Below are 41966 nucleotides of genomic sequence, written 5' to 3'. Positions count from 1 at the left end.
AAAACAGCGCAAATTGTACTTTTTGGCAAAGGAGCATATTGAGGGAGAGTTTATGAAAAAAATAACAACATTGGCAGCAGGAATATTGCTGGGCATGAATATAGCTTTGACAGGAGGAAATATCTCAGTGGTTCAGGCTGAGGAAGCCCCTAGTATCACAGCCGTTGAAAGCAATGACAATACGATTTTCAAGGTGGCCAGGATGCGTCCGGAGCGGATGCTTGAGGAATACCGCCTGATGAAGTACGACACCATTAACATCATGGCCATAGGCTTTCCTAATGGTATCGGCATTGATGATGTTACCGTAGGCGTGGATGGCATGGCCAGACTGCCATATGCGGGTAATATCAAGCTGGTGGGGCTGACATTGGATGAAGCACGGGATCTGATACATGCAAGGCTAAGTGAATATTTTAAGCTGCCGGAGCTGAATGTATACATGAAAAGCTATGGCCCTCGCAAGGTATATGTGATGGGCAACGTCAATGCGCCGGGCATCAAGGAAATGGGCGTTGACAGCATGAACGTCTATGCAGCAGTAGCCAGTGCTGGCGGCGTGGACAACAAGGGCCGTTCCAAGCATATCCAGCTGATAAGGCAGATTGATGGCGTGCTGTATTATCGGGAAATCAATCTGGATGCCTTTGTGAAGAAGCATGACCTGAGTCAGAACATTGAACTGGAGGATGGGGATATTATCTATGTACCAGATTCCGGCAAGGTTATTTTCGGTCAGGACATTGCACCGTATATCAGTGTTTATGGCACTTATCGGGCTTTGACCAAGGATTAAGCGCATGGTTTAACAAATGCTCAGTGGCTGATGATGTTGATGGAAGATATTTTGGATATAGGAGCGAGAGATGGAACGTATAGAACAGGACGAGACAATAGATTTGCAGAAGCTGGCTGCAATAATATTTGACAGGAAGAAGCTGTTTGGGGGCATTGTAGCTGCCTTTACGCTGGTGGCGCTGATAATTTCGTTAGTGCTGCCGAAGGAGTATACCTCACAGGTAACGGTGCAGTCTTCCAGCAGCGGTATGGATATTGGCGGTGCAGCTGCTGCGATGGCTGCCATCACAGGTGGCGGTATGGCCAGCGGCAAGGCAGCTACCTATATGGAGCTGATGAAGACACGGGTGGTGCTGGAGCCGATTATTGAGCAGGTCTTTGATGATATTGAGCCGGAAAAGCGGCCTGATGCTGAGAATTTTGCCAAGAAAAATCTTGATATAGTCAATACCAAGGGCACCCAGCTCATAAGCGTTGAGGCAAAGGGGCGCACCCCGGAGGAAGCTAAGTACATTGCTGAAAATGTTGTAAGCAATTTCCTTGGACTGATGACCAACCTGAACAAGGAAAATAAGTCACTGGTTGTTTCCTTTCTGGATGAGCGTATTGCTACTGCCAAGAAGGAAGCAGATGAAAGTGCTAAAGCACTTGAGGAGTACAGCAAGGAGCACAAGTTATACGGTCCTGGGGAGCAGACTTCGGCACAGCTGGCCAAGTCCGCAGCCTACGACAAGACGCTGGGGGAACTGGCTGTCACCAAGATGGCACAGCAGGCAAGGCTCAGCAGCGTGGCTAGCCAGCTGGGGGAGCAGAACAGTGACGCCATGAAGTACAACATGGCTGATGCGCCCAGCGTGCAGAGATTGCATAATGCCATCATCGACAAGGAAACTGAGCTGGTGAAGATGCGCATGCTTTATCAGGAAAAGCATCCTAGCGTAGTCCGTGCCATAGCTGAACTGGAGGAACTGAACAACCAGCTGTCAGCTGAGGTACAGAAGGTAGTAAATTCCCAAGCAATCACTGTTAATGAAAATCAGGCAGAATTGCAGATGGCACGCTACCAGGCAGCTACTGCATTGGCGGTGGCAACTGCCTCGGAAGCAAAGGTACAGGCCTTGCAGAACAAGGCCGATGAGGATATGGCCGGTATGGCAGATGATATTCTTGAGTATCGGAAGCTGGACAGGGAAGCCGGTATCAAGCAGGAGATTTACAACAATCTCACCAAGCAGATCGAGCAGGCCAAAATCCAGCAGACCATGGAATCCATGGATATTCAGGTAGTGGATCCTGCCAACCTGCCGGATGAGAATAAGCCATCCGGGCCGAAGAAAAAGCTGATTACATTGGTTGGCTTAGTGCTGGGGTGTATGGTTTCTCTAGGTTATAGTTTGGTGTTATATAGGAAGGAATGTTAATTAATTAGTTGAGATTTATGGTGATATGCAGATGAAAATATTACACATAGGAGAATATATGCAGGGCGGCCTGGCAACCTATGCAAAAATTTTATTTTCCGCTGATAGTGAAAACGGTATAGCAAACTATATGATACTCAGCGATTATAACTCTGAGCATAACTGGCCGTTACCGGCAGACAGAATTAAATATTATAGATATAAGCGGTCAATTGGCAGCATTATTCCTGCTATGCGTATAATTCATCAGCATATCAACGACCTGCAGCCGGATGTTATTTACTGTCATAGTACATGGGCAGGAGTGCTGGGGCGTTTTCCATATCTCTTTTTCAGAAAAAATGTCAGGATTATCTATAACGCTCATGGCTGGTCATTCAACAGAGATACATCTTTCTGGAAAAAACTAATATATGCTTTTGTAGAGAGGATGCTGGCGCGCGTAACAGATAAAATCATTAATGTATCTAAGTACGAGATGAACAGTGCTGTGGAGATGGGGCTACCAGAATCTAAGATGGTTATGATTTACAGTGGCATTTCCCCTGAAAAGCCGGTTATAAAGGAAAAAGTTAAAATGCCTGCTGACAAAGTTAATTTGTTATTTGTGGGCAGATTTGACCCCCCAAAAGGGGTAGATTTTCTACTAAATCTTTTTCATGAATATGAAAAAGATTTGCAGCATATCCATCTATGGATAATTGGCGATAATGTGGTATCTGACGGCAAGGGAATAGAAAAGAAGAATACTGATAATATAACTTTTCTTGGTTGGATATCCCATGAAGAAGTACCAGCTTACTATGAAGCATGTGATGCAGTGATTATGCCATCACGCTGGGAAGCTTTTGGTTTGGTTGCCATAGAATCGATGAAGTATGGTAAGCCTGTGATTGTTAGTAATAGAGGGGCTTTGCCGGAGTTGGTGCAGGATGGCATGAATGGCTGGGTGTTTAATATGGGGGATAAAAGAGATTTAGTAAGTGTTCTGCAAAATGTTAATACTGTTAAATGCAATAAGTTGGGACAGATTGGGATAGATGTTTATCAAAAAATGTTTTGTATAAATAATATGCTTAATAAAATGGCATGTATTTACCAAGTGCAATTTGGGGAGATTTTGTAACAAGATGAGTAATAAAAAAATAAAAGTATTACATTTTGAATCTGACCAAGTTCGGCATGACAAAAAATAAATATGTAAAAATAGTACAGCAAAATAGTTTACATTCACCAAAATTTAAAATGTACTGATTATACGATGTAAATTTCCTTACTGGTGATTTAATTTTTATAAAACATAGGATAAGAGGAATAATATTATGATTTCAGTGATTATGGGAATATATAATTCTCCTAATAAAGAGCAAGTCGAACTGTCCATAAATTCAATTTTAAATCAAACTTATACGAATTTTGAGTTTATTATTTGCGATGATGGTTCAACCGATGATACGTACGTGTTTTTGCAAGAGTTTGCATCAAAAGATAAAAGAATTGTTTTATTGCACAATGATAAAAATAATGGATTGGCTTTTACATTAAATACATGCTTAAAAAAAGCAAAAGGAAAATATATAGCTCGCATGGATGCTGATGATATTGCATTGCCTGATAGATTTGCAATTGAATATGATTTTTTAGAATTAAATCCTCAATATGCTATGGTTGGCTGTAATATAAATTATATTGATGATGGTGGAATTTGGGGATACCGCATGTTGCCTGAAAAAGTTAAAAAAGAAGATTTTTTGTTCTCTAGTCCTTTTGTTCATCCTTCAATTATGATAAGAACAGAAGTACTGAAGAGACTAGATGGATATAGGGTCGAAAGCGTTACTTTGCGTCAAGAAGATTATGACTTGTGGATGCGTTTATACGCTGCTGGTTATGAAGGTTACAATATTCAACAGGTGTTGTTAAACTTCCGCGAAGATAAATATTCATATGGTCGTAGAAAGTATAGATATAGACTAGATGAAGCTTATGTGAGATATAGAGGATTTAGAAGCTTAGGTCTATTATATAAGGGTTTTTTGTATGTTTTAAAACCAGTCCTAGTTGGATTAATACCAAATGTTGTTTTAAAAAAAATCAGATTTTTGTATGCAAAAAATCATATTTTTTAAAAACGGAGGATTTTTGGAGTGGATTTTTACATAGTATTGCTTAGTGGGGTTATTATCGCTGCATTTTTTGAGTTTTTTTATGTAGGTAGTAAGACTAAAAATCTACTTTTTATAGCTATATTAATAATCTGTATATTTTTTTCTGCTATTCGTTGGACAAATCCAGATTGGGATGTATATTATCCATTTTTTGTTAATAATAACGATTTAGATGATTTTTTGTATGGTCCGATTCCTATTGATAAAGGCTTTGGTGTAGTTAATTTTGCTGTAAAAATGATATCGGATGATTTTTCGGCTTTACTTTTACTTTTAGCGATAGTAATTATTCCTATTAAAGGGTGGTTTATAAAAAAGTTTTCTTATCTGCCTTTGCTGAGTATACTATTATGGTTTTGTACATATATAGGTGATATCTTTGTTAATAGACAAAGTTTAGCTATTGCGATTACAATGATAGGTTTTTATTTCATCATAAAAAGACGACCGTTTGCTTTTTGTTTAACGACAATTATTGCAGCTAGCATGCAGGTTTCAGTTATTGCTTTTTTACTGGCATATCCTTTGTATTACATAAATTTTAACAAAATATATTTGATACTAGGTATGATATTATCTATAGCAATTGGACATTACTTAGATAATAGTTTATTGATATCATTCGCTTCAATGGTGAATCTAATAGACGTAGATACTGAGCGCTTGCTAATAAAAATTGATACATATACGCAAGAGATAGGTGGCTCAGGTATTATTTTTACATACTTGAGACGCTTGATCTTTATACCAATCGAAATATACATGATTTCTAAAATGAAAGATTTTTGTCCGCATTATCGAGGAAGTGTAAATTTGATATTGTTCGGGTATATGATCTATTTTTTATTGATCAATGTAAGCAATACTTTTGCCACAAGAATATCGTCCCCATTTTACATTTATGAAATAGTAGTGATTCCAAATTTGATAGCATATTATAAAAATGTATATATTAGGTTAATGTTATTTGTCTTTTTAGTAATATATTCGGTTACTAAGTATGTATATGCTATTCAAATGTATCCAGATGCATATATTCCTTATGTAAATATTTTATGGAGTTGATGTTATATGAAAAAAATACTTTTTATATGTCCTTATTATGGGCATTTTCCAAATTATTTTTCTTTAGTATTAAAATCAATTGAGTATAATCCTAGTATAAATTGGTTAATATTTACGGATGACAAAACAAAATATAATTTTCCTAATAATGTTCAGGTAGAATATCTAGATTTTAGTGAGTTAAATCAAAGGATACAAAGAAAGCTTGGATGTTCAAAGCTGTTTGCTCCATATAAGTTATGTGATATAAAACCATTCTATGGCATTGTTTTTGAAGATTACATAGCTACATATGATTTTTGGGGACATTGTGATTTTGATTGCTTTTTTGGTGATATCAGAAAATGGTTAAAAGGTGATATTTTATCTGACTATAACAAAGTGCTATTTTTAGGTCATATGTCTCTGTATAAAAATAGTATAAAAATGCAATCTCTAGTAACCGAGTATTTGGCATTGCCTGAAACCCGAAAAGCTCTAAGCGTACCATATCCTTGTCAATTAGATGAAGTAGGAATTATTGATTTTTTCCAGAAAAATGATGAGATGATTTATAACGAGCAAGGTATGATTGCAGATATAAATTGTTTGGCTTTTCCTTTTGAAGTCAATAATTCTATTTTATGTCAAAAAAACAACAGAGCCTGTTTGAAATCAATTGCAGATAAAGAAAAGAAAGGACTTGTTTTTGCTTTTAAGAAGGGAAAATTACAAGGTATATGGCTGGATGATAATAACCAAATTGCTCATAAAGACTATATGTATGTACATTTTCAAAAGAGGGAATTTAGCATTAATGTTGAACAAGGGATGGATTCATTTTTGGTTGTTCCAAACAAAATTATTTGTCATGAGGAAATAGATAAGAATTTTTTGTGTGAATTCATGAGATGTCCTTTTGTTTATAGAAAATTTTTTAAGATAAAATATAATAACTTTAAAAATAAAATAAGAAGGCTGATATTGTGATAAATAAAGTTATTGTTGTTACTTCTATAGAACCGGATAAGATGAACTTGGGTGGGGGACCATCTGGACTTATATGGGAAATTATAAATGAGTATAAAAAACACAATATTGCTGTAGATGTATTAGTTATTCCAGAGACTACAAATCGGTTTAGACGTGTTTTGCACAGGTATGGAATATATTTAAAACGGATATCAGGATTTGAAAAATACGACAGAGTTGTTGTTTATCCAGAGAATTTGGCAATGGCAATTTCTGCTCAGTTTCGGAATAAAATGGTGGTATTAGGACCTGACTCGCCTAGCTTGAGGGATAGTCGAATTTATAAATTTATGCATAAAGGGGTATTTAAATATGTGAAACTATTGTACAGATATATTTCTTGTTTACATGAATACCGTGTTGCTAGGTGTGTTAAGCGATTTATTGTAGTTGGACGTGTGGATCAATTGTGGATGAAGCGGAATTTTTTCATTAGGCATGATAATAAATGTTATAATAGCATTTATTTTTTACATCATCCACTCCTAAGTAATGTAATTAAAAATGATGTAAAGTACAGACCTTGCAATAACAATAGGATTTTTGTTTTTTCAGGTGATTTGTCATATTTGCATAACTATCAATTTATAGAATGTGTTATAGCGGAGATTAGAAAAAGAAATATGGATGTTAATAAAAGATCTATATTAAATTTTATTGTGGTTGGTAAAAAAAATAAATGGATAAGTGAACAATTAAATGAAGTACCTTACTGTTATACAGAATATATAAGGTGGATTGCAGATTATAATGATGTTTGTATACCAGGAAAACATATTCATTGTATACCAATATTAGTGGGGGCAGGGACTAAAAATAGAACTTTAACTGCTTTAGCTAATGGCTTAGAAATAATAACAACACCTGTTGGAATAGAAAATATTCCATGGCAGGGATTGACAGGATGCTGTATAACTAGAAATCCTATTAAATTTGTGGAGTGTATTTTTAAACTTAATCAGTGTAATTTTGATAAAAGGCAGTATCATTTTATTGAATCTGAGCGCGAAATATTTAGACAAAATGTTACTGAGTTGTTTAAGCGTGATTTTGTGAAATATTTTTTGGAATGAATATACAGAAAATATTTTATAAGTATAAATGCAGTAGAAAAAACTAGATGGCGTCCCGTTAGTGATTGTTCGTTTTTGCGTTTATTTTGAGCGAAAAATGTACAGCATAAAAATTAGCCGATACTGGCTTGTATTAGTATCGGCTGATATGTGGAAAGTGGTTAGTGAAGGCTAGCAGCAACAACGGAAAGCTCGTCTTCCGTGTAGCGGCCAGTGGCTTTGAGTGCCTCAATGGTGGTCAATCCATCCACTATCATGTTGCGCATAGTTTCCAATTTTCCTTCAAGTCTGCCATCTTCGCGAATACCTGAACTTAAGTTGCACATGTCGTTCATCTCCTTTTCAAGCTTTATAGTCATAGGCAGGTTGTGTTCTTCCTGCAATTTCTTTTTCTTGGTTTCAGCATCCATCTTGGCGAGCAATGTGTCCAGCATGGAAATAAGCTGGTGATGGCTCTGGTCAGGCTTGCCGCTGAGATGGATAAAGGTGATATTCGTTGGCATGATGCTGGGTTAGTTTTGTAACAAGGCTAGATATTTAGGATATTCGGAGGCATCAAAGCCGAGGGCACTCATTGCTTTTTCGGCAGACCAATTTTGTGTATGCATAAGGTTGCGTATGTTGTTGATGGTGGTTTCAAGCCTGCCCTTGTGAATGCCTATCACTTCTCCTTCACGAATTCCTTCCTCACGAATGCCTGAACTTAAGTTGCACATGTTGTTCATCTCCTTTTCTAGTTTGATAGTCATAGGAAGGTTGTGCTCTTCCTGCAATTTCTTTTTCTTAGTCTCTGTATCCATCCTGGCGAGCAGGATATCCAGCATGGCAATGAGCCTGTGGTGGCTCTGATCAGGCTTGCCGCTGAGATGGATAAAGGTAATGTTCATCAGGTCACAGTTTGGATATAGCTTTAGTTTGTCGTTGCCCTGATAGATGATATGAGGTTCAAAGGAATAATTGATTATAGAGTCCTTCTTGTCCTCCGGGCAGTCCATGCAAATCCAGATGCTGTAGACTTTCTTGATGTTGTCGTATTGCTCCTTGTCGGAGCCGTCGTTGGTAAACTCCACGGAAAGCTGGGCTGAGATAAGCCGTGCCGCGTAAAAGATACCACGGTTCAGGAGGCTGTAGCCGGGATTGCTTTTCTGCTGGGCCTCGATGTTGATGATGATTTTTGTCTTGCTGCCGTCAGGCAGGGTGATGGTAAAGCGGATGTCGAGATTTTCCGCTTCAATATCCCTGGCTAGGGTAGTTTTGATGTCAGGCAACTTACTTCCTCCCTCATTATATCACAAAGTGGTGTGTATTACGTTAATTTTATAACAATTCTGGTGGAATTAATAGATGCTTGCACCTGTGTTATAAAGAATTTTCGCAGAAATTGATGAATTTTTTTAAGAATTATATGCGTATTTTGCATTGTAGGAGCTGGCTTGTCCATTAAAACCGAATTTTGTATTTCACATATGCTTTATGTGTATAAATGTTTTTTAGTATAAGGTGTTTTTGTTAATTTTCTTTGGAAATGAGGTATGGTTCAATGCACATAGTTTTACTTTCGGGAGGTTCGGGGAAAAGGCTGTGGCCTCTGTCCAACGATATCCGCTCAAAGCAGTTTATCAAGATTTTTAAAACTGAATCGGGAAAGTATGAGTCTATGGTGCAGCGGGTGTACAGGCAGATTAAGGCCGTGCTGCCGGAGGCGGATGTGACGGTAGCCACTTCCAGGTCCCAGGTTTCTTCTATCCTCAATCAGCTGGGGGAGCAGGTGGGGATTTCTGTGGAGCCATGCCGCAGGGATACCTTTCCGGCAATTGCCCTTTCGGCTGCTTATCTGGCTGATGTGAAGCATGTTGATATTGACGAGCCGGTGGTGGTCTGCCCTGTTGACCCGCTAGTGGAGGATGAGTATTTTGCGGCCTTGGGCAGGCTCTGCCAGCAGGTGGATAAGGGGGAGGCGAATTTGGTGCTGATGGGCATTGAGCCTACTTATCCCAGTGAGAAATACGGCTATATTATTCCGTCAGATGGTGGCGAGGTAAGTCATGTGAGCACCTTCAGAGAAAAGCCTGATGAGGCAACAGCCAGGGAGTATATCCAGCAGGGAGCTTTGTGGAATGGCGGTGTTTTTGCCTTTAAGCTGAGGTATCTGCTGGATAAGGCCCATGAGCTGATTGATTTTGCGGATTACCATGATTTGTTTGCCAAGTATGCAAGCCTAAAGAAAATCAGCTTTGATTATGCCGTGGTGGAGCAGGAATCCCATATTCAGGTAATGCGGTTTGCCGGGCAATGGAAGGATCTGGGCACATGGAACACCCTGACCGAGGCCATGGACGAAAAATATATTGGCAACGTGGTGAAAAATGACACCTGCGAAAATGTGCATATTCTGAATGAGTTGAATGTACCTGTGCTGGCTATGGGGCTGAAGGATGTGGTTATTGCCGCTTCGCCGGAGGGTATTCTGGTCAGCGACAAGGAAAAAAGTGCTCATATCAAGCCTTATGTGGATAATCTTGGCCAGCAGGTAATGTTTGCAGATAAAAGCTGGGGAAATTATCGTGTGCTCAGTATTGAGGCGGGCAGCCTGACGGTGATGGTAACTCTGAACCGGGGGCACAGCATGAATTATCACAGCCATCAGCACCGGGATGAGGTGTGGACTGTATTGTCAGGCTATGGCCATACGATTCTTGATGGGGATATGCAGAATATCAAGGCCGGTGATGTGATAAATATGCCGGCAGGCTGCAAGCATACTGTTTTTGCTGATACGGAGCTGAAGCTTCTGGAGGTGCAGCTGGGCAGGGATATTAGTGTCAGCGACAAGATAAAGCATGATTTTGAGCCGGATACGAAGTGCTTCGGCAAAGGAGATATCCGGGGGATTTATCCTACCCAGGTCAATGAGGAGCTGGCTTATCGTATTGGCAGGTATTTTAAGGAAGTAATTGACGAGGCTGCGGAAAATTCCAGGCCGCGTATTGCCGTAGGCCATGATATCCGCCTGTCCGGGCCGTCACTAAAGAAAGCCCTTGTTAAAGGATTGACGGAATCTGGCTGTGATGTGGTGGATATTGGCCAATGTGGCACGGAGATGATTTATTTTGCTGCTGCCCATCTGAAGCTGGATGGGGGCATCATGATTACGGCCAGCCACAATCCCAAGGCCTATAACGGCTTTAAGCTGGTGCGTAGCGGTGCTAGGCCTGTGTCTGAGGACAGCGGCCTGAGGGAGCTGGAAGAACTGTGCAGCAGGGAGCCTGCCGTGTTGCAGGAGCAGATGGCTGGTGAAGCTGGCTGCGTGGATGTGTATGATATCCTGCCGGAATATGTTGAGCATCTGCTGGGGTATGTTGATGTGGAGGTCATGTGGAGAATGGCGGAGCAGCAGGGGCGCAGGCTCCGGGTAGTGGTGAATGCTGGTAATGGCGCGGCCGGGCCGGTGCTGGATGTGCTGGCGGAGAAGCTGCCTTTTGAGTTTGTCAAGGTGCATAATGAGCCGGATGGCAATTTCCCTAATGGCGTGCCAAATCCATTGCTCAGGGAAAACCGTGATGCTACTGCCGATGTTGTCCGCAAATATAGAGCCGATGTGGGGATTGCCTGGGATGGTGACTTTGACCGCTGCTTCCTCTTTGATGAGGAAGGTGGCATGATTGAGGGCTATTATATGGTAGGCTTCCTGGCGGAGGCATTCTTGAAAAAGTATCCGGGAGCGAGGATAATCCATGACCCGAGGGTGTACTGGAATACCCAGGATATATGCCGTAAATTTGGTGGTGAGGCGGTAATGTGCCGTAGCGGCCATGCCTTTATCAAGGCGAAGATGAGGGAAGTGGATGCTGTCTATGGCGGTGAGATGAGTGCCCATCATTATTTCCGGGATTTTGCTTACTGCGACAGCGGCATGATTCCGTGGCTTCTGGTGCTGGAGCTTTTGCAGCATAGGGGCAGGAAGCTGTCCGAGCTGCTGGCGGAGCGGCTGGATATGTACCCATGCAGCGGTGAAATCAACAGCAAGGTGGCCAGCACGGAGTCTGCCAGCAGGCTGGCGGAGTATGTAGAGGCTCAATATGCTGACGGGGTACGGGACTATACGGATGGATTGTCTGTGGCATATCCAGGGTGGCGGTTCAATCTCAGGAAGTCCAATACTGAGCCTGTTGTCAGGCTGAACGTGGAAACAGCCGGTGATAAAAAGCTTTTGCAGGAAAAGACGGATGAACTTTTGCAGATGATTAGAAGTTAAATATGAATGTTTGCAGGATATTTTGTACAAAGCAAAAAGCCGCAGTTTTGCGACTGCGGCTTTTGGTAGGTAAGTGATGTTGAGTTAGTTTCATGAGGACAACAGCTAATGGTGACTGGTGTCAGCACCAGCTGTTGTGGGTGATATGGGGGATATGCGTAGGATATTTTTCAGTTTTTTGTATCCTTTTGGCAGCGTTACTTCTTAGTGAAGGCTAGCAGCAACAGCCGAAAGTTCTTCTGCGGTGTAGCGGCCAGTGGCTTTGAGTCCTTCGATGGTGGTAAAACCATCCACTATCATGTTGCGTATGGTTTCAATCTTGCCCTCGATTTTGCCTTTTAATAATCCGCTATGTTCTCCGTCACGGAAGCCTTCCTCGCGAATACCTGTACTTAAATTGCACATGTCGTTCATCTCCTTTTCAAGCTTTATGGTCATAGGCAGGTTATGTTCTTACTGCAATTTCTTTTTCTTGGTTTCTGCATCCATCTATCATGTTGCGTATAGTTTCGATCTTGCCTTTTAATAAGATACTACGTTCTCCATTTGGCAAGCAGGGTGTCCAGCATGGAAATGAGCTGGTGATGGCTCTGGTCAGGCTTGCCGCTGAGATGGATGAAGGTGATGTTCATCAGGTCGCAGTTTTTGTACAGCTTTAGTTTATCATTGCCCTGGTAGATGATATGAGGCTCAAATGAATAATTGATAATGGAGTCCTTCTTGTCCTCCGGGCAGTCCATGCAAATCCAGATGCTGTAGACTTTCTTGATGTTGTCGTACTGCTCCTTGTCTGAGCCGTTGTTGGTAAACTCCACGGATAGCTGGGCTGAGATAAGCCGTGCCGCGTAGAAGATGCCGCGGTTCAGGAGGCTGTAGCCGGGATTGCTTTTCTGCTGTGCCTCGATGTTGATGATGATTTTAGTCTTGCTGCCGTCAGGCAGGGTGATGGTAAAGCGGATGTCAAAGATAGCACGGCCTTCGCCAGGAATTTTGCTTTCCAGTTCGTCATTGACAATTTTTCTGTTGGTGAGTCCCGGTTCTACAAATACTTCGCTGACTTGGATTGAGTTTGCATCAATGCATTTTTCAACCATAGGAATGGAATAATTTTTCAATTCCCTGACAGTGTATTTGGTAATGGGGGCCAGCAATGGGGTATTGGCCAGGACACGCTTTACGCTTTTGTCGTAGCGTATGTCGAGGTTTTCTATCTCGATATCCTTGGCTAGTGTTGTTTGTATTATAGTCAATCGTCTTCCTCTTTCATTATACCACAAAATGACATGGATTTGTATGTATGCAGGCCTGCGTTGATTGTATACGAACAAGAAATTTCTTGTCTTAATTTTACAACAGTTTTTGGGCACTGGATAGATGTAAATGCTTTCATAATAAAGAAATTTAGAAAGTATTGATGAATCTTTTTAGAAATTATATGTGTTTTTGGCGGCAAAGGAGCTGGTTTGATTGATGAAAACATATAGAGAGCACCTGAAAATAGCCAATCTTACGCTGGATGGCTATTTCAACTACGGCAATGTGCTGCAGCGGTATGCTGTGTGCAATTTGCTTATGGGGCTGGGGGCAGAGGTGGAAAGCCTGTGGTTTAGTCCGCAAGCTGGATTTTTGCCGTATTTGCAATCACATTACCCTTGGATGAAGGATAGCTGGGATTGGAAAACCTGGGTAAAGCTGGGCATAAACTGGAAGGGGGCAACCCATAAAATGTTTTTCGGGGAAAATGCCTGGGAGGCTGCCCGCAATGCAGTGATAAAAAGCTTTGTGGATAGGTATATCCCCATGCGTTATGATGTGGATTTTACAAGGGTTGCTGATGAATATGATTATTTTGTAACCGGCAGCGATCAGGTATGGAATCCATATTATGCTGATTTGGAGAAGCTGTTTATTACATTTGCGCCATCAGAGAAGCGTATTGCCTATGCAGCTAGTATTTCCTGTCCTGAGATACCTCAGGACAAGTTGCAGGCCTTTATTGATGGTGTCAATGGCATGAAGGAAATTTCTGTCCGGGAGCAGGCTGGAGCTGATTTGATTCAGCAGTTAACTGGTCGCAGGGTGCAGGTTGTGGCGGATCCTACTATGCTGGTTACAGCCGAGGATTGGCGCAGTATTGCCCGCAAGCCAAGCTGGCTAAAGGGAGATGAGCAGCTGCTGGTAACATATTTTCTAGGGAAGCGTCCAGATAGTGTTATTGAAAGTATTGCTAGAGAAAATGGCCTTCAGATTGTTAATATGTTGGACGAGAGAGTTTTTGAACATTATGCTATTGCACCAGAGGAATGGCTGTGGCTTATAGACCATGCCAGGTTTACGTACACGGATTCCTTCCATGGGACGGTTTTTTCTATTTTATTCCGTACTCCTTTTGTGGTGACGGAGCGGGTAGATGCAGGCTGTGCTAGCAAAATGACTTCTCGTATCGATACCTTGCTGGCCAAATTTGATTTATCAGATCGCCGTGGCACGAATGTAAACGGTTATATGATTGCTAGTCCCTTGGATATGCATTACGGAGACGTGGATAAGGTCTTGGCAGAGGAAAAGCAAAAAGCAAAGACCTATTTGTGCCATGCTTTAATTTAATGCTTGCATTTTTATATGGGTGCTATATAATATAGGTAGGAGATTGTGTATGCTCCATAGAGCAGTTTTAGGAGAGGGGTGTTTTGTTATGGAATTAAAATTTTACAGATGTAGTCATTGTGGTAACATTATTGTGAAACTGAAGGATTCTGGTGCACCTGTGTCCTGTTGCGGGGATGTAATGGCGCAGCTGCAGCCTGGAACCAGTGATGGTGCTCATGAGAAGCATGTACCTGTGGTTGAGCAGAATGGCAATCAGGTAAAGGTAGCAGTAGGTTCTGTAGAGCATCCTATGCTGGAGGCACATTATATTCAGTGGATTGTGCTGGAGACTGAGGATGGTTATCAGATTAAATATTTGCAGCCTGAAGCTAAGCCAGTGGCTGAATTCGTTCTGACAGAGGGCAGCAAGGTAGTTGCTGTATATGAATATTGCAATCTTCATGGATTGTGGAAAGCAGAATAAGCATATTTGGGAGGACTGTTCAGGATTTTGTAGAGACTTTCCTAGGCTGGCTATTGAGCTGGCTGAGGAGGAGGCTTCACAATTTTCTCTTTGGACAGTCCTTTTTTATTGTCAATTTTGCTCCTACATGCTATCATAATAAGGTTAATTGAAAAGTTTTTGGCTAGGAGGGATTGGCCTTGATTTTTGATAAAAAGCTGTTGCGAAAGATAGATATGAAGCTTTTGCTGGCTGTGTCAGCTATTGTGATAATTAGCTTGATTATTATAGGCAGCGCCACTCATATTAATAATCCCAGCGAGGAAAGATATTGGTTTGTGCAGCGCCAGGGAATCTTTGCAATTATTAATGTAGGCTTGGCAGTATTTTTTATGAATTTTGATTACAAAATGCTGCAGCGCTACGGGCAAAAAATGTATATATTTAATCTGGTTATGCTTTTGGCGGTTATGTTTGTAGGACAGTCAGCCTTGGGAGCCCAGCGCTGGATACAGATTGGCCCTATTACTTTGCAGCCTTCGGAGTTTTCTAAGATTATTATGATTATTTCTCTGGCTACTATGCTGCAGGAGCGAGTAGGGAAGCTGAATACCTTGTCGGATTTGCTGCCGGTGGCGGCCTATGTGGGAGTCCCCTTTCTTCTGGTTATGAAACAGCCGGATTTGGGAACATCTTTAGTATTTATGGCTATCTTTTTCGGTATGGTATTTACCTGTGGTATCAATTTGAAGCTGCTAGCAGGTATTTTTGGCACAGGTATAGCCTGTATGCCTATATTATGGCATTTTCTTAAGGATTATCAGAAAATGCGTATCATGGTTTTTATGGATCCTAATGTAGATCCTTTAGGCTCTGGCTACCATATTATTCAGTCCAAAATTGCTATAGGATCTGGTATGCTCTTTGGCAAGGGACTGTTTGAGGGGACTCAGAGCCAGCTTAACTTTTTACCAGAGAATCATACAGACTTTATCTTTGCTGTAGTAGGCGAGGAGTGGGGCTTTGTGGGAGCTGTAATTTTGCTTCTCTTGTATCTGGTAGTATTGTGGCGAGGCATTCAGATTGCTCGTCAGGCTCAGGATTCCTTTGGTACTCTCCTGGCAGTAGGCATTACCTCCATGCTGGCTTTCCATGTGCTGGTTAATGTGGGTATGACCGCTGGTATTATGCCAGTAACAGGTATTCCATTGCCATTTATGAGCTATGGTGTCAGTGCCCTGACGACCAACATTATGGCGGTGGCTATTCTAATGAATATATATATGCGCAATCAAAAATTGCAATTTTAGATGAAATATGAAATGTATGAGCGAGGTTAGAATTAATTGATTATTAAATTGGAACCAGAAATCCTGCAGGCTGTGGAGAAGCCTGCCAGATATACCGGTCATGAGCTAAATGCTGTTCATAAGGATTGGGAAAGCACTCCTTGCCATTTTGCTTTGGCACTGCCTGATGTATATGAGGTAGGTATGTCCAATCTTGGGCTGAAAATCCTTTATGAGGTTTTGAATGCCAGAGAGGATACTGCCTGTGAGCGGGTATATGCCCCTTGGATTGATATGGAAGAAATCATGCGTCAGCGGCAGATTCCCCTGTTTTCCTTGGAGAGCTTCCATGCCATTAAGGAATTTGATTTTCTAGGTTTTTCCCTGCAATATGAAATGATTTATTCCAATGTGCTGAATATGCTGGATTTGGCTGGGATTCCTATTTGGAGCAGGGACCGAGGGGAAAATGATCCCTTTATTGTAGGGGGCGGCCCATGTGTTTATAATACAGAGCCTATAGCAGATTTCTTTGATTTCTTTATTGTAGGCGAAGGAGAGGAGCTTATCTGCGAAACTGTGGATGTATTCCGCAGCTGGCAGGAGGCAGGTAAGCCAGAGGGCAGGCAGGGACTGTTGAAGCGTCTGGCTGTTCTGGATGGAATTTATGTGCCATCTTTCTATAATGTAACCTACAATCAGCAGGGGCTTTTTGCTGATATAGAGCCAGCCTGCCCAGAGGCTAAGCCTGTTATATATAAGCGATTGATAAAGGATATGGATAGCGTAAGATTCGTGGAGAAGCCTGTGCTGCCGTATATTGATATTGTTCATGACCGTATTATGCTGGAGTTGTTCCGTGGCTGTACCAGAGGCTGTCGCTTCTGTCAGGCCGGTACTTCCTATCGTCCGGTACGGGAGAGAAGCAAGGACAGATTGCGGGAGCTGGCTCGTAAGCTGATTGATTCTACTGGCTACAACGAAATGTCTTTGACTTCTCTTAGCTCGGCGGATTATTCCTGCCTGGGGGAGCTGGTAGATGATTTGTTTAGTGATTTCAAGGATGAAAAGGTAAGCTTTTCTCTGCCATCTTTGCGTATAGATAGCTTTTCCATTGATTTGGCTCACAAAATGCAGCAGGTGCGCAAAAGTGGTCTTACCTTTGCACCAGAGGCTGGTACCCAGAGATTGCGGGATGTTATCAACAAGGGTGTTACTGAGGAAAACCTTATGGCTGCTACAGAGGCGGCTTTCCGTCAGGGCTGGAAGCAGGTAAAGCTGTATTTTATGATGGGACTGCCTACAGAAACTGACGAGGATATTGTGGGGATTGCTAAGCTGGCGGAGAAGGTAGCTAGAAAGTACAAGGAGGTTACAGGCCGTTGGGGCGTTACTGTAACCATTAGCGTATCCTGCTTTGTACCAAAGCCTCATACACCTTTCCAGTGGTATGGCCAGCTGCCAGAAGCTGAATTTCACCGTCGTCAGCGCTTGCTGAAGGATAGCATTACTGAGCGGGCTGTAAAGTTCAACTATCATGATGCCAGAGTTAGCGTGCTGGAGGGAGCTATTGCCAGAGGCGATAGAAAAATCGCTCAGGTTATTTATCAGGCATGGAAGGATGGGGCCAAATTTGATGGCTGGAATGATTTGTTCAAAAATGATGTATGGCATGAGGCCTTTGCTAAATGTGGCATAGATTTGCATCTTTATAATGAGAGAGCTAGAGAACCAGAGGAAAAGCTGCCTTGGGAGCATACAACCCCAGGTGTAAGCAAGGAATTTTTGCTGCGGGAGTATGACAAGGCTATTAAGGAGCAGCTGACAGAGGATTGCCGTCGTGGCAAATGCTCTGCCTGTGGTGTCTGCCCATCTCTAAAGGCTAAGGTTGTAGATTGGAGGCGGGAAAATGTATAAATATCGGGCTGAAATTACCAAGGGTGAGGAAATCCGTTATATTTCCCACCTTGATTATGCTGGGGTTATGGAGCGGGCTATTCGCCGTGCCAAGCTGCCGGCAGCTTATTCTGAAGGATTTAATCCTCATATCAAGATTGCCTTTGCTTCTGCTTTGTCCTTGGGGGTTATTAGCGATGCGGAGTATATGGATTTTGAGATGACCAAGCCACTGTGTCAGCCAGAGGTGTTTGATCGTCTTAGCAAGGCTTTGCCACCGGGGGTAAAGCTGCTGAGGCTGAAAGAAGTACCAGAGCCAAAGCCTTGTAAGGGCAAAAAGCACAAGGCTCTAATGGCAGAGGTACAGGAGGCAGAGTATGAACTGTATGTGCCTTTGACAGGATATTGGCAGGAGGCAGTGCAGGCTGTAGAGGCTTATAATAAAGCCCCAGAGGCTATGGTTCATCGCGTGACTCCTAAGACAAACAAGATGATTGAAACCAAGCAGTATATGCTGAAGCCTGTTAAGCTGTCTATGGCTGGAGATTTGCTAAAGCTGTATATGGATATTGCCATTACCCAAAGCGGTAGCGTAAAGCCGGGAGAGATTCTTAAGCTGTTGCAGGCCGAATACAATTTGCCAGTGGATGAGCCAAAGGTTTTGATTAAGAGAATCTCCATGAAGGGCCAGGGCAGAGCCTTAATAGATTTGGTTTAATCAATGGGCGGGCAAAATTAAAATCAGGAGCTGGATATGAAATCAATTATAGTCAATGTTATGCCGGAGGAAACCCGCATTGCTGTAAAAGAGAATAATAGATTAACCTCCTTGGAGCTGGAACGGCCAAGGCATAGCCATTTGGTGGGAAATATCTACAAGGGTATTGTGCAGAATGTACTGCCTGGTATGCAGGCGGCCTTTGTGGATATTGGCCAGAGCAAAAATGCTTTTCTCTATATTGGGGATGGCAAGGCGGAGGTAGATGGAGTTGGGAGTCCTAGAAAGACCATTCATATTGGTCAGGTGCTGCCAGTGCAGATTACCAAGGATGAGGTGGGCACCAAGGGACCTCGGGCTACTATGCATCTGACCCTTCCCGGGCGGAATGTGGTGCTGATGCCTCGGTCGGCTTATATAGGCACATCCCATCGCATTGACTCAGAGCAGGAGCGCCACCGCCTTTATGATATTGTACGGGAGGCTTGCCCAGAGGATATGGGTGTGATTATTCGCACTGCTGCTATGGGCCAGTCCAAGGAATGTATCCAGCGGGATATTCGCTATCTTATTAAGGTTTGGCAGTCTGTTGAGGCTAAGTCCAAGCTGATGAAGGGCACAGGCCTTTTGTATCGGGATGTGGATTTGGTTATCCGCATTGTGCGGGATTTGTTTAACGAGGATGTTGAACAAATGGTAATTGATGATGAGATTGTCTATGGCCGGGTTAAGGATTTGCTGCAGGGCATGGCGCCGGAGTGGGCGGATAGGCTGAAGCTGTACAAGGGCAGTAATATATTTGAATATTACGAAATTGAGGCTGAAGCAGTCAGTGCAGGCAATCGTCAGGTTCCCTTGGCTTCTGGGGGATTTTTGGTTATAGACAAAACTGAGGCTATGACGGTTATTGATGTTAATACTGGCAGTTTTGTGGGAAATATCAGCTTGGGCGAAACGGCTTTTGCTTTGAACAAGGAGGCGGCGGTGGAAATTATGCACCAGCTGCGGCTGCGGGATATTGGCGGTATTGTGCTGGTGGATTTCATTGATATGGAAAAGGAGGAGCATAATAAGGCTCTTTTGCAGCTTTTGAGGCAGCTGGCTCAGCAGGATAGAACCAAAACTCATGTGGTGGATATTACTGCTTTGGGGCTGGTGGAGATTACCCGCAAAAAGACTCGGCATAATATAGATAACCTTCTCTATCGGGATTGTCCAGTGTGCCAGGGCAGTGGCAGGGTGCTGTCGGCAGAGGCTTTGGCTATTAATGTGTGCCGGGAGATTCGCCGTATCGAAGCCCATAAGCATGGGGCTGAGGGGTATATGTTACATATACATCCAGAAGCAGCTAAGGAACTAAAGGCAGGAGAGGCCTTTGAGAGACTGTATAAAGATTTGGGGGTAAGGGTAAATATCTGCTCGGATAGAGAAATCCAGCCAGGATGTTATAGTTTGTTTCAGGAATAAATTTTCATTGCAATTTATCTTGAAATAATGTAATATACCTTTGTAATATGTTTCGCCGGCTTTCCTAGTCGGCGTATTCTTTTTTAACAATAAAGGAGGACTAAGACAATGAATGAGACTTTAGAGAAAATTTTTCATCTAAAGGAACATGGTACCAGCGTCCGCACAGAGATTATCGCCGGTATCACCACATTTATGACCATGGCCTATATTTTGGCCGTCAACCCTAATATCCTTGGCACAACCGGTATGGATGCCGGTGCCGTATTTGCAGCTACCGCCATTGGCGCCTGCATTGGTACCCTGATTATGGCCGCTTTGGCAAATTATCCATTTGTATTGGCTCCTGGTATGGGCCTCAATGCCTTCTTTGCTTTTACAGTTGTAGGCCAGATGGGTTACTCCTGGCAGGTGGCTTTGGCAGCTGTATTTGTTGAAGGTATTATATTCATTATTTTGTCACTTACCAAGGTTAGAGAGGCTATTTTCAACTGTATCCCTCCAGCCCTGAAATACGGTGTTACCAGTGGTATTGGTCTGTTCATTGCCTTTATCGGTATGCAGAACGCCAAAATCGTTGTAGATGGCCCTACTCTGGTAGGTCTTTATCCATTTAGAGCAGCTTTGCTGGATGGCTCCTTCTACACTGTAGGTATTGGCGCTTTCCTGGCTCTTATGGGCACCTTGCTGACAGCCATTCTCATGGCTAAAAAGGTTCCAGGCGGCATTCTCTGGGGTATTCTGATTACCTGGGCTGCTGGCATGATTTGCGAAATGACTGGTATCTATATTCCGGATCCAGCTCAGGGCATGTTCTCTGTAATGCCAGATTTCTCTCATGGCATTGCTATTCCAAGTCTGGCACCAACCTTCATGCAGCTTGATTTCAGTGCTATTGCTACACTGAACTTCCTGACTATTATGCTGACCTTCATGTTTGTAGATCTGTTTGATACGCTGGGAACTCTCATTGGCGTAGCTTCCAAGGCCGATATGCTGGATAAGCAGGGCCGTCTGCCAAATATCAAGGGTGCTTTGATGGCTGATTCCATTGCCACCACTGCTGGTGCTATTTTGGGTACCTCCACTGTAACTACTTTTGTAGAAAGCTCTGCTGGTGTAGGTGCAGGCGGTCGTACTGGTCTTACTGCTGTTGTCAGCGCCATTCTCTTTGCTTTGAGCTTGCTGCTGGCACCTATCTTCCTAGCTATTCCAGCCTTTGCTACTGCTCCTGCTTTGATTGTGGTAGGCTTCCTGATGGTAAGCAGCCTGATGCGCATTGACTTTGATGATTTGACTGAGGCTGTGCCTGCTTATATTGCTACTATTGCTATGCCATTTATGTACTCCATTTCTGAGGGTATTTCCATGGGTGTTATCTCCTATGTAATTATCAATATCTGCACTGGCTCAGTGTCCAAAAAGCAGATTAGTCCAGTGGTATATATTCTGGCTGTAATCTTTGTTTTGAAGTATATTTTCGTATAAAATTTTATTGACATTGTGTTGGTGAAATGGTAAAATATGTCAATGTGAGTGCACTATAAGTGTACTTTCCCCAACCGCACAGTGAGGTTAATAAAGGGATTTTCCCTACCGTAATTGGCGAGTACTAATATAGGGAGGTGTAGAGGAATGTACGCAATTATTCAGACTGGTGGCAAGCAGTACAAGGTAGCTGAGGGCGATGTTGTTACTGTTGAGAAGCTGGAGGCTGCTGAGGGCGACGTTGTTACTTTTGATCAGGTTCTGACTGTAGTAAAGGACAGCGAGGTTGTAGTAGGCAAGCCTGTAGTTGATGGTGCCAAGGTTACCGCTAAGGTAGAGGCTCAGGGCAAGGACAAGAAGATTCTGGTCTTCAAGTACAAGGCTAAGTCCAACTATCGTAAGCGTCAGGGTCATCGTCAGCCTTTCACTAAGGTTGTTATCGAGAAGATCGAAGCTTAATGATTGAGATAAAGGTTTATCGCAATTCCCAGGGAAGAATATCTGGCTATGATGTCCGTGGTCATCACGGCGAATATGGCAGTGATATTGTTTGTGCCGGGATATCCACATTAGCACAAACCGCTCTTAAGGGCGTAGGGCAGCACCTGCATCGCGAAGTTGATTATAAAGTAGCGAGTGGTGACTTGCATGCAAGGCTCAAAGGCGTTCCCGATGAATTAACTGATGCAATTTTAGAGACAATGCTCATTGGGTTCTATGATATCCAAGAGTATGATCCAGAGGAAATATGTATTTCAGTGGTACAGGAGGTGTAACCCTGATGTTTAAGTTTGATTTGCAGCTGTTTGCGCATAAGAAAGGTGTATCCAGCACCCGTAACGGCCGTGATTCTGAGGCAAAGCGCCTTGGTGTCAAGGAGCAGGCTGGTACAGTTGTAACTGCAGGCAGCATCATTGTTCGTCAGCGTGGAACTCATTTCCATCCTGGTAATGGTGTAGGCATCGGCAAGGATGATACCATCTATGCCAAGATTGCTGGCCGCGTTGCTTTCGAGCGCAAGGGACGTTACAACCGTCAGGTTAGCGTTTATGCAGTAGAAGAAGCTGCTATGTAATTGCAGAGAGATACCTGCGCCTGAATGGGTGCAGGTATTTTTTTCTTTATGGTGATGTATAAAAAGCTGGCATTGGGTACAATACCAGCTTTTTATACATCATATGGATTCAGATATGGAAATAGAGCTGGCAGGTCTGTATAGGTATAGACATTGCTTTTATCAGGATAGACATTCAAAATAAAAATAAGGAGGCAGGTATGCAGTTTATTGATAGAATTACCATCAAGGTAACAGCAGGTACTGGTGGACATGGCAAGTCAGCCTTCCGCAGAGAAAAATTTGTAGCCAAGGGCGGCCCCTCTGGTGGTGATGGTGGCCGTGGCGGTGATATTGTTTTTCGGGTAGATAACAATATGAATACCCTGTTGGATTTTCGCTTTCATCGCAAGTTTGTAGCCAAGAATGGCGAAAATGGGGATATCAAGAATCAGTATGGCCATAATGCGCCACCATGTATTGTCAAGGTACCCCAGGGAACCTTGGTTAAGGATGCAGATACTGGTGAGACTCTGGCTGATTTGACAGAGCTGGGCCAGGAGGCTGTTATTGCCAAGGGCGGCCGGGGTGGCCGGGGCAATGCCAAATTTGCCAATAGTGCCAATAGAGCACCAACCTTTGCCGAATTAGGTGAGCCAGGAGAGGTAAGAAATCTTTTGCTGGAGCTGAAGCTGTTGGCGGATGTGGGCTTGGTAGGCTATCCAAGTGTAGGCAAATCCAGTCTGGTATCCAAGGTTTCTGCTGCCCGCCCAGAGATTGCCGAATATCATTTTACCACTATTACTCCTGTATTGGGCGTGGTAAATGTAGGTGAGCTGGGAGATGAAAAGACCTTTGTTATGGCAGATATTCCAGGTCTTATTGATGGCGCCTCTGAGGGTGTAGGCCTTGGTCACGATTTCCTCCGCCATGTGGAGAGAACCAAGGTTATTGTGCACATCGTAGATGCTTCTGGTATTGAGGGCAGAGATCCGGTAGAGGATTATTACAAGATTAACAAGGAATTGAAGCTGTACAGTGAGCGAATTTCCCGCAGACCTCAGATTTTGGCTGCTAACAAAATGGATTTGCCAGGAGCAGAGGAAAATCTGGTGCGCTTGAAGGAGCTGGCAGAAAAGGAAGGTATTCAGATATTCCCAATTTGTGCAGCTACTGGTCAGGGACTGAGAGAGTTGATTAATGCTGTAGCCAAGGCTCTGGACGAGTATGTCGAGGAGCCAGAGATTGAAGAGGGCGAAAAGGTTTATGAGGCTCAGGAGGAAGATCCGGACAAGGTAAATATTACTCGGGATATGTCTGGTGATTTTGTGGTTAGCGGCAAGTCTTTGGACAAGCTGGTGGCTATGACCAACTTCGGCAATGATGAGGCTGTCCGCCGCTTCCAGTATATCTGGCGTATCAAGGGCATTGATAAGAAGCTGCAGGAGAAGGGTATCAAGGAAGGAGATACCGTTCACATCGGTGATATGGAATTTGAGTACAGAGAGTAAGGCTCTGTTTTTACGGATTATTATGGAGGATAAAATTTGATAAAGAATACATTAACTGGCAAGCAGAAAAGCTTCCTGCGTTCTATGGGCATGACTATGGATCCCATTGTCAATATTGGCAAGGAAGGCGTTACTCCTACTGTGGTTACCGCAGCTCAGGAGGCTATCAAGAAGCGGGAACTGATTAAGGTAAGAGTTTTGCAGAACTGTTTTGAGGAGCCTAGAGATGCTATTGAAACTCTGGCTGATCGCAGCAATGCCAATCTGGTACAGGTAATTGGCCGTAACGGCTTGCTTTTCCGTCGGAATTTTGACAAGCCAAAAATTGAATTGCCTAAATAAGGTTTTATATAGAATCCAATTTAGTACGTAAATAAACAACCCTGGAAAGGATGATTTTGTCATGGATATTAGAAAGCAGATAGGTAATGCCCAACGTATAGTTGTCAAGGTGGGAACTAGCACTCTGCTGCACCCCAATGGCAAAATCAACCTTTATCGTATTGAGCATTTGGCACGGGAGCTGGCAGATTTGGCCAGCCAAGGCCGGGAGGTTATACTAGTTACCTCTGGTGCTATTGGGGTAGGAATGTTGCGGATGGGCTTGTCCCAGCGGCCAGACAGCCCACAGGAGAAGCAGGCTCTGGCAGCAGTAGGCCAGGTACAGCTGATGCATCTTTATGACAAATTCTTTACGGAATATGGTCAGGTTGTGGGCCAGGTTCTGCTGACCAAGGAGAATTTTGCTAACCACGATCAGTATATCAATGGCCGTAACACTATTTTGACCATGCTGAAAAATAATGTTCTGCCAGTTATCAATGAAAATGATGCTGTTACCATTGCCGAGGTAAAGATTGGAGATAATGATACTCTATCAGCTACTGTAGCAGCTATGGTGGATGCAGATGTATTGATTATTCTTTCTGATATTGACGGGGTATATGATGCCAATCCTCAGACACACCCAGAGGCCAAGCTGCTGCATGAGATTCCGGAAATCACTCAGGCTGTGGAACAGCTGGCAGGCGGAGCAGGCTCCAATGTAGGAACTGGAGGCATGGCTACCAAGATAGAGGCAGCCAAGATTGCTGTAGCCAGCGGTGTAACCATGTTTATTGCCTCTGGCAGTGAAAACGGTATTCTGCGGGCAATTTTGCAGGGTGAGGAAATTGGTACAGTGTTCCCACCAAGACCGGCTCATTTGCGGGCGCGTAAGGGATGGCTGGCCTTTGGAAGACGTATTTCTGGTGTGCTTTTTGTGGATGAAGGCTGTGTCAAGGCCTTAAAGGCTGGTTCCAGCCTGTTGGCAGCAGGTATTACGGCTACTGAGGGCAATTATCCTGCTGGCAGTACCGTGCGAGTATTGACCCATGATTATCAGGAAATAGCTCGGGGCACCATTAATTATGCTGCGGAGACTATAGAAAAAATCAAGGGCAGAAAAACCTCCGATTTTGCAGGGCTGATTCAGGGAGAAATCCATGATGAGGTTATTCATAGAGATAATATGGTATTGATGATTTGATAGATTGCCGTAGGAGGGACTTTAGATGGATTTACAGGAAATGATTTTAGCCAAGGCTGGTGCTGCCAAGGAGGCTGCCCAGTCCATGAATATGCTTTCTACTGTGGTAAAGAATGCGGCCTTGCTGGCTATGGCTCACGCCTTGGAGCAGCGTTGTGAGGCGGTTTTGGAGGCCAATCAACAGGATTTGGAGCAGGCTCGCCACAAGGGAGTTAAGCGTTCCTATCTGGATAGATTAATGCTGGATGAAAGCAGAATCAAGGGGATGGCTGATGGCCTCAGACAGGCTGCAGCTCTGCCAGATCCTATTGGGGAAGGTGATTATTCCACTATTCGTCCCAATGGCCTGGAAATCCGCCGGGTACGGGTTCCTTTAGGTGTGGTAGGCATGATTTATGAGGCTAGACCAAATGTAACAGCAGATGCTATTGGCTTGTGTCTGAAATCTGGTAACAGTGTTCTCCTTCGGGGAGGTTCTGAGGCGTTGCTGTCCAACAAGGCTATTGCAGCAATTATGTCAGAGGCGGCTTATCATGCTGGTATTCCAGAGGGAGCTATCCAGCTGATTGATACAACAGATCGGGAGGCAGTAAATATTATGCTGCGATTGAAGGAATATTTGGATGTAATTATTCCTCGTGGCGGAGCCGGCCTTATTAAAACTGTAGTAGAAAACAGCATTGTACCTGTTATTGAAACTGGCACCGGTGTGTGTCATACCTTTGTAGATGCTACAGCTGATTTGTCTATGGCCTTGAATATAGCTATTAATGCCAAAACTTCCCGCCCTTCGGTGTGCAATGCCATGGAAACCTTGCTGGTTCATGAGCAGGTGGCGGGAGAGTTTTTGCCTGTATTGCAGGAAGCTATGGCAGCCAAAAACTGTGAGCTGCGGGGCTGTCCAAAATGCCGGGCTATTCTGCCTGATATGGTGGAGGCAGTGCCAGAGGATTGGAGCACAGAATATGGCGATTTGATTCTCTCTGTCAAGGTGGTTTCTGATATTCAGGAGGCTATCGCTCATATTAATAAATATAATACTGGTCATTCTGAGGCCATTATTACGGAAAGCCTTCATAATGCCAGACTGTTCCAGCGTTGTGTAGATGCAGCGGCAGTATATGTAAATGCTTCTACTAGATTTTCTGATGGCTGTGAATTTGGCTTTGGGGCGGAAATCGGCATTAGCACCCAGAAGCTTCACGCTAGAGGGCCTATGGGCTTGCTGGCCTTAACCAGTACCAAATATCTGGTGGTAGGCGATGGACAGATTCGCTAAGTTAAGGGCTTATTTCAGAACTCTAAGGCAGTATGCTTGCAATGCTAAGGGGCGTCACGATATACTTGATTATGGCAGAGCGTTATTTTGCATATTGCTGACAGTGCTTGTTTTGTGGAAGATATTGGCAAAGGGGAGTTGACAATGGGAAAAAAAAGAGTTGGTATCTTTGGTGGTACCTTTGATCCCATTCATATGGGGCATCTTATTGTGGCAGAAACCATTATGGATGAATTTCATTTGGATAAGGTGGTTTTTATTCCTGCTGCAGTGCCTCCCCACAAATTGGACAAGCAAATCTCCCCAGCTAAGCATCGCTATATGATGACCATGCTGGCCACCTGTTCCAATCCCCGTTTTCAGGTATCTGATATGGAAATGCACCGGCAGGGGCCATCCTATAGCCGGGATACTCTGGCTCAGCTGCTAGAGGAGCATGGCAGGGATACAGAATTTTATTTTATTGTAGGGGCAGATTCGGTGGAAAACCTCCATACTTGGAATCGTATTGATGAATTATTGACTATGTGCCATTTTATTGGGGCATCCCGGCCAGGCTGTATGCCGGATATGGAGAAAATTGCGCAACGCTTTGGGCCTCTGGTAGAGAAAATTCACTGTTTGGAAACTCCGGAGCTGGAAATTTCTTCTACAGAAATTCGTCATAGAGTAGGTCAAAAAAGAACAATACGCTATATTGTGCCTGAAACGGTGGAACAATATATTTATAAAGAAAAATTGTATTTGGATATGGTATAATAAAGAGGGCTGTGGCTATGAACTATGAGGAAATGAAAATAAAATTGCAATCCAGACTAAAGCCATCAAGGTATGAGCATTCAGTAGGGGTGGCAGAAACAGCAGTCTTTTTGGCTGAGAGATTTCATGTTGATGTGGATAAGGCCCGCATTGCAGGCTTGCTTCATGACTGTGCCCGCCAGTATTCTAATGAACAGCTGCCTCAGGAGGCTTCGGGCCGAGGTATTGCCATTGGCCCAGTGGAAAAGGAAATGCCTCTTTTGCTTCACGGCTATGTAGGTGCTCAGTTGATTGCTGAGGAATATGATGTAGATTCTCCTGAGATAGCCCAGGCCATTTATCGTCATACGGTGGGAGGCCCTCATATGACTGATTTGGACAAGATTGTTTATTTTGCCGATATGATTGAGCCCCATCGAAATTATCCAGAGGTAGAGGAGCTGCGGCGTTTGTCCAGAGAAGCTTCCTTGGATGAAATGGTCTTGGAGGGACTGAACCAGTCCATTATTTTTGTGGTAAGCAAGGGACATTTACTGCATCCTGATACCATTGCCGCTAGGAATGATATTCTTTTGGAAAACTCTAAGAAAGCTGATTTGGATTGATGTAGATGGTAAGTCAGACAAAAATAAATGTAGAACGCAAAAGAAAAATCAGGCGAAAAAAACGCAGGCTGAAATTCCTTCGTCTGCTGGTAGTCATGGTTATTTTTGGCCTTATTATGACCGCTGTAGGCTGGGTTTGTCAGCAGGCATACAATTGGGCATATAAGACCTATGCAGTTTACGCAGAGATTTATGATGACTATAGACAGCGCCGAGAGCTAAGGGCGGCCAGCTTTGATCCCCGGTTTGATGGTTATACCAATATCCTTTTTGTGGGCTTGGATACCGGGGCCGAGGGCATGGGACAACAGGCAGACAATATGTTTTTGTTAAGCTTTCGCCATGAGGATGGAGCTGTCCGTATTGTGAATATACCTCGCTTTACCTTGACGGAAATCCCAGGCATACAAGGAACCCAGCGTTTGAATAGTGCCTATCCCTATGGAGGTATTAATCTTTTGGAGCAGTCAGTGGAAAAGCTGCTGAATGTAACAGTACATCACAATGTGGTGATTGATACAGAGGCTCTCAGGGAGCTGGTGGATGTTATTGGTGGCATAGATGTATATGTGGAAACCAATATGGATTATGATGATCCAGAGGAGGATCTCCATATTCATATTCCAAAGGGGTATCAGCATATGGATGGTGATACAGCCCAGAAATATCTTCGCTATGCCAGTGATGATTTAGGAGCCTATGGCCGAGGCAAGAGACAACAGAGCTTTATCAAGGCTGTGTACAACCGAATGCTGCAGCCGGATATGGTAACCAAGCTTCCTCAGCTGACAGATGTATGGCAGCGTCGGGTACATACCACTATTGAGGTCTTTGATGCAGGTCATTTTGCCAGCCTGGTCAGCAAGCTGGCCAATGTTCAGCCAGAGCTGAAGCTGCTGCCGGGAGGCTGGGATCAATACGGTTCCTGGGTATCCAATCCTCAGGATGTACAAAATATGATGAATGAGCTCTTCCCACAGCCGGAGGAGCAGGAAGAAAATAAAGGATTTTTTGATTTTTTTTAGGAGGAATAATATGGTAAAAACATCTCTTGAATTGGCAAAGCTCATAGCCGAAGCTGCCTCTGACAAAAAGGCTAGAGATATTGTGCTGATGAATATGATTGATTTGACACCAACTACAGATTATTTTGTAGTTTGCTCTGCTGGCAGCACTACCCAGGTGCGGGCAATTGCTGATAATATTGAGGAAAAGCTTCAGGAGGAGGCAGGCATTGATTTTCTGCACAAGGAAGGCTATCGCGAGGGCGAGTGGGTGCTGTTGGATTATGGTGACTGTGTAGCCCATATCTTCCTGCAGGATAGCCGTGAATACTATGCCTTGGAAACTCTGTGGGGAGATGCAGAGCTGACTCCTTATGAGGATTGATGATGGCAGGTATGAATAATTCACGTCGTGGCGGCTTCCGTCAGAGGGAAAGCCGTTCTCCTAGAGAAGAAAAGCCTGTTATGAAATATGGCCCTAGTACAGTGGCGGTGCTGACTGTTGTGCGAGAATCTGAAATGGGTGCCTTTCTGGATGCAGAAACCGGTCGTACCAATGATGATATTCTGTTGCATAAGACTCAGCAGACTGAACCAGTACATATTGGGGATCAGGTAAAGGTGTTCTTATATCTGGATCCTAAGCATCGTTTGACTGCCAGTATGCGAGTACCTAGATTGAAGGAAGGTCAGATTGCCCGGATGCGGGTTATCAATGTTACCAAAGATGGTGCCTTTTTGGATGTAGGTGCGGAGCGTGGTATCTTTATGCCTTATGCTGGCATGAGAGGCAAGCTGCAGATAGGTGAAGTGGTATGGGCCAAGCTTTATACTGATAAGTCTGGCCGTCTGGCTGTAACCATGAAGGTTGAGGACGAAATGCGCCGTGCCTCTGTCAAGGCAGTAGATGTTCACAAGGGACAGATGGTTAAAGGTTCTGTGTACAATATTACAGATAGTGGTGCTTTTATGCTAACCACTGAGCGTTATATTGCCTTTATTGCCAACAAGGAGATGCAGGAGCATCCAAGAGTTGGCCAGGAGCTGGAGGCCCGGGTTACTTATGTCCGTCCAGATGGCAGAATAAATGCTTCCCTTAGAGAAGCCAAGGAAAAGGCTTTGGTCAGTGATGCAGACAAGATACTAATGTTCCTGCAATCTAACAATGGCCGTATGCCTTATTGTGATACCAGCAGTCCAGAGCTTATTAAGGGTAAATTCAAAATAAGCAAAGCAGCTTTCAAAAGAGCTTTGGGGCATTTGTACAAGGATGGCCTGATTGAAATGAAGGATGGCTGGACTTATTTGTGCGATTAAGTCTATTTTTAAAAAGTTTTTTTGAATTTAGCAGGATTTTATATATTTGTCGCGAATAAAATATCTGTAAGGAATATTTTCTCCTTTTTAGAGGGAGAAATTTCAATATGTGTTAAATATATCTGTGACTGCACAGGCCTAGAGGTCGGTAGGCAATTACAGAGGTAAAATAAGATGGGGGCGATAGAATGGCAGTTGAAGAGAACAAGGGAATTCTGCTGGAAACAGGTACAAATGAGTTTGAAATTGTTGAATTCAGCATTGGCTCTGTTAATTACGGCATAAATGTGGCAAAGGTACGGGAGGTTATTACCCGCACACCGGTTACAGAGATGCCTCAGGCACATCCTTATGTTGATGGTTTGTTTACACTGCGTGGCAAGGCAATTCCTTTGGTAAATTTGCCAAGATGTCTGAATATGCCTAGTCAGGGAGAGCCAAAGAATATAATTGTTACTGAGATTAACAATTATGATATTGCTTTCCTGGTTGACAGTGTATCCCGTATTCACCGTATTTCCTGGAAGAATATGGAGCCTGCTCCAGAGGTCGGGGATCAGTCCAGAGTAGTAGGTATTGTTAAGATGCAGGAAAAGATTATTCTGCTGCTGGATTTTGAGACTATTATTGCAGAGATTAATCCAGAGATTAATGCCAAGCTGACTACTTTTGATGATGCACCTATGGATATGAAGGCAGAGCGTTCCAACGTACATGTTCTTTGTGCTGAGGATTCTCCATTGCTGAGAGAGCTGCTAGTAAATACGCTCCATGAGTCTGGCTATCGTTTTGTCCGTGACTTTAACAATGGTCAGGATGCTTGGAATTATCTGGCTAACAATCTTAAGGCAGATTTGCCTGTGGAGGATCAGGTGCGGGTAATTATCTCTGATATTGAGATGCCACAGATGGATGGTCATCGCCTCCTGAAGCTGGTTCGAAGTGATGCTAGGTTTAATGGTATTCCATTTATCCTGTTCTCCTCCTTGATTAGTGAGGAAATGCGCCGCAAGGGCGAGGAGCTGGGAGCTGATGGTCAGATTTCCAAGCCAGAAATCAATCAGCTTATCGGCCTGATAGACGAGCTTATCTTTGGTATTAAGATAGATAAGGAAGAATAAAGATTTCTTAGGAGCTGTTCCTTTCCGCTATAAGGTAGATAAGGGGACAGCTCTTTTTTGCTGTAAATTAATATAGTAAATAACTTGAGAATGTGATAAAATATATATGAACGAATGATAATGAGTTTTAATATGTTTAAACTACTAACTGGATTGACTGATATAAGCAGAAAAGTGTAGAATTAAAACAGGGATGTTTTTGTAATGCGAGAGGATTTTATTTATGGGGTATATGATATAAAAGGAGTGGCAGCATGGATGAGGTAATGGGGATTCATTTTTCAATGCTGGTAATAACCTGTTTATTGATGCTTACTATGGGAGTACAGGCTTATTATTCCATTGCCATAAGTTCAAAATTGAATAGAACCTTTATTTACTGTTTTATTTTGATTACTTTTTGTGCTGTTATGGATTGGTTTCGTTTGACTCTGAATGGCTCAACAGCACCAGTTTATTTGCATTATTTAGCTGTCAGCTCGGAATATGCCAGTGCACCTTTGGTGGTTTTGCTGATTATTAGAGTATTGGGACGAATGAGGGAAAATTATTTCTTAGTGCCCTTATTTGTACTTAATATTATTCTGCAATTTTCTACAGGCTTTACCAATTGGATTTTTTATATAGATGATGCCAATATGTTTGTGCGGGGAGATTATTTCCGTGTTTATGTAGCTATTTATACTATTGGCATTTTTACCATGTATAGAGCTGTCCACAAATGTAGTCAGGAATATCAAAACCGTAACTATAAGATGCTGCTGTTAAGTATTATTTCCCTGACTGTTGGGGTAGGCATGAACGAATTTGGTGCTACAGAAAATCGTACTACTTTTTTGGCAGTAGCCATTGCCAGCACCTTGTTTTACATTTACTTTATGGAAATCAGTATTCAGATGGATTCATTGACTAAATTGCTGAATCGACGCTGTTTTGATAAGCATATAAAGCAATTGAGTTATGATACAGCTATTGTTTTCTTTGATGTAAATCAATTCAAAAGTATAAATGATAATTATGGTCATAAGCATGGAGATATTGTTTTACAGCAGGTAGCCAGCAATATTCGCTATGTTTTTGGCAATATGGGTTATATCTACCGAATTGGCGGGGATGAATTTGCCATGATTCTTAAGCCAGGACAGCTGGAGAAGATGAATTATCTTTTGATGGTGGAGCTGCTGGAACAAAGGCTGGATAAGGTGCGCCAAAATGAAAATCCTATTCTGCCATCGGTGTCAATTGGACATGCTATTTACAGGGAAGGTATGAATAAGGCTGATGTTATTAGTCTGGCAGATCAGCGGATGTATATTCATAAAAATGGCAGTGGTCGTTCTTAAGAGCATAATAGATATAAATATATACTCTAATTATAGGCGAATGTTTTTTCTAAAAATGCTGGTTTTTTCCGGTAATATCTGTTATGATAGATACAGAATTTGTAAATGACCTGTTAGAAAGGTATCCTGGCAGGTGTGATGGGAGGAAATATAGATGAATAAGGTATTTCTGAAGGGCCGTTTGGCTCGTGATGTAGATTTGCGTACTACTACCACCGGTAAGTCTGTGGCTCAGGTAAGTATTGCTGTCAATCGTTGGGGCAAGGACCAGGGAGCAGATTTTATACCATTGGTTATCTGGGGACAGCAGGCAGAAACCTTTGCCCGCTATCTCTTTAAGGGCCGTGAGGTGCTGGTAGAGGGCCGTATGCAGGTAAGAAGCTATGATGACAAGAATGGCAACAAGCGTTATGCCACAGAGGTTATTGTAGAGAACTTTGAGTTCTGCGGCAGTCGTAATGATGCTGGCAACGGCGGTGGCAACGACGGCTTTGGCGGTGGCAATAACTTTGCCGGCGGCGGTAATGACAGCTTCGCTGGCAACGGCGGACAGAACAACAGCAATGCGCCATTTGCTGGCAGTGATAACTTTGGCAGTATGCCAGAGGACAGCGATATTCCATTCTGATTTAGGGGGGATGAGGTGTTTTTATGCAGTTTAAAATGATTCATGAGAATTACAATGTAGCTGATTTGGCGGTTTCCATTCCTTTTTATGAGGAGGCCTTGGGACTCCATGAGGTAAGACGTAAAGAAGCTCAGGATGGTTCCTTTATCATTGTGTATTTGGCTAATGATGCTTCCGATTTCGAGCTGGAGCTGACCTGGCTGCGGGATATGGATAGACCTTATAATCTGGGAGATTGTGAATTCCATTTAGCATTCCGCACAGATTATTATGAGGCGGCTCATGCCAAGCACGAAAAGATGGGCTGCATCTGCTATGAAAATCCTCAGATGGGTATTTATTTTATCAAAGATCCAGACGGATATTGGCTGGAGATTCTTCCATCTGTAAAATAAGATTTATTCAGAAATTTACGTGCGATTAAGCTCCTTCAAAGACAAGTGAGTCTTAGCACCTGTTTCTCTGGAGTTAAGTGAGGTAAAAAATGAAAAATCTATATAAAACAATTCTATCATTATGTATGTGTAGTGCCTTTATGTGCTCTGTAGCCATGGCACAGGCACTAAGGGTTATTCCCTATCCAGATGGTTTGGAGACACAAATAGAGGGCGCTTCCTCTGCACCACTAGATATTAATCATGAGGATTCAAAATATTTTAGTCAGCTGGATTACTACAATATGGAATCTAATAACAATCTGACTATTCTCAGTCATTATCCCACCTATCAGCAGACCACAGAATATACCTGCGGTCCTGCTGCAGGTCTTACTGTGCTGTATTACTTTGGCGATACTCAGTATGACGAAATGTCCTTAGCTCAGGAAATGAAAACCCAAGGCTATCCTATTGGCACAAATCCACAGGATATGGTAGATTTCTTCAAGAGAATAGGCTATCATACAGAAAGTAGCTTAGATGGCATTACCTTTGACAGCTATGCTGCCTTTAGGGACTTTGTTTTAGCTGAGCTAAAGAATAATCACCCTATTATGGTAGAAAATGTGGAATGGGGCGGTCATTGGCGTGTGATTATCGGCTACGACGATATGGGTACCGAGGCTACATTGGATGATGTGCTTATTTTTGCCGATAGCTATGATACCTGTGACCATTTGCAGGATGGCTATATGGTAGGAAGCGGCTGGAAGTTCTATTCCATGTGGTTTGATCACTATATGTTGCCAGAGGCTCAAAGAAATCAGCCCTTTATCGTTGCTTATCCAGAGGATTAAGAATTGTTAATTCAATAGGAAAAATTATGAGGCGAAGGCTTACAACTTACATGTGGGCTTTCGCCTTTTATATTCCCCTTGACAGAAAGGTATGAGATAATTATAATTATATTGTAATAATTATAGTTACAACAATAGAGCTTTATACTGAATTATATATGTAATAACGAAGTTAAAATATTTAGAAAATGAGAAAATTGGTTCTTTTTTTGAGTCGTTGGGTAAACTGTGGTATAATGCACAAAGATGAGTAATAGTGTAAGAATTAAGTAGGTAGATAAAATGACCAAGATTAATTTTCGCGAAATAACTATTGAGGATAAGGATTGGATAAAGGCTCGACTGGCAGAGGATAATGATAACAGTTGCGAGCGTTCCTTTACCACGATTTTTTTATACCGTAGATTGTATAAGGCCCAGATGGCAGATATTTTGGGGTGCTGTGTCCTAAGGTGTATCTATAAAACTATGCGGGAGAATGTGCCCTACTGGACCTATTATTTTCCTATTGGCGCTGGGGACAAGCAGGGTGCCTTGAAAATTATGCTGGAGCTGTGCCAGCAGGAGGGGATTCCCTTGCATTTGGAGCCTATTACGGTTAAGGAAAGGGATTTGCTTTTGGAATGGTTCCCTGGGCGGTTTTTGATTGAGTCCAATCGAAATTGTTATGACTATATCTATAGCAGGGAAAAGCTGGCAGGTTTGCGTGGCAAAAAGATGCAGAAGAAACGGAATCATATTGCCCGTTTCAAGGATGATCCGGATTGGAGCTATGAGCCTATTACCAAGGAGAATTTGGCAGAAACCAGATTTATGGCCCACAATTGGATTTGTTCCCGGGAGGAAAAATGGAATGAGGATATGGAAGATGAATTTTCCGTGTTGGAGGATGCCTTTGCCAATTACGATGCCCTAGGGTTGAGAGGAGGTATTCTCCGGCAGCATGGGGATATTGTGGCCTTTACCATGGGAGATCCTCTGAACGCCGATACCTTCCTGGTACATTTTGAAAAAGCCTTTCCAGAGGTGCAGGGAGCCTATCCAATGATAAATCAGCAGTTTGTCCAGCAGGCTACCGAGGGCTTTGAGTATATTAACCGGGAGGATGATACAGGAGATTTGGGTTTGCGGAAAGCCAAGCTGTCCTATTATCCTGAGATTTTGCTAAAGAAATATGTGGCAGAAACCAGCGATGTACTGATGGCAGATCCTATTAGGGATAGAGAGGCCATTGAAATCATGTGGGAGCAATGCTTTGGGGACAGCAAGGAGTTTATTGACTTCTATATGGAAAATCGTATGACAGAGCTGAATATGCTGGTGATTCAGCGTCAGGGACGGCCAGTGTCTATGGCCACCTTCCTGCCAGCAGATATTCAGACTCCTATAGGGAATCTGGAGGGGTATTATGTCTATGCTGTGGCTACTTTGCCAGAGTATCAGGGACAGGGGTTGTCTACACGGATTTTGGAATTTGCCCAGCAGCATTGGCAGAAGCCGTTGCTGCTAAGTCCAGCGGAATCCAGCTTGCGAATTTTTTATGCCAAGCTGGGCTTTCAGCCAGTATATGTACCTAAGTTTTATGCCCTTCAGCCAGCAGCCATCCAGGATGAAGTGGAGCTAAAGCCTGCTACAGCCAAGGAATACAAACACATTAGAGATGAGCATTGGCAGGGCCCTGGATATGTAGCATGGTTGGAGGAGGATATTGCCTATGCCATGAAGCATGCAGCTTTTCAGCAGGGTGAATCCTTGCTGTTTACCAATCAGCAGGGGCAGCAGCTGGTAATGTACACCATTGATGGTAATACCATGAGAATTGTGGAAACCACCTTGGAACTTAGCCAGCTGCCGGGGATTCTTCCTGCTCTTAGACAGCGGTTCCAGGAAAAATATCCAGAACATGAGCCGATTATCAATTATGAGTATAAACTGCCAGATGGCATGGTATGGCTGCCGGAGCAGTTTAAGACCACCAGATTGAAGCGTCGGGGCTATTTGAATCTGGTACTTGATTAACCATGAGTTGGTGTGATATTATTTACATTACATGAAGATGTAATTTTAACTGATTTACAGGAGGAAATTATGAAAGAGTATAAGCCATTCAAATCCGGTAAGGTTCGCGAGGTATATGATGCAGGTGATAGCATTATCATGGTTGCAACAGATCGTATTTCTGCTTTTGATCACATTCTCAAGAACAAAATCACCCAGAAGGGGCAGGTTCTTACCCAGATGTCCAAATTCTGGTTTGATTTGACTGCTGACATTGTGCCAAACCACATGATTTCCGTAGATAATAAAGATATGCCTGAGTTCTTCCAGCAGGAGCAGTTCCAGGGCAACAGCATGATGTGCAAGAAGCTTACTATGCTGCCTATGGAGTGTATTGTTCGCGGCTATATTACCGGCAGCGGCTGGGAAAGCTATCAGGAGAATGGAACTGTTTGCGGTATTAAGCTGCCAGAGGGACTTAAGGAATCCCAGCAGCTGCCTGAGCCAATCTTCACCCCAAGCACTAAGGCAGAGATTGGTGACCATGACATTAATGTCAGCTTCGAGGAAGGCATTAAGTATGTAGAGAAGGAATTCCCAGGTAAGGGCCGTGAGTACATGACCATGATGCGTGATGCTACTATTGCTATCTACAAGAAGTGTGCAGATTATGCAAGACAGCATGGCATTATTATTGCTGATACCAAGTTTGAATTTGGTATTGACGAAAACGGCACCTTTATGATCGGTGATGAGATGCTTACTCCAGATAGCTCCCGCTTCTGGCCATTGGAGGGCTACGAGGCAGGCAAGTCTCAGCCATCCTATGACAAGCAGTTTGTTCGTGATTGGCTGAAGGCTAATCCAGATAGCGATTATCTCCTGCCAGACGAGATTATTGAAAAGACCATTGCTAAGTACAAGGAGGCTTATACCCTTCTTTCTGGTAAGGAACTGTAAGAAGAAAATGACAAAAGAAATTTTTACTCCTCATGCTATGGCCAAAATGGCTATGTGTGTGGCCTTGATAAGTATTGGTGGCTACATTGCCTTTCCTACTCCTTTTTCCCCGGTGCTGGTAACAGCTACCACCTTGGCTTTGGGCATTACAGCTTTGGTTTTGCCACCAAAGCAGACCGCTGTAGCTATTCTGGTATGGATATTGCTGGGAGCTGTGGGGATACCTGTTTTTTCTGGTGGCCAGGGAGGCATTGGGAAGTTGTTAGGGCCTAGTGGAGGTTTCTTTCCTGGTTTTTGGCTTGGTTATGTGGGTGTCAGTCTGCTAAAGGGCAGTAAATATGATTGGAAGCGCTATCTGCTGGTTTTGCTGGTGGTGGCTTTTCCTTTTACCTACGCTTTGGGTATTGCCTATTTGATGTGTGCTCTGCATATTGAAATGTGGCAGGCTATGACTATGGCCATGTTTTCCTTTATTCCGGGGGATATTTTAAAGGCAGTGGCCGCAGCCTTTTTAGGGGTGCGTCTGAACAAAGTTCTGCCTCACTAAAATTAAATTATTTAGGCATTAGGGAATGTTCTTTCAGGAGGACATTCCTTTTTGTTGTTTCTGGGCAAAATTGTTGGATAATGCAGAACAGGAAAAAATATGATATAATACAACTTATATGTGTCGTTTGGAGGAATATCATGCAAAAAAAAGGAAAGGCGAAAAATTCCAGCCTAAAAAAATACATTGTGGCAGATAGATATGACGGCATGGCTTTGGAGGAATATCTAAAAACTGTAATGGAAGTATCGGCTAGACAACGGCAGAAGCTGTTTTTTAGTCATGGTGTTTATGTAAACGGCGTTAGTGCCCATACCAAGCGAGCCTTGAAGGCAGGGGATATGGTGGCTATACGCCAGTTTAAGGATTCAAGCTATGGTGTAACCCCGGAGGAGGGGAACCTGGACATTATCTATGAGGATAATGATGTTATTGTGGTCAACAAGCCAGCAGGAATTTTGGTGCATCCGGCAGGCCGTACAGAATTTGGCACCTTGGCCAATTACTTGGCAGGCTATTTTAAGCAGAAAAAGCAAATTGTAACCATAAGGCCGGTGCATCGCCTGGATAGGGATACAACAGGTTGTGTTCTATTTGCCAAATCTGGCAAGCTGCAGACTACTTTGGAAAAAATGCTGGCTGAGGGAAAAATTCATCGCAGCTATGAGGCTGTGATTGTAGGAGCAGGCAGTAAGCTGGCTGAGGAATGTCCACAGGGAATTATTGAGGCGCCTATTGCCAAGGATGTATTTAGGCCTAATCGCCGGGTGGTGGCTTCTGGGGGACAGAGGGCTGTAACCCATTTTCAGGTGCTAAAGGAGGGCCAGAGCTTTAGCCTTCTCTCTCTTTGGCTGGAAACAGGCCGTACCCATCAGATACGTGTTCATTTGGCTCATAGTGGCTATCCTGTAGTGGGAGACAAGATGTATGGTCGGGCAGATAAGAGTCTAGGCCGTCAGGAGCTCCATGCCGCAGCCTTGGAATTTATCCATCCTCTTACGGGAGAAAAGCTGAAGCTTAGAGCTAAAAGGCCAGAGGATTTTCAACATTTAATTGACAATATATGAGATAATATAACAAAAAAGAAAGGGTTTTAGGGAATGAACAACATTAGCGATATTAGCAAGGAAAACATTATAGAGGGCGTATTAGCAGAATTTGCCAAGCTGGCAGAGATTCCTCGTCCTTCCGGTCATGAGAAGGCTGTCAGCGATTATCTTTACAAGCTGTTTGCAGATATGGGCTGTCAGGTGGAACAGGACAAGGTAAATAATATTATTGCGGATATGGCTGCTACTGATGATTGTCAGGACAAGCCATTGGTGGTATTGCAGGCTCACATGGATATGGTTTGTGTGGCTGATGATGGTGTGGCCTATGATCCAATTAAGGATCCTATTAAGCTGGTGCGAGAAGGAGATAAGCTCCATGCAGACGGTACCAGCCTTGGTGCTGATGATGGTATGGGGATTGCCATTATTGTTTACATTATGAAAAATCTTCAGAGCCACGGACCAATTCGTGCTATTATTACTGTGGATGAAGAAGCCGGTATGACTGGTTCTATCAATTTGACAGACAACCATTTCGAGGGTGTAAAGTATCTGATTAACTGTGATTCCGAGGATTGGGATTTGCTGACTGTAGGTAGTGCAGGCAGTGGAGATATGGATTTCTCCAGAAGCTATAAGCTGGCAGAGGAAGTTAAGGGTAAGGCTTATTCCTTGAAACTGGCTGGTCTTAAGGGCGGTCATTCCGGTGAGGAAATCAACTGTGGTGCGGCCAATGCCTTGAAGGCTATGGCGGTTTGTCTGGATGGTATCCGCAGCAAGGGACAGAGCTTCCAGCTGGTATCCTTTAATGGTGGCAGAGCCAAGAATGTTATTCCAAGCGTAGCAGAGGCTGTATTCTATATGGATATGGAACCTGCTCAGCTGCAGCAGCTGGTAGATGAGGCATATACACACTTTATGGGCCATTATGGGGATATTGAGGAAAATGCTTCTCTGGTTTTGCAGGAATTGGAGGCTGGTTCCTGTCAGGCTATGGAGAAGGCAGATGGAGATAGGTTGATTGATTTGCTGTTGATTTTGTCCAATGGTGTTTCTGCCATGTCCCAGCTGTGTCCAGGTTTGGTAGAAACCTCTGCTAATATTGGCGTGGTGAATACTGATGCTGACAAGAAGCTTATGTCCGTACAGTATATGCCTCGTTCCAGCCGAGAAGAAAGCATTAAGGAGTATTATGCTACTGCTGGTGCTATTGGCAGAGTGGCAGGCTTTGAGGTGAAATATGGCACTATGTTCCCTAGCTGGGCGGAACGAAAGAACAGCAAGCTGGCAGAGATTATGAGTGAGGTTTTTCAGGAGCAGAATCAGCAGCCAATGCGCATGGCTACCATTCATGCAGGCTTGGAGTGCAGCTGGCATCTCCAGCACAATCCAGCCATGGATGTAGTATCTATTGGTACTAATAACAATGATATTCACTCTCCAAAGGAAACCTTGGAGCTGCATACTGTACCACCACAGGTATTGCTTATAGCAGAAACCTTGGTAAGAATCTAAGATAAATAGTAATTTTGTGTACTCCCTTGGCTTTGGCTGAGGGAGTATTATAATAAATAATAAATATAAATGTCATGAGGGAGTGATTTTTTTATGAATAGACAGGAAGCTATGGAATGTTTCAAGGCATTTCCTATATATGGTATTACGGCAGAGAGTATGTCCAATGGCCGTGATAATATGGAGGTTGTTCGGGCTATGCTGGAGGGAGGTATACGCTTCATTCAGTATCGGGAAAAGACTAAAAGCGGACTGGCGAGATATGAGGAGTGCCTTCGTTTGCGGGAACTGGCTCAAAGCTATGGGGCAGCCTTTATTATTGATGATTTTGTGGATTTGGCTTTGGCGGTAGATGCTGATGGGGTGCATATTGGCCAGGATGATTTGCCACCGGCTGTAGTACGGAAGCTTTTGGGGCCTGATAAGATTATTGGCTGGTCTACTCATGGACCGGAGCAGCTGCAGGAGGCTAATCGGTTGACGGATATTTTGGACTATGTAGGATGTGGGCCTGTTTTTGCTACTCAGACCAAGGCTACAGCGGTGCCTGTGGGGTTGGAGTATATTACCTATGCCAATGAGCATGCGGCTTTGCCTTTTGTGGCTATTGGGGGGATTAAGGAGCATAATATTACCCAGGTACGGGGAGCTGGTGCGGATACGGTGTGCGTGGTTTCTGAAATTACCGGAGCAGAAGATATTGCAGGCAAGGTTAGAAAATTGGCTGAGCTTATGCGATAAATTCTGATTTGCCGAATACATCAATTATCTATACACTTCTCGTAGGCATGGCATATACCCTTACAGGCA

The 41966-nt window shown here is 43.4% G+C and carries 40 protein-coding genes and 2 pseudogenes; 38 read left to right on the top strand and 4 right to left on the bottom strand.

The annotated features are described in order from the left end of the window. The 7 genes from I6E26_RS07680 to I6E26_RS11325 all read left to right on the top strand — a co-directional run. On the top strand, positions 1-796 hold a 796-nt coding region (locus I6E26_RS07680), incomplete at its 5' end, for a polysaccharide biosynthesis/export family protein (protein WP_235321264.1). 70 nt (positions 797-866) lie between these two features. Further along, positions 867-2219 carry a GumC family protein gene (locus I6E26_RS07675; RefSeq protein WP_235321263.1) on the top strand — a complete coding sequence of 451 codons (1353 nt, stop codon included), beginning with the start codon at positions 867-869 and terminating at the stop codon, positions 2217-2219. Positions 2220-2244: 25 nt separating this feature from the next. Beyond that, positions 2245-3345 (top strand): glycosyltransferase family 4 protein, encoded by a 1101-nt coding sequence (locus tag I6E26_RS07670; RefSeq protein WP_235321262.1) that lies wholly within the window; start codon positions 2245-2247, stop codon positions 3343-3345. A gap of 196 nt (positions 3346-3541) precedes the next feature. Beyond that, on the top strand, positions 3542-4348 hold the full coding sequence (locus tag I6E26_RS07665; RefSeq protein ID WP_235321261.1) for a glycosyltransferase: 807 nt from the start codon (positions 3542-3544) through the stop codon (positions 4346-4348). 18 nt (positions 4349-4366) lie between these two features. Then, positions 4367-5452: an EpsG family protein gene (locus tag I6E26_RS07660; protein ID WP_235321260.1), complete on the top strand. Its 1086-nt coding sequence runs from the start codon at positions 4367-4369 to the stop codon at positions 5450-5452. A gap of 6 nt (positions 5453-5458) precedes the next feature. Beyond that, entirely contained in the window at positions 5459-6421 is a 963-nt protein-coding gene (locus I6E26_RS07655; RefSeq protein WP_235321259.1) for a DUF6625 family protein, read from the top strand. Then, positions 6418-7536: a glycosyltransferase gene (locus I6E26_RS11325; protein ID WP_235321258.1), complete on the top strand. Its 1119-nt coding sequence runs from the start codon at positions 6418-6420 to the stop codon at positions 7534-7536. The genes I6E26_RS07655 and I6E26_RS11325 overlap by 4 nt, the downstream gene beginning before the upstream one ends. A gap of 161 nt (positions 7537-7697) precedes the next feature. Here the strand turns inward: I6E26_RS11325 and I6E26_RS07645 are convergent, their stop codons facing one another. Continuing rightward, positions 7698-8039, bottom strand: coding sequence for a hypothetical protein (locus I6E26_RS07645; protein WP_235321257.1), 342 nt, complete (start codon positions 8037-8039; stop codon positions 7698-7700). Positions 8040-8048: 9 nt separating this feature from the next. Further along, complete coding sequence (locus I6E26_RS07640) at positions 8049-8804, bottom strand: Rpn family recombination-promoting nuclease/putative transposase (RefSeq protein ID WP_235321256.1); 756 nt, start codon at positions 8802-8804, stop codon at positions 8049-8051. Positions 8805-9061: 257 nt separating this feature from the next. Between I6E26_RS07640 and I6E26_RS11385 the strand changes: the two are divergent. Together I6E26_RS11385 and I6E26_RS07630 are read left to right on the top strand one after the other, a co-directional pair. Continuing rightward, positions 9062-10354, top strand: a pseudogene (locus I6E26_RS11385) (sugar phosphate nucleotidyltransferase); the annotation flags it as partial. Between the two features lie 15 nt (positions 10355-10369). Then, positions 10370-11791 carry a phosphomannomutase gene (locus I6E26_RS07630; protein WP_419179917.1) on the top strand — a complete coding sequence of 474 codons (1422 nt, stop codon included), beginning with the start codon at positions 10370-10372 and terminating at the stop codon, positions 11789-11791. A gap of 204 nt (positions 11792-11995) precedes the next feature. On the opposite strand, the gene I6E26_RS07625 is transcribed toward I6E26_RS07630, so the two are convergent. Together I6E26_RS07625 and I6E26_RS07620 are read right to left on the bottom strand one after the other, a co-directional pair. Continuing rightward, entirely contained in the window at positions 11996-12196 is a 201-nt protein-coding gene (locus I6E26_RS07625) for a hypothetical protein (protein ID WP_235321255.1), read from the bottom strand. Positions 12197-12324: 128 nt separating this feature from the next. Then, positions 12325-13041, bottom strand: a complete 717-nt coding sequence (locus tag I6E26_RS07620; protein ID WP_235321254.1) for an Rpn family recombination-promoting nuclease/putative transposase — start codon at positions 13039-13041, stop codon at positions 12325-12327. 220 nt (positions 13042-13261) lie between these two features. Here I6E26_RS07620 and I6E26_RS07615 point away from each other — a divergent pair, with 220 nt between their 5' ends. The 29 genes and pseudogenes from I6E26_RS07615 to thiE all read left to right on the top strand — a co-directional run bounded on the left by I6E26_RS07615 (position 13262) and on the right by thiE (position 41897). After that, complete coding sequence (locus I6E26_RS07615; protein WP_235321253.1) at positions 13262-14398, top strand: polysaccharide pyruvyl transferase family protein; 1137 nt, start codon at positions 13262-13264, stop codon at positions 14396-14398. A gap of 88 nt (positions 14399-14486) precedes the next feature. Beyond that, on the top strand, positions 14487-14864 hold the full coding sequence (locus I6E26_RS07610) for a desulfoferrodoxin family protein (RefSeq protein ID WP_235321252.1): 378 nt from the start codon (positions 14487-14489) through the stop codon (positions 14862-14864). 179 nt (positions 14865-15043) lie between these two features. After that, the gene (gene rodA / locus I6E26_RS07605; protein WP_235321251.1) at positions 15044-16153 is read left to right on the top strand and encodes a rod shape-determining protein RodA; all 1110 of its coding nucleotides are present in this window, start codon (positions 15044-15046) and stop codon (positions 16151-16153) included. A gap of 39 nt (positions 16154-16192) precedes the next feature. Beyond that, positions 16193-18746: pseudogene (locus tag I6E26_RS07600) on the top strand (TIGR03960 family B12-binding radical SAM protein). A 36-nt stretch (positions 18747-18782) separates the two neighbouring features. Next, the gene (locus I6E26_RS07595; protein ID WP_235321250.1) at positions 18783-20213 is read left to right on the top strand and encodes an Rne/Rng family ribonuclease; all 1431 of its coding nucleotides are present in this window, start codon (positions 18783-18785) and stop codon (positions 20211-20213) included. Between the two features lie 108 nt (positions 20214-20321). Next, positions 20322-21701, top strand: a complete 1380-nt coding sequence (locus I6E26_RS07590) for an NCS2 family permease (RefSeq protein WP_235321249.1) — start codon at positions 20322-20324, stop codon at positions 21699-21701. Between the two features lie 147 nt (positions 21702-21848). Further along, positions 21849-22160, top strand: a complete 312-nt coding sequence (gene rplU / locus I6E26_RS07585) for a 50S ribosomal protein L21 (RefSeq protein WP_235321248.1) — start codon at positions 21849-21851, stop codon at positions 22158-22160. Continuing rightward, positions 22160-22477, top strand: a complete 318-nt coding sequence (locus tag I6E26_RS07580; protein WP_235321247.1) for a ribosomal-processing cysteine protease Prp — start codon at positions 22160-22162, stop codon at positions 22475-22477. Before rplU ends, I6E26_RS07580 begins: the two co-directional genes overlap by 1 nt. A 5-nt stretch (positions 22478-22482) precedes the next feature. After that, positions 22483-22776, top strand: coding sequence for a 50S ribosomal protein L27 (rpmA, locus tag I6E26_RS07575; protein WP_235321246.1), 294 nt, complete (start codon positions 22483-22485; stop codon positions 22774-22776). Positions 22777-22976: 200 nt separating this feature from the next. Continuing rightward, positions 22977-24266: a GTPase ObgE gene (gene obgE, locus I6E26_RS07570; RefSeq protein WP_235321245.1), complete on the top strand. Its 1290-nt coding sequence runs from the start codon at positions 22977-22979 to the stop codon at positions 24264-24266. 36 nt (positions 24267-24302) lie between these two features. Further along, positions 24303-24608 carry a ribosome assembly RNA-binding protein YhbY gene (gene yhbY / locus I6E26_RS07565; RefSeq protein WP_235321244.1) on the top strand — a complete coding sequence of 102 codons (306 nt, stop codon included), beginning with the start codon at positions 24303-24305 and terminating at the stop codon, positions 24606-24608. A gap of 61 nt (positions 24609-24669) precedes the next feature. Continuing rightward, positions 24670-25794 carry a glutamate 5-kinase gene (gene proB, locus I6E26_RS07560; protein WP_235321243.1) on the top strand — a complete coding sequence of 375 codons (1125 nt, stop codon included), beginning with the start codon at positions 24670-24672 and terminating at the stop codon, positions 25792-25794. Between the two features lie 25 nt (positions 25795-25819). Further along, positions 25820-27073, top strand: coding sequence for a glutamate-5-semialdehyde dehydrogenase (locus I6E26_RS07555; RefSeq protein ID WP_235321242.1), 1254 nt, complete (start codon positions 25820-25822; stop codon positions 27071-27073). 144 nt (positions 27074-27217) lie between these two features. Beyond that, the gene (gene nadD, locus I6E26_RS07550; RefSeq protein WP_419179916.1) at positions 27218-27832 is read left to right on the top strand and encodes a nicotinate-nucleotide adenylyltransferase; all 615 of its coding nucleotides are present in this window, start codon (positions 27218-27220) and stop codon (positions 27830-27832) included. A 17-nt stretch (positions 27833-27849) separates the two neighbouring features. Then, on the top strand, positions 27850-28437 hold the full coding sequence (gene yqeK / locus I6E26_RS07545; RefSeq protein WP_235321241.1) for a bis(5'-nucleosyl)-tetraphosphatase (symmetrical) YqeK: 588 nt from the start codon (positions 27850-27852) through the stop codon (positions 28435-28437). A gap of 5 nt (positions 28438-28442) precedes the next feature. After that, the gene (locus I6E26_RS07540; protein ID WP_235321240.1) at positions 28443-29462 is read left to right on the top strand and encodes an LCP family protein; all 1020 of its coding nucleotides are present in this window, start codon (positions 28443-28445) and stop codon (positions 29460-29462) included. 10 nt (positions 29463-29472) lie between these two features. Then, the gene (gene rsfS, locus I6E26_RS07535) at positions 29473-29826 is read left to right on the top strand and encodes a ribosome silencing factor (protein WP_235321239.1); all 354 of its coding nucleotides are present in this window, start codon (positions 29473-29475) and stop codon (positions 29824-29826) included. Positions 29827-29906: 80 nt separating this feature from the next. Further along, entirely contained in the window at positions 29907-30758 is an 852-nt protein-coding gene (locus I6E26_RS07530) for a CvfB family protein (RefSeq protein WP_235321265.1), read from the top strand. Between the two features lie 188 nt (positions 30759-30946). After that, the gene (locus I6E26_RS07525) at positions 30947-31879 is read left to right on the top strand and encodes a chemotaxis protein (protein ID WP_235321238.1); all 933 of its coding nucleotides are present in this window, start codon (positions 30947-30949) and stop codon (positions 31877-31879) included. Positions 31880-32133: 254 nt separating this feature from the next. Next, entirely contained in the window at positions 32134-33222 is a 1089-nt protein-coding gene (locus I6E26_RS07520) for a GGDEF domain-containing protein (RefSeq protein WP_235321237.1), read from the top strand. Positions 33223-33376: 154 nt separating this feature from the next. Next, positions 33377-33850: a single-stranded DNA-binding protein gene (locus I6E26_RS07515; RefSeq protein WP_235321236.1), complete on the top strand. Its 474-nt coding sequence runs from the start codon at positions 33377-33379 to the stop codon at positions 33848-33850. 23 nt (positions 33851-33873) lie between these two features. Then, positions 33874-34245 carry a VOC family protein gene (locus I6E26_RS07510; RefSeq protein ID WP_235321235.1) on the top strand — a complete coding sequence of 124 codons (372 nt, stop codon included), beginning with the start codon at positions 33874-33876 and terminating at the stop codon, positions 34243-34245. An 89-nt stretch (positions 34246-34334) separates the two neighbouring features. Continuing rightward, the gene (locus I6E26_RS07505) at positions 34335-35084 is read left to right on the top strand and encodes a C39 family peptidase (RefSeq protein ID WP_235321234.1); all 750 of its coding nucleotides are present in this window, start codon (positions 34335-34337) and stop codon (positions 35082-35084) included. A 282-nt stretch (positions 35085-35366) separates the two neighbouring features. Then, positions 35367-37103: a GNAT family N-acetyltransferase gene (locus I6E26_RS07500; RefSeq protein ID WP_235321233.1), complete on the top strand. Its 1737-nt coding sequence runs from the start codon at positions 35367-35369 to the stop codon at positions 37101-37103. 69 nt (positions 37104-37172) lie between these two features. Beyond that, complete coding sequence (locus I6E26_RS07495) at positions 37173-38042, top strand: phosphoribosylaminoimidazolesuccinocarboxamide synthase (protein ID WP_235321232.1); 870 nt, start codon at positions 37173-37175, stop codon at positions 38040-38042. Between the two features lie 7 nt (positions 38043-38049). Next, positions 38050-38589 (top strand): biotin transporter BioY, encoded by a 540-nt coding sequence (locus tag I6E26_RS07490; protein ID WP_235321231.1) that lies wholly within the window; start codon positions 38050-38052, stop codon positions 38587-38589. 140 nt (positions 38590-38729) lie between these two features. Next, positions 38730-39656: an RluA family pseudouridine synthase gene (locus I6E26_RS07485; protein ID WP_235321230.1), complete on the top strand. Its 927-nt coding sequence runs from the start codon at positions 38730-38732 to the stop codon at positions 39654-39656. Between the two features lie 33 nt (positions 39657-39689). After that, positions 39690-41156 carry a beta-Ala-His dipeptidase gene (gene pepD / locus I6E26_RS07480; RefSeq protein WP_235321229.1) on the top strand — a complete coding sequence of 489 codons (1467 nt, stop codon included), beginning with the start codon at positions 39690-39692 and terminating at the stop codon, positions 41154-41156. A gap of 93 nt (positions 41157-41249) precedes the next feature. Then, positions 41250-41897, top strand: coding sequence for a thiamine phosphate synthase (thiE, locus tag I6E26_RS07475; protein WP_235321228.1), 648 nt, complete (start codon positions 41250-41252; stop codon positions 41895-41897). The last annotated feature ends 69 nt before the right edge of the window (positions 41898-41966 follow it).

It is taken from the genome of Anaerovibrio lipolyticus, assembly GCF_021531495.1.
GTDB lineage: Bacteria > Bacillota > Negativicutes > Selenomonadales > Selenomonadaceae > Anaerovibrio.
The sequence above is the reverse complement of the archived record's forward strand: the minus strand, read 5'-3'. Positions and strand labels throughout refer to the sequence as shown.

Coding starts and splice junctions, on each gene's coding strand:
- I6E26_RS07675 (WP_235321263.1), top strand. CDS start 867: ATGGAACGTATAGAACAGGACGAGACAATAGATTTGCAGAAGCTGGCT.
- I6E26_RS07670 (WP_235321262.1), top strand. CDS start 2,245: ATGCAGATGAAAATATTACACATAGGAGAATATATGCAGGGCGGCCTG.
- I6E26_RS07665 (WP_235321261.1), top strand. CDS start 3,542: ATGATTTCAGTGATTATGGGAATATATAATTCTCCTAATAAAGAGCAA.
- I6E26_RS07655 (WP_235321259.1), top strand. CDS start 5,459: ATGAAAAAAATACTTTTTATATGTCCTTATTATGGGCATTTTCCAAAT.
- I6E26_RS07645 (WP_235321257.1), bottom strand. CDS start 8,039: ATGCCAACGAATATCACCTTTATCCATCTCAGCGGCAAGCCTGACCAG.
- I6E26_RS07625 (WP_235321255.1), bottom strand. CDS start 12,196: ATGTGCAATTTAAGTACAGGTATTCGCGAGGAAGGCTTCCGTGACGGA.
- I6E26_RS07615 (WP_235321253.1), top strand. CDS start 13,262: ATGAAAACATATAGAGAGCACCTGAAAATAGCCAATCTTACGCTGGAT.
- I6E26_RS07610 (WP_235321252.1), top strand. CDS start 14,487: ATGGAATTAAAATTTTACAGATGTAGTCATTGTGGTAACATTATTGTG.
- I6E26_RS07595 (WP_235321250.1), top strand. CDS start 18,783: ATGAAATCAATTATAGTCAATGTTATGCCGGAGGAAACCCGCATTGCT.
- I6E26_RS07590 (WP_235321249.1), top strand. CDS start 20,322: ATGAATGAGACTTTAGAGAAAATTTTTCATCTAAAGGAACATGGTACC.
- rplU (WP_235321248.1), top strand. CDS start 21,849: ATGTACGCAATTATTCAGACTGGTGGCAAGCAGTACAAGGTAGCTGAG.
- I6E26_RS07580 (WP_235321247.1), top strand. CDS start 22,160: ATGATTGAGATAAAGGTTTATCGCAATTCCCAGGGAAGAATATCTGGC.
- rpmA (WP_235321246.1), top strand. CDS start 22,483: ATGTTTAAGTTTGATTTGCAGCTGTTTGCGCATAAGAAAGGTGTATCC.
- obgE (WP_235321245.1), top strand. CDS start 22,977: ATGCAGTTTATTGATAGAATTACCATCAAGGTAACAGCAGGTACTGGT.
- proB (WP_235321243.1), top strand. CDS start 24,670: ATGGATATTAGAAAGCAGATAGGTAATGCCCAACGTATAGTTGTCAAG.
- I6E26_RS07555 (WP_235321242.1), top strand. CDS start 25,820: ATGGATTTACAGGAAATGATTTTAGCCAAGGCTGGTGCTGCCAAGGAG.
- nadD (WP_419179916.1), top strand. CDS start 27,218: ATGGGAAAAAAAAGAGTTGGTATCTTTGGTGGTACCTTTGATCCCATT.
- yqeK (WP_235321241.1), top strand. CDS start 27,850: ATGAACTATGAGGAAATGAAAATAAAATTGCAATCCAGACTAAAGCCA.
- I6E26_RS07540 (WP_235321240.1), top strand. CDS start 28,443: ATGGTAAGTCAGACAAAAATAAATGTAGAACGCAAAAGAAAAATCAGG.
- rsfS (WP_235321239.1), top strand. CDS start 29,473: ATGGTAAAAACATCTCTTGAATTGGCAAAGCTCATAGCCGAAGCTGCC.
- I6E26_RS07530 (WP_235321265.1), top strand. CDS start 29,907: ATGAAATATGGCCCTAGTACAGTGGCGGTGCTGACTGTTGTGCGAGAA.
- I6E26_RS07525 (WP_235321238.1), top strand. CDS start 30,947: ATGGCAGTTGAAGAGAACAAGGGAATTCTGCTGGAAACAGGTACAAAT.
- I6E26_RS07520 (WP_235321237.1), top strand. CDS start 32,134: ATGGATGAGGTAATGGGGATTCATTTTTCAATGCTGGTAATAACCTGT.
- I6E26_RS07515 (WP_235321236.1), top strand. CDS start 33,377: ATGAATAAGGTATTTCTGAAGGGCCGTTTGGCTCGTGATGTAGATTTG.
- I6E26_RS07510 (WP_235321235.1), top strand. CDS start 33,874: ATGCAGTTTAAAATGATTCATGAGAATTACAATGTAGCTGATTTGGCG.
- I6E26_RS07505 (WP_235321234.1), top strand. CDS start 34,335: ATGAAAAATCTATATAAAACAATTCTATCATTATGTATGTGTAGTGCC.
- I6E26_RS07500 (WP_235321233.1), top strand. CDS start 35,367: ATGACCAAGATTAATTTTCGCGAAATAACTATTGAGGATAAGGATTGG.
- I6E26_RS07495 (WP_235321232.1), top strand. CDS start 37,173: ATGAAAGAGTATAAGCCATTCAAATCCGGTAAGGTTCGCGAGGTATAT.
- I6E26_RS07490 (WP_235321231.1), top strand. CDS start 38,050: ATGACAAAAGAAATTTTTACTCCTCATGCTATGGCCAAAATGGCTATG.
- I6E26_RS07485 (WP_235321230.1), top strand. CDS start 38,730: ATGCAAAAAAAAGGAAAGGCGAAAAATTCCAGCCTAAAAAAATACATT.
- pepD (WP_235321229.1), top strand. CDS start 39,690: ATGAACAACATTAGCGATATTAGCAAGGAAAACATTATAGAGGGCGTA.
- thiE (WP_235321228.1), top strand. CDS start 41,250: ATGAATAGACAGGAAGCTATGGAATGTTTCAAGGCATTTCCTATATAT.